52 protein-coding genes, 5 tRNA genes and 2 pseudogenes are annotated in these 52349 nt (G+C 49.5%); 39 read left to right on the forward strand and 20 right to left on the reverse strand.

Translation table 11 applies throughout. From position 1 onward, the window contains the following. From PAT3040_RS03450 to PAT3040_RS03460, 3 genes are all read left to right on the forward strand, one after another. Nucleotides 1-996: ABC transporter permease (locus tag PAT3040_RS03450; protein ID WP_146200352.1), on the forward strand; the 996-nt coding region annotated here is incomplete at its 5' end. A gap of 6 nt (nt 997-1002) precedes the next feature. Next, on the forward strand, nt 1003-1908 hold the full coding sequence (locus PAT3040_RS03455; RefSeq protein WP_087567718.1) for an ABC transporter ATP-binding protein: 906 nt from the start codon (nt 1003-1005) through the stop codon (nt 1906-1908). Continuing rightward, a complete protein-coding gene (locus PAT3040_RS03460; RefSeq protein ID WP_108991531.1) occupies nt 1895-3442 on the forward strand; it encodes an ABC transporter substrate-binding protein in 1548 nt (515 codons plus the stop codon). Before PAT3040_RS03455 ends, PAT3040_RS03460 begins: the two co-directional genes overlap by 14 nt. 73 nt (nt 3443-3515) lie before the next feature. Here PAT3040_RS03460 and PAT3040_RS03465 read toward each other — a convergent pair whose 3' ends face one another. Continuing rightward, nucleotides 3516-4031 (reverse strand): 2'-5' RNA ligase family protein, encoded by a 516-nt coding sequence (locus PAT3040_RS03465; protein WP_087567720.1) that lies wholly within the window; start codon nt 4029-4031, stop codon nt 3516-3518. Between the two features lie 163 nt (nt 4032-4194). On the opposite strand from PAT3040_RS03465, the gene PAT3040_RS36735 reads away from it, so the two are divergent. From PAT3040_RS36735 to PAT3040_RS03500, 8 genes are all read left to right on the forward strand, one after another. Next, nucleotides 4195-4368 carry a hypothetical protein gene (locus PAT3040_RS36735; RefSeq protein WP_179215494.1) on the forward strand — a complete coding sequence of 58 codons (174 nt, stop codon included), beginning with the start codon at nt 4195-4197 and terminating at the stop codon, nt 4366-4368. A 95-nt stretch (nt 4369-4463) separates the two neighbouring features. Beyond that, a tRNA-Met gene (locus PAT3040_RS03470) sits at nt 4464-4540 on the forward strand. Nucleotides 4541-4573: 33 nt separating this feature from the next. Next, nucleotides 4574-4650 (forward strand) — tRNA-Ile (locus PAT3040_RS03475). A gap of 25 nt (nt 4651-4675) precedes the next feature. Next, nucleotides 4676-4761 (forward strand) — tRNA-Leu (locus PAT3040_RS03480). A gap of 193 nt (nt 4762-4954) precedes the next feature. Next, nucleotides 4955-5902, forward strand: a complete 948-nt coding sequence (locus tag PAT3040_RS03485) for a tyrosine-type recombinase/integrase (RefSeq protein ID WP_108991532.1) — start codon at nt 4955-4957, stop codon at nt 5900-5902. A gap of 220 nt (nt 5903-6122) precedes the next feature. Then, the gene (locus PAT3040_RS03490) at nt 6123-7013 is read left to right on the forward strand and encodes a nucleotidyltransferase domain-containing protein (RefSeq protein WP_108991533.1); all 891 of its coding nucleotides are present in this window, start codon (nt 6123-6125) and stop codon (nt 7011-7013) included. Between the two features lie 11 nt (nt 7014-7024). Then, a complete protein-coding gene (locus tag PAT3040_RS03495; RefSeq protein WP_108991534.1) occupies nt 7025-7642 on the forward strand; it encodes a Cap15 family cyclic dinucleotide receptor domain-containing protein in 618 nt (205 codons plus the stop codon). Between the two features lie 107 nt (nt 7643-7749). After that, a complete protein-coding gene (locus tag PAT3040_RS03500) occupies nt 7750-8451 on the forward strand; it encodes an HNH endonuclease (protein ID WP_108991535.1) in 702 nt (233 codons plus the stop codon). A 155-nt stretch (nt 8452-8606) separates the two neighbouring features. Here PAT3040_RS03500 and PAT3040_RS03505 read toward each other — a convergent pair whose 3' ends face one another. Then, nucleotides 8607-8855: a hypothetical protein gene (locus PAT3040_RS03505; RefSeq protein WP_108991536.1), complete on the reverse strand. Its 249-nt coding sequence runs from the start codon at nt 8853-8855 to the stop codon at nt 8607-8609. A gap of 323 nt (nt 8856-9178) precedes the next feature. Further along, nucleotides 9179-9748, reverse strand: a complete 570-nt coding sequence (locus PAT3040_RS03510; RefSeq protein WP_108991537.1) for a recombinase family protein — start codon at nt 9746-9748, stop codon at nt 9179-9181. Between the two features lie 243 nt (nt 9749-9991). Between PAT3040_RS03510 and PAT3040_RS03515 the strand changes: the two genes are divergently transcribed. After that, nucleotides 9992-10489, forward strand: coding sequence for a hypothetical protein (locus tag PAT3040_RS03515; protein ID WP_108991538.1), 498 nt, complete (start codon nt 9992-9994; stop codon nt 10487-10489). A 486-nt stretch (nt 10490-10975) separates the two neighbouring features. Here the strand turns inward: PAT3040_RS03515 and PAT3040_RS03520 are convergent, their stop codons facing one another. The 4 genes from PAT3040_RS03520 to PAT3040_RS39845 form a co-directional block, all read right to left on the reverse strand. Further along, a complete protein-coding gene (locus PAT3040_RS03520) occupies nt 10976-11986 on the reverse strand; it encodes a hypothetical protein (RefSeq protein ID WP_108991539.1) in 1011 nt (336 codons plus the stop codon). After that, a complete protein-coding gene (locus PAT3040_RS39840) occupies nt 11986-12168 on the reverse strand; it encodes a helix-turn-helix domain-containing protein (RefSeq protein ID WP_108991540.1) in 183 nt (60 codons plus the stop codon). The genes PAT3040_RS03520 and PAT3040_RS39840 overlap by 1 nt, the downstream gene beginning before the upstream one ends. Before the next feature lie 425 nt (nt 12169-12593). Further along, nucleotides 12594-12797, reverse strand: coding sequence for a helix-turn-helix domain-containing protein (locus PAT3040_RS03535; RefSeq protein WP_108991542.1), 204 nt, complete (start codon nt 12795-12797; stop codon nt 12594-12596). Next, nucleotides 12797-12976 (reverse strand): helix-turn-helix domain-containing protein, encoded by a 180-nt coding sequence (locus PAT3040_RS39845; RefSeq protein WP_108991543.1) that lies wholly within the window; start codon nt 12974-12976, stop codon nt 12797-12799. Before PAT3040_RS39845 ends, PAT3040_RS03535 begins: the two co-directional genes overlap by 1 nt. Before the next feature lie 476 nt (nt 12977-13452). Between PAT3040_RS39845 and PAT3040_RS03545 the strand changes: the two genes are divergently transcribed. Next, nucleotides 13453-13538 (forward strand) — tRNA-Leu (locus PAT3040_RS03545). A gap of 106 nt (nt 13539-13644) precedes the next feature. On the opposite strand, the pseudogene PAT3040_RS39650 reads toward PAT3040_RS03545, so the two are convergent. The 3 genes and pseudogenes from PAT3040_RS39650 to PAT3040_RS03555 all read right to left on the reverse strand — a co-directional run. Beyond that, a pseudogene (locus tag PAT3040_RS39650) lies at nt 13645-13746 on the reverse strand (excalibur calcium-binding domain-containing protein); the annotation flags it as partial. 90 nt (nt 13747-13836) lie between these two features. Then, nucleotides 13837-14286: pseudogene (locus PAT3040_RS39655) on the reverse strand (NucA/NucB deoxyribonuclease domain-containing protein); the annotation flags it as partial. Between the two features lie 133 nt (nt 14287-14419). Further along, entirely contained in the window at nt 14420-15388 is a 969-nt protein-coding gene (locus tag PAT3040_RS03555) for an S-layer homology domain-containing protein (protein WP_258234810.1), read from the reverse strand. A gap of 162 nt (nt 15389-15550) precedes the next feature. Here PAT3040_RS03555 and PAT3040_RS03560 point away from each other — a divergent pair. After that, a tRNA-Val gene (locus tag PAT3040_RS03560) sits at nt 15551-15623 on the forward strand. Between the two features lie 143 nt (nt 15624-15766). Next, the gene (locus tag PAT3040_RS03565) at nt 15767-16015 is read left to right on the forward strand and encodes a YolD-like family protein (RefSeq protein ID WP_108991546.1); all 249 of its coding nucleotides are present in this window, start codon (nt 15767-15769) and stop codon (nt 16013-16015) included. A 96-nt stretch (nt 16016-16111) separates the two neighbouring features. Here the strand turns inward: PAT3040_RS03565 and PAT3040_RS03570 are convergent, their stop codons facing one another. Further along, the gene (locus tag PAT3040_RS03570) at nt 16112-16450 is read right to left on the reverse strand and encodes a L,D-transpeptidase (RefSeq protein WP_087567723.1); all 339 of its coding nucleotides are present in this window, start codon (nt 16448-16450) and stop codon (nt 16112-16114) included. Between the two features lie 175 nt (nt 16451-16625). On the opposite strand from PAT3040_RS03570, the gene PAT3040_RS03575 reads away from it, so the two are divergent. The 4 genes from PAT3040_RS03575 to PAT3040_RS03590 all read left to right on the forward strand — a co-directional run bounded on the left by PAT3040_RS03575 (nt 16626) and on the right by PAT3040_RS03590 (nt 18331). After that, a complete protein-coding gene (locus tag PAT3040_RS03575) occupies nt 16626-17093 on the forward strand; it encodes a hypothetical protein (protein WP_108991547.1) in 468 nt (155 codons plus the stop codon). Between the two features lie 26 nt (nt 17094-17119). Further along, nucleotides 17120-17593, forward strand: a complete 474-nt coding sequence (locus tag PAT3040_RS03580; protein ID WP_307719151.1) for an RDD family protein — start codon at nt 17120-17122, stop codon at nt 17591-17593. A gap of 141 nt (nt 17594-17734) precedes the next feature. Continuing rightward, on the forward strand, nt 17735-17974 hold the full coding sequence (locus tag PAT3040_RS03585; protein ID WP_146200346.1) for a hypothetical protein: 240 nt from the start codon (nt 17735-17737) through the stop codon (nt 17972-17974). 105 nt (nt 17975-18079) lie between these two features. Then, the gene (locus tag PAT3040_RS03590; RefSeq protein WP_087567726.1) at nt 18080-18331 is read left to right on the forward strand and encodes a DUF3892 domain-containing protein; all 252 of its coding nucleotides are present in this window, start codon (nt 18080-18082) and stop codon (nt 18329-18331) included. 123 nt (nt 18332-18454) lie between these two features. Here PAT3040_RS03590 and PAT3040_RS03595 read toward each other — a convergent pair whose 3' ends face one another. Then, entirely contained in the window at nt 18455-19180 is a 726-nt protein-coding gene (locus tag PAT3040_RS03595; protein WP_108991549.1) for an MBL fold metallo-hydrolase, read from the reverse strand. A 150-nt stretch (nt 19181-19330) separates the two neighbouring features. Here PAT3040_RS03595 and PAT3040_RS03600 point away from each other — a divergent pair, with 150 nt between their 5' ends. The 3 genes from PAT3040_RS03600 to PAT3040_RS03610 all read left to right on the forward strand — a co-directional run bounded on the left by PAT3040_RS03600 (nt 19331) and on the right by PAT3040_RS03610 (nt 20702). Further along, entirely contained in the window at nt 19331-19537 is a 207-nt protein-coding gene (locus tag PAT3040_RS03600; protein WP_087567728.1) for a hypothetical protein, read from the forward strand. Nucleotides 19538-19702: 165 nt separating this feature from the next. Next, complete coding sequence (locus PAT3040_RS03605; protein WP_087567729.1) at nt 19703-20275, forward strand: stalk domain-containing protein; 573 nt, start codon at nt 19703-19705, stop codon at nt 20273-20275. Between the two features lie 115 nt (nt 20276-20390). After that, nucleotides 20391-20702, forward strand: a complete 312-nt coding sequence (locus PAT3040_RS03610) for a DUF1292 domain-containing protein (protein WP_087567730.1) — start codon at nt 20391-20393, stop codon at nt 20700-20702. A 68-nt stretch (nt 20703-20770) separates the two neighbouring features. Here the strand turns inward: PAT3040_RS03610 and PAT3040_RS03615 are convergent, their stop codons facing one another. Together PAT3040_RS03615 and PAT3040_RS03620 are read right to left on the reverse strand one after the other, a co-directional pair. Next, a complete protein-coding gene (locus tag PAT3040_RS03615) occupies nt 20771-21187 on the reverse strand; it encodes a DUF1885 family protein (RefSeq protein WP_108991550.1) in 417 nt (138 codons plus the stop codon). A gap of 62 nt (nt 21188-21249) precedes the next feature. Further along, complete coding sequence (locus PAT3040_RS03620) at nt 21250-22719, reverse strand: aminotransferase class I/II-fold pyridoxal phosphate-dependent enzyme (RefSeq protein ID WP_087567865.1); 1470 nt, start codon at nt 22717-22719, stop codon at nt 21250-21252. A gap of 187 nt (nt 22720-22906) precedes the next feature. Here PAT3040_RS03620 and PAT3040_RS03625 point away from each other — a divergent pair, with 187 nt between their 5' ends. Together PAT3040_RS03625 and PAT3040_RS03630 are read left to right on the forward strand one after the other, a co-directional pair. Continuing rightward, nucleotides 22907-24091, forward strand: a complete 1185-nt coding sequence (locus PAT3040_RS03625) for an MFS transporter (protein ID WP_087567732.1) — start codon at nt 22907-22909, stop codon at nt 24089-24091. Between the two features lie 863 nt (nt 24092-24954). Continuing rightward, a complete protein-coding gene (locus PAT3040_RS03630) occupies nt 24955-27981 on the forward strand; it encodes an efflux RND transporter permease subunit (protein WP_108991551.1) in 3027 nt (1008 codons plus the stop codon). Between the two features lie 135 nt (nt 27982-28116). On the opposite strand, the gene PAT3040_RS03635 is transcribed toward PAT3040_RS03630, so the two are convergent. Then, complete coding sequence (locus tag PAT3040_RS03635; RefSeq protein WP_108991552.1) at nt 28117-28791, reverse strand: DUF1054 domain-containing protein; 675 nt, start codon at nt 28789-28791, stop codon at nt 28117-28119. A 279-nt stretch (nt 28792-29070) separates the two neighbouring features. Between PAT3040_RS03635 and PAT3040_RS03640 the strand changes: the two genes are divergently transcribed. Then, entirely contained in the window at nt 29071-29667 is a 597-nt protein-coding gene (locus PAT3040_RS03640) for a YkzI domain-containing protein (RefSeq protein ID WP_087567735.1), read from the forward strand. A 410-nt stretch (nt 29668-30077) separates the two neighbouring features. Continuing rightward, nucleotides 30078-31490 (forward strand): NADP-dependent phosphogluconate dehydrogenase, encoded by a 1413-nt coding sequence (gene gnd, locus PAT3040_RS03645; RefSeq protein ID WP_087567736.1) that lies wholly within the window; start codon nt 30078-30080, stop codon nt 31488-31490. A 12-nt stretch (nt 31491-31502) separates the two neighbouring features. Here the strand turns inward: gnd and PAT3040_RS03650 are convergent, their stop codons facing one another. Further along, on the reverse strand, nt 31503-31796 hold the full coding sequence (locus tag PAT3040_RS03650) for a BRO-N domain-containing protein (RefSeq protein WP_087567737.1): 294 nt from the start codon (nt 31794-31796) through the stop codon (nt 31503-31505). A 141-nt stretch (nt 31797-31937) separates the two neighbouring features. Here PAT3040_RS03650 and PAT3040_RS03655 point away from each other — a divergent pair, with 141 nt between their 5' ends. The 5 genes from PAT3040_RS03655 (at nt 31938) to ptsP (ending at nt 38126) form a co-directional block, all read left to right on the forward strand. Beyond that, nucleotides 31938-32492, forward strand: coding sequence for a shikimate kinase (locus PAT3040_RS03655; RefSeq protein WP_087567738.1), 555 nt, complete (start codon nt 31938-31940; stop codon nt 32490-32492). Between the two features lie 25 nt (nt 32493-32517). After that, nucleotides 32518-33810: a 3-phosphoshikimate 1-carboxyvinyltransferase gene (aroA, locus tag PAT3040_RS03660; RefSeq protein ID WP_108991553.1), complete on the forward strand. Its 1293-nt coding sequence runs from the start codon at nt 32518-32520 to the stop codon at nt 33808-33810. Nucleotides 33811-33874: 64 nt separating this feature from the next. Then, the gene (locus PAT3040_RS03665; protein WP_087567740.1) at nt 33875-34312 is read left to right on the forward strand and encodes a CoA-binding protein; all 438 of its coding nucleotides are present in this window, start codon (nt 33875-33877) and stop codon (nt 34310-34312) included. 188 nt (nt 34313-34500) lie between these two features. After that, complete coding sequence (locus PAT3040_RS03670) at nt 34501-36387, forward strand: glucose PTS transporter subunit IIA (RefSeq protein WP_108991554.1); 1887 nt, start codon at nt 34501-34503, stop codon at nt 36385-36387. After that, nucleotides 36384-38126 (forward strand): phosphoenolpyruvate--protein phosphotransferase, encoded by a 1743-nt coding sequence (gene ptsP / locus PAT3040_RS03675; protein WP_108991555.1) that lies wholly within the window; start codon nt 36384-36386, stop codon nt 38124-38126. Before PAT3040_RS03670 ends, ptsP begins: the two co-directional genes overlap by 4 nt. Here ptsP and PAT3040_RS03680 read toward each other — a convergent pair. Further along, complete coding sequence (locus PAT3040_RS03680; RefSeq protein WP_108991556.1) at nt 38123-38653, reverse strand: type 1 glutamine amidotransferase domain-containing protein; 531 nt, start codon at nt 38651-38653, stop codon at nt 38123-38125. The genes ptsP and PAT3040_RS03680 overlap by 4 nt on opposite strands. Nucleotides 38654-38727: 74 nt before the next feature. On the opposite strand from PAT3040_RS03680, the gene PAT3040_RS03685 reads away from it, so the two are divergent. From PAT3040_RS03685 to PAT3040_RS03700, 4 genes are all read left to right on the forward strand, one after another. Next, nucleotides 38728-39165, forward strand: a complete 438-nt coding sequence (locus tag PAT3040_RS03685; RefSeq protein ID WP_258234811.1) for a VanZ family protein — start codon at nt 38728-38730, stop codon at nt 39163-39165. Between the two features lie 127 nt (nt 39166-39292). Further along, the gene (locus tag PAT3040_RS03690; RefSeq protein ID WP_108991557.1) at nt 39293-39706 is read left to right on the forward strand and encodes a hypothetical protein; all 414 of its coding nucleotides are present in this window, start codon (nt 39293-39295) and stop codon (nt 39704-39706) included. Between the two features lie 228 nt (nt 39707-39934). Further along, entirely contained in the window at nt 39935-40939 is a 1005-nt protein-coding gene (gene ccpA, locus PAT3040_RS03695; protein ID WP_087567746.1) for a catabolite control protein A, read from the forward strand. A 5-nt stretch (nt 40940-40944) separates the two neighbouring features. Next, nucleotides 40945-41643 carry a 5'-methylthioadenosine/adenosylhomocysteine nucleosidase gene (locus PAT3040_RS03700; RefSeq protein ID WP_087567747.1) on the forward strand — a complete coding sequence of 233 codons (699 nt, stop codon included), beginning with the start codon at nt 40945-40947 and terminating at the stop codon, nt 41641-41643. Between the two features lie 266 nt (nt 41644-41909). Here PAT3040_RS03700 and PAT3040_RS03705 read toward each other — a convergent pair whose 3' ends face one another. Further along, complete coding sequence (locus PAT3040_RS03705) at nt 41910-43088, reverse strand: acetoin utilization protein AcuC (RefSeq protein WP_108991558.1); 1179 nt, start codon at nt 43086-43088, stop codon at nt 41910-41912. Nucleotides 43089-43129: 41 nt separating this feature from the next. Then, nucleotides 43130-43765, reverse strand: a complete 636-nt coding sequence (locus PAT3040_RS03710; protein ID WP_108991559.1) for a GNAT family N-acetyltransferase — start codon at nt 43763-43765, stop codon at nt 43130-43132. A gap of 204 nt (nt 43766-43969) precedes the next feature. Here PAT3040_RS03710 and acsA point away from each other — a divergent pair, with 204 nt between their 5' ends. Further along, nucleotides 43970-45694, forward strand: coding sequence for an acetate--CoA ligase (gene acsA / locus PAT3040_RS03715; RefSeq protein WP_087567750.1), 1725 nt, complete (start codon nt 43970-43972; stop codon nt 45692-45694). Nucleotides 45695-45876: 182 nt separating this feature from the next. On the opposite strand, the gene PAT3040_RS03720 is transcribed toward acsA, so the two are convergent. Then, entirely contained in the window at nt 45877-48972 is a 3096-nt protein-coding gene (locus PAT3040_RS03720; RefSeq protein ID WP_108991560.1) for a transglycosylase domain-containing protein, read from the reverse strand. 329 nt (nt 48973-49301) lie between these two features. Here PAT3040_RS03720 and PAT3040_RS03725 point away from each other — a divergent pair, with 329 nt between their 5' ends. The 3 genes from PAT3040_RS03725 to PAT3040_RS03735 all read left to right on the forward strand — a co-directional run. After that, nucleotides 49302-49835, forward strand: a complete 534-nt coding sequence (locus PAT3040_RS03725) for an NfeD family membrane protein (RefSeq protein ID WP_108991561.1) — start codon at nt 49302-49304, stop codon at nt 49833-49835. A gap of 48 nt (nt 49836-49883) precedes the next feature. Then, nucleotides 49884-51443, forward strand: coding sequence for a flotillin lipid rafts scaffold protein FloT (gene floT / locus PAT3040_RS03730; protein ID WP_108991562.1), 1560 nt, complete (start codon nt 49884-49886; stop codon nt 51441-51443). Nucleotides 51444-51600: 157 nt separating this feature from the next. Further along, nucleotides 51601-52349, forward strand: a 749-nt coding sequence (locus tag PAT3040_RS03735) for a transposase (RefSeq protein ID WP_146200347.1), incomplete at its 3' end; no start/stop codon positions are given.

Genomic DNA, 52349 nt, shown 5'->3' on the forward strand with positions numbered 1-52349 from the left:
CTATATAACGAGCCGCCATTTGAGATCTTCCGTACATTGGATGGCGTGGAAGCGGCAGCCCGCGTATTGAAGGCCAAGGGCAATGTCGTTATCTCCGGCAAGTCGATCGGCCAAGGAACGATTCTTGGCATCGACAACAAGGACTTCTCCGAGGTTGGCTGGTTCCGGGATGACCTGTACCCGGTGCATCCGTTCCACTACCTGGCGAATCTTGGCCTAGTGGAGCATGCTGCGATCATTCCGACCGGAGTTGCCGAGAAGTATCAGCTTAAGCTGGGCGATACCGTATCCGTTGGTTTCACCGATGGCATGATCGACTTCTCCATTGTAGGCATTCTGCCTTATTGGCCGAGTCAATATCCGGATAGATCGCCATTCATTATTACGAATCTCGATTATATCTATGACCAGCTTCCGATCATGCCTTACGAGGTATGGCTCAAGATGGAGCCGGACGCGTTGGTCGCGCCAATCGTCGATAAGCTGCAGAAGGAAGGCATTGAGCTCGCGTCTGTAGATGATGTACGGACGGAACTCATAACCGAGTCCAAACATCCGACGCGCGGCGGGGTATTCGGCATACTGAGCTTAGGGTTTCTTGTATCCGTCGTGATCACGCTTGCCGGATACATTCTATATTGGTTCTTTAATCTGTCCGGTCGTGTCGTGCAATTCGGCGTATTGCGAGCGATGGGCTTGTCGCGCAAGCAGCTTACGGGCATGATGCTTCTGGAGCAGTTGTTCACCGCGGGGCTTGCTATCGGTCTCGGCATCGTGATCGGAAAAGTCGTCAGCTTGATCTTCCTGCCGTTCCTGCAGACTGCGGATAACGTCGCAGAGACTGTACCGCCTTTCCGGGTCGTGTTCGAGGCAAGCGATACGAATCAGTTGTTCTACGTCGTTGGTTTTATGATGTTCGTAGGCGCGTTGCTGCTCTTCCTGCACATCCGGAGATTGAAGGTACACCAAGCGGTCAAGATGGGAGAGGAGCGTTAACGGTCCATGATTCATTGCGAAGGGTTAGTCAAAATTTATAAAACCGATGATCTCGAGGTCGTTGCGCTTCAAGGCTTGAACTTGACGGTCGAGGATGGCGAGCTGATGGCGATCATCGGCAACAGCGGCAGCGGCAAGTCGACGCTGCTAAATACGCTGGGCGGGCTCGACCGCCCCTCGGCTGGTCAGGTAAAGGTTGGACCTTGGGATTTACTCAAAATAACGGAAGAGGAGCTTGTCCAATACAAGCGCGAAACTGTAGGGTTCATCTGGCAGAACAACGCCAGGAACCTACTGCCTTACTTGACGGCGCTTGAGAATGTCGAGATGCCGATGATGCTTTCCGGCAAAGTGGATCGCGAATATGCTAAGCAATTGCTGGAGTGGGTCGGCTTGAAGGAGCGGATGTACAACAAGCTCCATCAATTGTCGGGCGGCGAGCAGCAACGCGTGGCGATCGCCATCTCCTTGTCCAATCGTCCCAAGCTCCTGCTCGCGGATGAGCCGACCGGCTCCGTTGATACCGCGACGTCGGATATGATCATGGGGATCTTCCGGAAGCTTAATCGCGAGATTGGCGTCACCATCGTCATCGTTACGCATGACATGACGCTTGCAAGCAAGGTCGATCGGGTTGTTGCCATACGAGATGGACTAACGAGCACCGAATTTATTAAACGGAATCCGAATATCGGTCTAGATGGATCCGATTCTGTGCAGCCGACTGCGAAAGGTCTGACGGGCGTGCATGAAGCTTATGTAGTCGTCGACCGGGTAGGGCGGCTGCAAGTGCCCAAGGAATTTCTTACTGCACTGGGCATTAAGGATAAAGCAACAATGGAATTCGACGGAGAGCGGATTATCATCTCTTCGCCAAAATTATTGGGGGGTAATGGCAATGATAAATCCTAGTAAACAAACACGTTTCTCCAGATGGACTATGCTGGGCATGTCGCTGACGCTGACTGCGGGCATGTTGTCCGCTTGTTCGGGCGGGAACGATCCTTCCGGAGCAGAGACCAGCGTTCTGCGTATTGGCGTCTTGTATGGCGGTTCTGACAATGAGCCGTACTTCCGTCAGCAGTATACCGATATGTTCGAATTCCAATACCCGAATGTCGCATTCGAGATCGTTGGGGCGATCAATTACGACAATCAACGATTTACGCAATCCTCGGAGCCTGGCAAGCCGGCTGATCAACCTGATCCTTATGTAGAAATGAAAAAGCTGATGGAAGGGCAGAATCCGGTAGACGTCGTCGTCATCGATTACAATCTGCTCAGAAGATTTACGCAGGATAACCTGCTTAAGCCGCTTGACCCGCTCATTGCGAAGGATAAATTCGACCTTTCCGATTATGTCCCAACGGTTATCGAAGGGATTAAAGCGGCAGGAGACAACAGCATCTATGCTCTGACTCCGACATTCACATCTTCTGCGCTCTACTACAACAAAAAGCTCTTCGCAGACAAGGGTGTTGAGCCGCCGACTGACAAAATGAGCTGGAACGACGTATTCGCCAAAGCTCGTCAGGTTGCCAACGGCGAAGGCGTCGACCGTACGTTCGGCTTCTCGTTCAACCGCTGGAATTCCGACGGCTTTAATGATGTGCAGAACTATAGCACTGCGCTTCAACTAAGAACATGGGATGACAAAGGCGAAAAAATGCTTGTCAACAGCGATCAATGGGCAGAAGTATTCGACACTGTGTCTGGTCTGTATAAAGAAAAAATTGTACCGGATCAAGAGTTCATCAATCAGATGTACGAAAAAATCGCCCAAGGGGGCGGCAATGATCCGTTCTATGGCGATCTGTTCGTGCAAGGCAAAGTAGCGATGATGATCAGCGAATCTTATTACGTCAGCGAATTAAAGAAATTCAGCGATAACGCTGCAAGCATCAAGGACTTCGAGATGGTAGACTGGGACGTCGTCACGGTACCAACTCATCCGACCAATGTCGATTCCGGCGGCAACATCAATTTGAGTCAGTTGATGGCGATTAATACGAAAGCTCAGAATCCGGACGGTGCTTGGGACTTTATCAAGTTCTCCAATAGCAGAGATTGGGCAAAGCTGAAATCCAGAAGCAACTACGAACTTGTAGCTCGTAAGGAATTCCTGAAGCCGGTAGGCGGCATGACGTACAATATCGATGCCTTCACGCTTCTGAAGCCGCTCCCGCCATCCTCTGTCAATGAAGAAGCGATTTACCGTGAAAAGCCAGGTATCTGGGAAGCGCGTCAAATTGGTTACGAGATGTTCCAGAAGGTGATTGATGGCACCATGGAGACAAAAGCGGCACTTGCCGAGTGGGAGACCCGAGGCAATGCGATCCTCGCCGGAAAATCCGAAATGGGCGAAGGCGGCGGTGTCGGCATTCCGAGACCTTTAGATGACGTCAAAGTCGAGGCTACGGTTGAAGAAGCAGTAGTTGCTGAGTAAGCGAATCGTGAGAGTTTAATCGAAATCCCCATGCACATGTTAGCCTTGTGCATGGGGATTTTTTCATGGGGATTTAACTATCGCGGAGCTGAAAGGACTGGTAAGCGGTCCAGCCACCTTGCTCCGTCTGGTAGAGCAAATGAACGCGATCGATGACAGTTGTAAGCTTCATCTGCTTCATTCTCAGGTTGCCGTACAGGTCATGGAGCTCTCCTGGGGGCATATTCCTGCCAATCGTAATATGAGGTGTGTAGACGTAATTGTGGAGCGTCTGTGCCAGCTGTCCGGTGCAAATGGTCTCTTGAAGCGTCAAGACAGGAGCGGGGTCCTCCAAGGCGAAATAGAGCGTCGGCGTAACAGGAAAAAACGTGGATACCCGATTAAATGTGACCTTGAATGGACTTAATGACGCAGTCGACTTGGACAGATGATCGACAGCAAGCTTTAAAGTGGATTCATCCCATTCTTCGGCTTCCCGGATCGTCATATGAGGCGGAATATTGCAATAGTGGGGATCATGGCGAATTCGCCATTTATTTGCTTCGTCTTGGACGTTTTTTTCGGGAAAGACGCAAATACCGAACAGCATTCTGATCAACTCCTTATCTGCAGATGGTTATTTCTAATAGTATACCCATTAGACTGCTTTACTAAGAACTTCTGGCAACGGACGATTGACATCAAGATGCAATGGATTTCCGGCTTTGGGGTAAACTAACTGCATATTACTCGTCGAACAGCGGGAGGGCATCATGATGAAGATACAATGGGTATATTGGCTGCGTCTATATGAGACTAAATTTCAAGCGGGCTGCTTGGTCAGGCGGATGGAAAATGATTGGTGGATCTACGGTTATGACTGCCCTCGTGAGGTAGAAGTATTCCGTTCCAAGAGAGGCAGATATGGCGTACGATTTTTACCGTGAATTTTTTATAAAACTAATGCTTGACTGGAAAGGTTCACCTGTAGTATATTAATTGATGTCGCCATTAAAGATGTGGTGTTGAAAGTGGATAATTTCGCGGGGTGGAGCAGCTCGGTAGCTCGTCGGGCTCATAACCCGAAGGCCGCAGGTTCAAATCCTGCCCCCGCAACCAAACTCGACTATAACGTTATTATAACGTCTTCGAGGGCCCTTAGCTCAGTTGGTTAGAGCGGTCGGCTCATAACCGATTGGTCGGGGGTTCGAGTCCCTCAGGGCCCACCATTTTTCACACAAACATTGCTATCCTGCCGGGGTGGCGGAATTGGCAGACGCACAGGACTTAAAATCCTGCGGTAGGTGACTACCGTACCGGTTCGATCCCGGTCCTCGGCATACCTAACTTTACGCACTTTGTAGAGATAGTATCTAACCATTGTACATTAGGAGTCCTGTGTGGTAAATAACCACATGAGGGCTTTTTTTCATACACACAGGATTCGATGAAAAACTCCCGGCTTCTTTCGCAACGATGTACCTACATGTAACGATTCTTACATTAGGAAACACGAAAGGAGTCATGCAAAACATGGCGAGAGCAAGAGTGACAAAAATAAGTGAACACATCCCAACAACTTGGGAAGAAACATTGGAGCAATTTATTACGTGGAAGAAAGCACAAGGTCTAAGTAAGCAGACGTTAGATGATTATAAGCGACATGTGAGTCAATTCTATAAGCGTTATACTGATGCTTTTGGAAGTCAGCCCCACCAGTTGGAAAAGTGGCTCTATGAATACTTCGCAGATAATATCAAACCTGCGACCTATAATAACCGACTCGTGTACTTACGAGCCTTCTATGATTGGTGCGTGGATAAGACAGGGCTATTTATTCAGAACCCTTTGCAGGGGTTCAAGAAGCGTAAAGCGGAGGGCAGGGTGGTACAGCATGACGAAGAAACCTTAATTGCCCTTATCAACGCGCCTGATAAAAAGACGTATGCAGGGCTTAGGGACTTCGCTTTAGTCTTGTTGACGCTTGATACAGGAATCCGCCCCAAAGAAGCGTTTTCCTTGCTCCCTGACGATTTCAATGCTAGGGCTAGTGAACTGTACGTTAGAGCAGAGAATGCAAAGACACGAGTTTCTAGGACGCTTAACTTAAGCCCTCAGACTGCAAAAGCCATTAGCGAATTGATTGCGAACAGACCGAAAGAATGGAGGAAAGCAACGCCGATATTCTGCACTAATGAAGGAGGTTCTCTAACTCGGTATACGTGGGGTGACCGCATGGAGATGTACTCTAAGAAACTAGGGACGAAAATCGTTCCTTATGATCTCCGTCACTCTTATGCTCTTGGTTTCTTGCGTGGTGGGGGAAATGCCTTAGCATTACAACGGTCATTAGGTCACACTGACCTTACTATGACGAAACGGTACGTAAACCTTGCAGAGAGCGATATGAAGGAACAACATGCATTAGCTTCTCCACTAAACAGACTTCTCCCAGTGAAGAAGCGGGTCACTAAACTGTAGTTAATTAATAGCTCTCACCCGCAGCGGGTGGAGCTATTTTCTTTTTGGATTTTATTATAGAGTTTATGGTCTCTTGTCACATTTGTAAGACTAATTAATTATTATCTCTAATATGATAAGCCAGTGTAAAATTTGACAAATATTTACGCGAACGTATGTTCAAGTTAGTGAATCGCATGGTACAATGTTCCTATAAAAAATTTAATTAAGGGGACTAAGCATGAGTTGGAAGACAAACCTTGAAGATACTTTTACAAAGTGGTCTAAGCGTTCAAGCGATAATGAAGAAGAGAAATGTGAGCGTGCGTTATCAATGATAAAATCAGCAATTAAAGAAGATGATCAAATTAAAAACTCTGATATCTCTTTTATTCCACAAGGTTCATATCACAATAACACAAATGTGAGATTGAATAGTGATGTTGATATTTGCGTTAAGTTAAAATCTACGGTCTTTTATGAACTCCCCGAAGGAATGAAGATGGAAGATTTCGGAATGACTCCATCGAATTATACCTTTACTGATTACTTAAAAGATATTGAGCGAGCACTAGTTAAGAAGTTTGGTCGTGAAAATGTTAAGAAAGGAAAGAAAGCTTTTGATGTAAAGTCAAACACCTACAGGGTGGATGCTGACGTAGTCGCGTGTTTTGAACATCGGAGATATAACAAAGATGGCACTTACATAACGGGGACTCAATTTTACAGTAGCAATGGTGAGAAAGTAGTTAACTTTCCTGAACAACATTATATTAATGGTGTCAAAAAGAATGATGAAACAAGAAGAAATTATAAACGAGTAGTTAGAATAATAAAAAGACTAAAACAAACTATGGTGGAAGAGGGAGTTGAAGGTCTTGATAATATATCTTCGTTTTTAATTGAATGTTTAGTTTGGAATGTTCCTAATAATCAATTTAATAACAATAAATATGTGGAAGATGTAAGAAACGTACTAACGTACCTCTATCACGAAACCAAGGAAGAGAGTAAATGTAAGGAGTGGGGGGAGGTCTCGGATTTGCTTTACCTATTTCATGGTGGGCGGTCTTATTCGAGAGAAGAAGTTAATGCCTTTATTCTAAGAGCATATAATCATGCATTTAGCTAGGAGAAAATCCAATGTATAATCAGGATAATTATAATAAAATTCTAGTTACTGTTGGAATTGTTGCTTTTTGTCTATCAATATTAATTGTTACTGCGGATATTTCAGATGTAACTTTCATGAATGTATTTAAAAGTATTTCAACTGCGACATTGATTACATTTATTTTTCATTTTGTTTTTAAAAAATGGATTTGGCAATATCAATGGATACCATTGCTTAATCCATTAATAGTCCTTGTTCCCAATCTACATGGAACTTGGGAAGGTACATTACGGTCAAATTGGACTAACCCTGAGACAGGAAAAGCGGTTGAACCCAAAAAGTTAGTAGTATTTATTAGGCAAACATTCGTTACTATAAGTGTGGAGATCCATACTGATGAAATGATCAGCAAAAGTTACTTAGCAGGTTTTAGGACTGATTTAGATACACAAACACATGAGTTATGTTACACATATACAAGCAAAGCTTCGGCCAATACTGTTAGTTTTAATCCGTGGCATGACGGTACAGCGAAACTAGAGATACATCAGAACTCGACACTTAGACTTAAAGGAGATTACTGGACCTTAAGAGAGACAACAGGGACCATTGAAATTCAACGAGTCAGCAAGAAAATTTTAAGGTGAATTTATTTTCACGGTCTAATACATTATTTTAAATAGCCGTTTGGAAATGAAAAACAACAAAATTATTATGATATTAGACGGTATCCAAAAAGACTGGAGGCTATATCATGCATCAGATTGATTGTACGGGGAAGGTTTTTACTAAGACTGAATTAATTCATGCTAATAATGCCTCAATTCGCGAGGGAAGAAATCGAGCACTCAAAGAGGACTATTTAGAATCTTTGCCTGATGATTTCTATTTTCCAATATGCTTAGCCTTAGACGAGCATAACAGGGGTGAAATAAGAGTTCAGATAGTTCTTGATTTTGATGGTACAAAGGGTTTTCTAGATCTAACGAAAAAAAGATATGACTATCTTCCAATTGCGAAAATTAACGAAGATGGGGTAGTAGAACTTGAATACATACTTGGGAAACCATATCCGGATGAAAGAGAGTATGTGGAAAAAGTGGTAAGAAGCGTGGTGAGGAATAAAGATTTTAGGAAAAATGTTTTACTTGCATATGGGAATCAATGTGCAATGTGTGAAATTAAAGATGTTGCTGCATTAGTTGCCGCCCATATATATCCGGCACATCTTTGTGCAGATGATTCGGTAAATAATGGAATTTGTTTGTGTTCAACTCATGATTCGGCATATGAGAAGGGAACTATATGTATAAATGCCGACGGAGAAATTATTAATTATAGTGATAGTATAAAAGTGAGTTACCTAAAGATCAGAGTTCCAATGAACATAAACGACTACCCTTCACCGGAGAGATTAAGTCAAAGATTAGAGATTTCTAGGTCTAATCGGGTTTAATAATACGATTAGCATAATAACCGCCCAAAAGGGCGGTTATTTACATCTAATCGATATTTAGAAAAACTTTTCACGGCGTTGATAAGGGTAAACTTTGCCGCCTGAACAAAAAGTAATTCATTCGATACCCGGTGGCATCTAAATAAAAGAGTTAATTACATGAATCTGTCCAGTCTTGCATTTAACTCTTCTAAGGAAATATTACTTTCACTTTTAGGATTAGTTGGATTAATCCTTGGATTAGTTCTGCGAGGATTTTCCTCCAAAAGCGATTCCTTGATAATTTGCATAAGTTCATCTATCTTAGATTCAATTCTGTTGAGTTGGTCTTTCACTTCTTTGTCTATACTTTCCCCCAAGCGTCCCTTTCTTATTTTTTCCTCAATATTTTTAGTGTCCTCCAATTAATAAAGCTTGTTACCACAGAAAGTGCAACAGAAATTCCCAAGATTACTATAATTAAAATGTCCATACTTCCCCCTCTAAAGGCGTTTTAATATTATATACTTGAGGTGATTCTAACATTGAATTTCATGAAAATCAAACTTTTATTTGACAAATATTAATTCGTATTGTATAATAATAAATTTTCCATATTGACAATATTGAACTTCTAAACAATTAGCATTCCTGTTAAACGTGTTATCTTTAGTCTCCTGAATTAAGCGATAGAAAGAAAATGAAAAAAGCGCCATCAAGTTAGATGGACGCTAGCGTTTACTTGCTTTCAATTACTTTCCTTGCTTGTTTTTAGTCGATTTATTGCACGGTAAAGTGAACCCCTGCTTACGCCTGTCATTTCTTCAATCTGCGATACTGTAAATTCTTCGCTCTCGTGTAGCTTGATTGCCTTGTCTAACTTCTTCTTATCTGTCATGGGGCGACCGCCCTTCCTCCCACGCGCTCTAGCCGCTTCTAGTCCTGCTACAGTACGCTCATGAATGATAGATTTCTCAAACTCCGCAAAGACAGCCATCATTCCAAACATTGCCTTACCTGCCGCTGTAGAAGTATCAATGTTATCGGACAGGCTTACAAACTCAACGCCTTTCTTTTTAAGTGAGTCAAGCGTTTCAATTAGCTTTAGTGTGGAACGTGCCAAGCGGTCAAGCTTGTATACGATGAAGGTATCGCCTTCACGTAGCATATCTAAAGCCTTAGCTAGTTCGGGGCGGTCATCTTTAGCGCCGCTTGCTTTCTCGGTATAGATTCGGTCAAACCCGAACTTTTCCAGTGCGTCCAATTGTGAATCAAGAGATTGGTCGGCTGTCGAAACCCTTGCGTATGCTATTTTCATTTTTTGTTCCCCTTTCTCATTTCGGTAACTATATTGTACCAAAAATGTACCATTTCGTAAATTTGATTTTGAAACGGGTTTCGTACTTAATTTCATAGGTTTTTCTCATAAAAATAGTAGTTTCAAGAATCGTTTCATAAACAATCGTTTTCGTACCACGCTTATGAATTAAGTAACTTGATTCTTATGATAGCTTTTTATTGCTAGGAAATAAGTTGCTTTAATCATAAGGGGGGAATACATATGCCAAGGGGCGAAAGAGGAGAAGGGGCAGGAAGTAAAACACAGGGGATAACACGCAAGGTATTACTAACAGAAGAACAATGGAATCAGATTGAAGCAACAAGAGAGTCTACGGTAGCGGCATACATAGAGGGGCTAATGAATAAAGTTACATCAATCAGAAACGAAACTGATTCGATTTATGAAATTGGTAGCCTAAAACATAATAAGCATCAAGTAGTAAACAGGAAGGAAGTTGAAGAGTATTGGTCTATCTTTGTTTCCTTTGTGGAATCAGCCGCCCCTGAAGTATTATTGAAGGCAAGGAAGTCATATTTACGTGTGTTGTACCCGAAGGGAGAAGACACTGCACAAATAGAAATAAAACCTAACTTTGGATGTCCTTTTACTGGGAAACGCTTCGGCTCAGAAAAAGCTATGATAAAGGCGGCTGTGCCGCACTTAGTACAATCGGTAAGCATGGCACATGATAGAAAGAGTGAAAATAGAATTAAGTAACTTATCTCACCCCCTTGATAATGAAGCACTTAGGCGAAAGTCTGTACTACTTCTTAGATAGTTCTTTACTTCTTTTTTAAGTAATACTTATTAAGGATGCCCGGAATCCTTGGTACGCAAGGGTTTTAAGCGTTTTATCACATAATAAATTCTGCAACACTTCTAAAGTTCACATAATAAATTCTGTCAAAAACATAATAGAATCTGTTTCTAAGCAGAATAGTTTCCGTGTATATTATCAAAACACAGAAAATATTCTGCTTCAGAAGCGTAATTTTATCCTTATATCGCGACCACCGACGATTTGCTGAACGGTATTCCTCCGGATACCTGAGAGTTCTAAGGCTCTCTTAAGCATCACGAATCCACCGCACTCAGGGTTGACTGCATAGTCATTCGGGAGGGGCGATGTCCCATTACGGCGACCTCACCAATCACGGACAACACATCCTGAACACTTAGGATATGGCTCTTGTCTGATTTCCATTACACTTCTCCCCTAAGTTTACGAAGCATGGCTTCTTTGTCCATTCCTTGGTTGACCTGTACGGCTTCTCTTGCCTGTTCTGATTTCTTGACTGCATCAGGCTTATATTGTTCAACCCCAAATACTCTTGGTTTTGTACCTTCCTCAACAAAAGCGCGGATGTCAGATAAGATTCCGTCATTAGCAAACAATGCGGTCGTCGGTTCGTCTTTAACGGAATAGAAATCGAAGAACTTGTCAACAAAACCTAGAACCATATCCTTATCACCGCCGCAGTATTCGAAGACCTTAGAGATTTGTTTTATCGCGGTTCGTTTATTGACTGGATGACTGATGCCTTTACTGTCTTTATACTTGTCGCAAAAGACAATGTAAACAGACTCCATAACCGATTGGACATCACCTTTATTACCGCTGAGTGTGTCGCTTGATTGATTATCTGTATCGTCAAATGTCCCCAATCCTGCTTCCACAATCACCGTTTTCAGGTAGGCTTTATATTCTTCCAATGACTCAATCCCTGCTTTTATCTTCACAACATACTCGGCTTCAACTGACTTGACGGCGTTTTCGACGAATTTCAAGAAATCGCCAAAGTAATCTTTAGACACATTGTTCACTAAAACAGTGCAATCTTTGATTACCTGTTTTTCCGTCATATCCAAGATGACAAATGGATTATGCTCAAGGTTTTCAGCTAGGGTTACCGAATAAGTACCGTCTATACCACCTTGTTTAGAGAAGGTGGAGACAATGCCTAATTCACGAAGACCACGAAATAACTTGTCGAGATTATCTTCTATACAGAAGTCAAGGACATATCGCAATTCTTTTTTTGAAATCAAAAGCATGTTTGGGTTAGGGGTGGCACGATTAATCCTCATGTTCCTAAGGTTCAGCATCACAGCAAGTAGTCTGTGATATTTGCTCAAACGATTACAAGTTAATAGCTTGTTAGCAATTTGAGTAAAGGAATGTTCAAATACAATGTAGTCAATAGTAATAGTCACTATCTCCGCCCCCTTCTGTGAATGTATTCTGCAATGGATGTGCGGCTTATCATGTACGAACATGTCTTTCCTTCACCAAGCTTAACAGCGACAATCTCATGGGCATTTATTGCCCGAAGAATCGTCCTTTGACTGACTCTTGCGACCTTGGCGGCTTCCTTACAGTTAATCATTTCATTCATAGAATCATCTCCTGAGTTAGACGTAATTAAGTCATCGAAGGATAAAAAAAATCCCTCTCAGCTTAACTATCGTTCCAACGGGTGGTATCGTTGCGCATGAAATACTTATAATATAGGCACGTCCTTCATATTACCCCTGCCATGACTCAGCAGGGGCTTTCTTGTGTCCAGTCGGGGCGGCTACTCATTATCGGGAAAGAACCTATCAACGTCATAACCCATGTCAGCTAGTACAACCTTTAATTGTGTTTCCTCAATCCAGTATGGATATTTGCCTACTCCCCTGATATTACCTGAGATGCGTTCGACTTGAAGCTTACCTTGTCTTACCCAACCGTAGACTGCATCCTCACTAACCATGCGACTTCGGCTGTGAACTGATAGCCTTTGAGCAATTTGTGAGACCGTGTAGTATCTTTCCATCATTATCGTCTCCCAACCTCGATTGCTTGTTCTACAAACAACTTTAAATCCGCTTCTCTGACACGCCACAAGGAATCAGCAAGTTTCATTCCTTTAATTCGCCCCTCGCGGAGCCACTTGTAGCAGGTGTTCATATCAATGCTCAGTAGCTTGGCTACTTCATCGGCGGAGTACAAGCGTCCTAAGTACGTTTTCATATCGTCCATTATTGTTGACCTCTTGTAGTGTTATTGAGGATGAAGTTACGTAATGACTCTTGAGGGATTCTAATACTTCCTCCAACCTTACAGCTTGGAAGTTGTCCGTTATGGCACATGCCATAAACCGTAGTGTACGATAGCTGTAGAATATCCATCGTTTCTTTAATAGTAAATAATCGTTCCATGTAGACCGCTCCTTTCGGTTGTGAAATGGTTACAGTCACATTATAAGAAAGCAGTTTGCAAGATTAACAAAGACGCGTAAAAATAATGCAAAATCTTTAATAATCCGATAAAATCGGTTCATTTTGTTTGGAGAGGGAGAGAGAGAACAAAGGTAACCTTTTTCAAAGAAATCAGGGGATAACTGTACAATGACAATTTATTCTGTTCAGGTAGTACCGGACAATTGTAGCGGTTTGGTTTTGAAACAAAGAGGATAAATTAGGGTATACTTTTCTACTGAACAAAGCAGGGGAGAGGGGAAAAGGACTTGCAAACTGTGGGCAGAGATGGTATATTTTTCATTGTCTTTACTGCACAGGATTTGGAGTATTGTAAAAGTGATTGTATTGCTTTTATCATTAAAAATACTGTGCGACTAGCTGAACGGTGCAAGTTGCAGAAATACCGGGAAGCCTTATGTAGCAAGGGTTTATACGCCGGAGTCATGTGAAATGTCTACGCACAGGACTTAAAATCCTGCGGTAGGTGACTACCGTACCGGTTCGATCCCGGTCCTCGGCACTTCAAATGCATTTAATGGAATTACATAGCGTTAGTTGTTTTAACGTCAGTTAGAACACGGGACACCTCCATCATATGATGGAGGTTTTTTGTTGTGCGAGTAGCGTTACCCTTCGCATGCAACCCCGTCGCCATCCCGATCAAGCTGAGGACGATAGCCAGGGTCGCCTTTATGCAGGGGAGCAGCTCCTGCTGCCTTGACCGCCGTACAGTTCGCGTAATACGTTTCCTTCGTAGGCTGCGGTTCTTGCGATTGCTCGGCCGTCTCCGGCTCGGGAAATAGCTTAGAGGGCTTATCAACGACGAATAAAACCTTCGTCCCATTCGCATATTCCGACAGTTGATTACCAACCCAGCTCCCGGCCCCGCGATTATCGCTGGCATCGATGTAGGCGACGCTGGCTCCTTTGCCGCCCTCCTTGCACATGGCCATCGGCCATTCATCACGGTCATAACCTGTTCGTGTTTCAATGCCTGCAAGCGATTCCTTGCGATTAGCTTCCGCGCCTTCACGATCGATTGTGCAGATATTGGAGAAACCTTGTTCAATAGCACCATGAATATGGAGAGCCGTTTCCGGATATTTATCGCTTGGGAACACCAGCTCGATATCGTACTCCGTCGGTTGGGATACGTTAGTTCCCGTAGAAGTGCTGCATGCTGTCAGAAGACATAGAAGCGCAATTACAATGATGTTCTTGCTCAACAAAAAACTTAAGCTCCTCTCTTGATGACTAGATTCGTACACAATCAACTTGCCGATCTATTTGCGCTACTTCTTTAGTGTAAAGGAATCCGGAAGTTTCTACAATATTGGCACGCACAAAAAAACTCCCGGACAGGAGTCTTTATGACCATTGTCCAGAAGTTAATTTGCTTTCTTATTGGTTGCTGCTCACGCTATCGTCTGAGATTCCCGTGGAGCCGGAAGCCGAGGAGGCCGCGTCAGAAGCCAGTTCGGGCTTCAACTTGGCATCCACGTACGTGGATACTTTGGCTTCGGTAATGACTTGCGGATACATTTTGTCTGGATCCGGTTGCACAACTTCAACGTTTATCAGCGCTTTATTGCCTTCGAAGGCGATAGAAGCAATGCGCAGGCCGTAACCTGGATGCGGCAGCTGCGCAGAAACCGTAACCTTGTTTACTTCCGCATTAACGGCATCGACGCTAAGCTCGAAATCGTAGGCTGGTTGTTCTGGCTCGGGTTCGATCGGCGTTTGCTCCTCCACGAACCGGATTCCGTCGAACAGCCAACCTGCCGCTTCGCCACGCGCAATTGCTTTAGTAGGATGGAAGTTTTGTTTGTCGTCCAGGGATACGATTTTGCTGATTAGCAGCTTCTGTATGCTGTCCATGTACTTCGAGTCGATGTCCGCCTCGTCATTAATAAGCATGAAGATTTCGATGAAGGCGAAGTCGCCTTTGGTCATCATCGCTTTAAACAGGTGATGGGCGTATTGCTCTTTCGTAATTTTATCGGTCGCTTTCACGTCTTTGGGAATGCCCAAGTCGTAGAAGTCCGCAATAACGAAAGCCTGGGAGTACCAAGCATCATCTTCCAGATTAGGGTGATTGTCGCTTGCCAGTGGCATACGAATAAAGCGTACATGATCAAGGTTAAGATCCAGGCCTTTCACAATCATGGAAATGGCAGAAGCGTAAGACAGTGTGCCATTCGGCTTGAATTCGCCATCCGCATATCCGGAAAGAATCCCTTGTTCCTTTAATGCGTTGATTTTGTCTGCATTCGGATCCTTGGATACGTCGGAGAAGGCCATGACGGATTGTCCCAACGTGAAGAGCAGGACCGCAACGATCGCCATAATAAACAACGGCTTCTTTTTCATCAATTTCACCTCTGATTTTGTTTTTTGCAGCTGCATTGTCATTGACGGGAAGTTTAACCAATAGGTTGCAGGGAGGAGGGACAAATTATTATTACAATATTTTAAAGAAACTATTGACTAGCTTATCCGGATTTGATATATTATATCTTGTCACTGCGATACGATCTGTTAGCTCAGCTGGGAGAGCACTATCTTGACAGGGTAGGGGTCAGTGGTTCGAGCCCACTACAGATCATAAAGAAAAACCCTTGTATATCAAGGGTTTTTTGCTTTTTAATCTAAAAATAAAAGGTTCTTATAGCGCTTCAGGCATCAGGACAAATTTGACTGATTACACTATTGGGCAATCAAATAAAAAATGATAAAGGGTGATCAGGCATGGCAAAAGATAAAGGACCGAAAAGGCCGACTAGAGATGAATATGTGTTAGAGGAGTTAGGAGAACGCCTGGTAGAGGCACATCAAGAAAAAGAAAATGTAGAACTGGAGATTTGGAATCAGGGATCGGTTGTCGGAAGGATTGTCAAGCTGGATTCCAGAACAAAATTGATTCATGTCGAGAAAGGAAATGGCGAAACAGAAAGAGTGCCATTCATGGATATTATGAAGGTGAGCAATGCGGGATAGGTTTTTCCTTTTTTATAGCTGAAATTAAGGGGTTCTTACAGCGCTAAAGGCGTTGTTAAGAACCCCTTTCATTTCTCGGATTAGCCCGGAAAAAAGCTATGGCCGAATGGTTACCCGAGTTCCTACAGGAACAAGAGACTGAAGTTCCATCACATCTTGATTGTACATGCGTATACAGCCATGAGATACCAGGTGACCTATGGAGCTGGGATCGTTGGTGCCATGAATGCCGTAATGCGGCTTGGAGAGTCCCATCCAGAAGGCGCCGAACGGTCCGCCAGGATTAAGCTGTTTGTTGACGATCGTGAATTCTCCTGCAGGCGTGCTCGTGACCATTCGGCCTATGCCAACGGGGTAACCGCGAACGACAGTATTATCCTCCAATAAATATAAGTGACGATCCGACAAATCAATGATGATTCTTCGATAGGGCATAGGAAATTTCCTCCTCGTCACATCTTACGAAGAAGCATTCCAATTGGACTGGGTGAACGCACTGAAAGAAATGGGAATAAGGTCAAATAATCAGTGTTCAATCCATCGATTTCAAGTATAATGAATCCATGGTTATTGTTGGATAAGGGTTGATATGTGATACAAGGGGAATGGCATGAAGAAAACAATTGAGGTTAGGCCTTTGACGGGAGTTGTGCCCGTCTTTCTATTTCTATTTTATCTGTTCATTCAATTCTACTTATTGATCCTTACCGAACCAGAATGGGGCGGTCTTTTACTTCTTTATGTAGTGAGCATCTTGATTGCCTTCAGTGCGGTTGTTGCTTATTTACTAAACGCAATCATTATGAATAAGAAGCCTGCGCAGTTACAAATACATCAGTCATCGTTAGAATTATTTGGCCGCCGAATAGACGGCGAAGCAGTGGAAGCCATTTATTCGAATGGTTATTTTCGTCCTATCATCGGATTCAAACGTCATGGTAAAAAAATGATACCACCAATGTTATGTTTCAGAATGAAGAACAGCGGCGAAGAGGATGAATGTATGGAGGCGCTGAACCATTGGGCGATGAAGCAGGGCATTACAGTTAAATATAAGCGTTTTCCCCGTTGGTTTTAACCCATAACAATAATGAGGTGAAGAACTTGAATGAAAACCATTCATATCCATCAACGAATTTTAATCCGGGAAACAACTGGGATCATCAGCAGCCCCTGCCGAACGATCCGGCAGGCTTCTGGATTCGGTTCGGAGCTATTTTGCTGGACGGCCTGATTATCGGGATCCCTCTAAGCGTTCTTTCCCTCATTCTAACAGGCGGTTCTTCAGGAGAATCCGTCTTCACAAATGTATTGTCTTTCTTGTATGCTTTATTACTGCCCGTCTTCTGGAATGGCTACACAGTCGGTAAAAAAATATGCAGCATTCGAATTATTAGGGTCATTAACAATGAGCCGCCGCATATCGGTAACATGTTGATGCGCAATGTTATATGGGCTGTTATTGTCGGAGTTACATTTGGAATCGCCTTGATTGTGGATTGGTTTATGGTGGGTCTTCGCGAAGATAAACGGGGAATACACGATTTTATAGCAGGTACTCAAGTCGTTCGTGTTTAATAAATAATTAAAGCAAGCACAGGAGGAGCGTGCGGCGATTCATCGCTGCCGCTCCTTATTCGTTATCCATTCGCCCATACCATATCCGCCTATCTGAATAGACTACTATCATACCTTTACAGACGGGCGGGAGGAATGGTCGTGGCCAAATCTAAACGAGGAAGGGAGGCTGGAGCCTCCTCCAATACCAGCAAAAGCAATAGTAAATCGACCATTTCATCTGATGATTTGGCGATTATTGCGGGTGTCGTCGTTGTTATAGGCGATCTTCTTGCCTTATGGGCGCTTCTTCTGGCAAAGAAGGAGGACGATAATCAAGCCGAAGAGGAAGGATTGCTCGCGTTGATATCCGGCAAAAGGTCTCGAAGGAAGAAGAGATGACTCTCCTCCGTTGTTCGCAGTCGGCAGTTTTGGGAATATTCCTAAGGGTGTCGAGGCAAGCTAACTCCGTACCGATTAGTAAATATTCGGGAGGAGTGATCAGGTATGGATCAGAATCAAATTTCGGAAGATGCAAGAGAGACGATTGTAGCGGTTCAGAAAAATGGTGACGGTGATTTAACGGCATTTAAAACGTCCTCGGGTCGTCAATTGGACTATGCGACGGCCTTGCAGGAAGTACAAGCTGGTCGAATCTCCGGCGTTAATGCTTTCAAAGGCAGGGATGGAGAAACGTATCTGCGCGGCGATGCCGATGGCGATCCAACCAACAACCTGGATCAGTTGCCGCTTTTCTAGATAACCAGAAATTCTGACGATCAAACGTTTGCGAGCGACCCCGATCTTCTATGGAATTGGTGCAAAGGAGTTCTTCTCCCGATCGCCTGCTCTATATGAAGGATCGGGGTTGTTTGGCTTGAGCTACAACTTGTGTTTCTCGCCTTGCTCCACAATACGCATTGCCCCGGTTTTTCCCCGGTAATCCTCAAGCGCGTCTCCATAATGCATGAGATAGATATGATCCTGGATTTCCCGAGGCAGCGTCAGCAGCTCGTCCAAGCAGGCATGAACAACCCCGGGCGATTCAAGCTGACAATCATGATAGACAGTCGTAACCCCCGCTTGTACCAGATTTGTTAGAAGCTCTCCATTAAAAACCATGTCTGCCGTATAGAAAAATGTCTCATTAAAGAGGAAAGAGTAGCTGTCCTTGCCAGGTATATGCTCCGTCTTTATTAACTTAACATGCAATCCCGGCGCAAGCTCGTAGGTTTGGCCGTGTGTCAGCGGTCGCACCTCGAAGAAATGATCAAGGGCATTAAGCTCTCCTTGCACTAATCCGCCTCTCAGCGTATGCTCCCATAGCGGTTGGGCGAGCGACTCCTCGATAAAGAGGCGGGGCTTGCGGCCGTATTTGAACATCATTTGAAACGCAAGCTCTTCGAGTCCTCCAACATGATCTGCATGAATATGGCTGATCAGCACCGCATCGATCTCTGCGAACGTGACTCCATGGTCATGCAGAGCCTTAGGCAGCGTTATACCGCAATCCACAAGCAGACGATAATTTCCCGACTCTATTAAAGCGTTGTTATTATTGTATCGTTTGGCGAAAGCGCTGCCTGTTCCAAGCATCGTTATGTACATATATTCACACTCCTATTGCTCGTATGGTTATTTTTGCCGTTACTCTCTCTACTGTAACAAAATTTGCGAGAGCTTGCCATTTCCAGGTGCAACATTCCGTCCTCATTCATACGATGTTGAAGCTGGACCTAAAGGGAGAGGATGGTCAGGATGAGCAAAGGCGGCAAAGGAAAAAGCGTGAAGAAAAAAAAGGTGGCAAGCGACCACAAACAGGTTCATTATAAGCTGGTGTTGTCGGAGAGCTGCAGAGTATGCAAGACGCCTTGCGCCAAAGGGATGAACTACTTGGCGCGTATGCAAGAGCCTGGTGCAGTGGGCAAAGGGGTGCCGTGCATCCTGACCAGAACATACGGGTAATACTCTTTGATTGTATTTCCCAGGCAAGCGCAGTATTCAACAGCATTTGACAATGGATCATATTTATGATTTTGACGAAAAAATGATAAAAAATGAGCGCAACTTTGTTGGACAGCAAGAGTATAAATTTACATCCAGAATAGGCGGATGGGGGTTTATGCAGCGATGAAGTTCAGGAAAATTGCGATAATGCTGACGTTGCTGTCCATATGGGGCGGCACCATGATATTCGCGGACGCCACTACCCAGAAGGTACGCGTCATGATCAATGGCACAGAGCAGGATGAGGGCGGCGTATTATTGGAAGGAAAGACGTATTTGCCGCTGCGCCAGATTGCGGAAGCGATGGGAGCCATCGTCCGATGGGACGATAACAATAAGCGGGCGATTCTTTACAAGCCGAACGTCCATATGTTTCTGTACAATGGCAGTCAGCCGTTCGGCGGCGTGAACAAAGGATATCAGGGCAAAATTAAAGTATTCTCCCAAATTGACAATGTGAAGACAGATCTTGCTTCCGTAAAGGTAACGATTGAGGATCCGTCTGGCAAGGAGCGGTTTATTCAAAGCGAGAATGTGACGAACAACAACGATTCCTTCTGGTTCATCACAGATGAATTCGATTACAAGTTCGACGCCACGGGCAAATATAAAGTACGATTCTATATGCGTCTGTCGAACTCGGAAGATTGGGTAGTCGTATCGGAGAAGCTCATCACTTCCTCATCCAAAGGTTAACTGCATTAATTATCATGAGGTCCCTCCATGGAGGGGCTTCTTTCGTTTGACCCGCGATATACGAACATGTTACGATAGGCAGGTATGATTAATTAACGGAAGCGGGGTTGCAAACATGAGCGAGCATCAGCACGGACCGGATTGCGGCTGCGGTCATGATCACGATCACGAACACGAAGAGCATGTGTTCATTGTGACCAATGACGAAGGCGAAGAACGCGAGATGGTCATGGTATATACGTTCGAATCCGAGAACAATGCGTACGCAGTTTTGCTGGATCGTCAAGATCCGGAGCTGGACGGCGTTATATTCCGCATTGAAGAAGAGAACGACGAAGCATTTCTGGTCGGCATCGAAGATGATGCGGAGTGGGAGCGCGTAACGGCGATCTACGAAGAGATTGCGCGTACCGAGAACGAAGAATAAGGATGCAGTAATAATTAAACGGGCTGCGCAGCCGGGTATTGAACCTGACTGTGCAGCCCGTTATCGTTTTATTTGCGTGGATTGTAATAAATCGTTCTGCCGTTAAACATCGTGAGCTCTGCTTTCAGCTTCTTGGCCATATACTTGCATAGCTCGTTGCCTTTGGCCTTGTCGCCGTGTGTAGAGCCTTCCGGCAACACGACCTGAATACAGTTGACGTCTGAGCCGGCGACACTCGTCGTCACCGAAGTTCCCAGAATCATGTACTTATAAGGTCTGGCCGTTCCTTTAAGGTAGAACCATCGGTCGTCTCCGGCGGATTCTTCCGTGTACGGGAAGGCGGCGCTTGCGTAGTCCCAACCGAGTTGTTGGCCGGTTAAAGCAGTCTGACTCACATAATGCGCCAACGTATCCCGAATGTCTTGAAGCGTAATGTCTTGAGCGGTTGAGCCTTCCACTAGCTTGATGTAAGCACTCTGACTCATCTATCATCACCTCTAAGGGCATCATAGCATGAGCTGGAAACCTTGACAATAAATATGGTTTATTAAGAGATGGCGGTTTCTTCGACGATTACTTTCACGTACTGGATGCTTCGATCCTCGGGACCCTTGACGGGCAAGCCTACCTCAACATGATCGACAATATAATCGATGTTCGCTTGCGAGATAACCTCTCCCGGCAGCAGGATCGGAATACCTGGCGGATAGACATAGATAAACTCGGCAATGATACGTCCTGCAGACTCCTTGAAAGGAATGACCTCCGTTTCTGCATAAAAGGCATCGCGCGGAGTAAGAGAAAGCTGAGGAATCTCAGGAATCTTAACGACTAACTCTCGTGCTTCGGCCCCTGCATGAAACGCATCGGATAAGCCCCGAAGCGCTTGAATAAGCTTCGCTACGGATTCCGACGTATCTCCAGGCGTAACTAGGCAAAGAATGTTATACATATCGCTAAGCTCGATCTCCAGATTATAGTTGTCGCGAAGCCAATTTTCGACGTCGTAACCTGTTACGCCGAGATGGCGCACATGAATCGAGACCTTGGTCGGATCGTAGTCGTAAGTCGCCTCACCGCCAAGTATTTCCTCGCCGAAGCTGTACAGACCTGGTATTTCGTTAATTTGGCGTCGAGCGTCCTGTGCCAGCTCGATGACACGCTCAGCGATTTCGCGGCCGTTCAAGGCCAGATTGCGGCGTGATGTATCGAGCGAAGCCAGCAGAATATAGGATGTGGACGTCGTTGTCAGCATGCTGATGATCGTCTGAACACGCTGCGGATTTACGCGTCCCTTGCGAATGTTAAGCACGGAGCTTTGCGTCATGGAGCCGCCGAGCTTGTGCACGCTTGTTGCTGCCATATCCGCTCCGGCCTGCATGGCCGACATCGGCAGCTTGTCGTGGAAATGAATGAGCACGCCATGAGCTTCGTCTACCAGTACCGGAATATCGTAGCTATGAACCAGATCGACGATTTCCTTTAAGTTGGCGCAGATGCCGAAGTAAGTCGGATTGATAACGAGCACGGCCTTGGCGTCGGGATGACGCTCCAATGCACGGCGAACGGAACGGGTCGTGATGCCATGGTCGATGCCAAGCGTGCTGTCGCGTGCAGGCGAAATAAATACAGGTCTCGCGCCGGCGAAAATAATAGCAGCCATAATCGACTTGTGCACGTTGCGAGGCACGATGATTTTGTCGCCGGGGGAGCAGACAGACATAATCATCGTGATAATCGCGCCGCTAGTGCCCTGCACGGAAAAGTAAGTAAAGTCAGAGCCGAATGCATCCGCCGCAAGTTTCTGAGATTCTTCAATGACGCCTGTCGGTTGATGCAAGTCATCCAACGGAGCTATATTGATAAGATCGATCGACAACGCATTGTCGCCGATAAATTCGCGGAATTCGGAGTCGCTTCCGACGCCTTTTTTGTGACCTGGAATGTGGAATTGAACGGGATTATGCGCCGCATGTTCGCGTAGCGCAGTGAAGAGCGGGGTTTTATTATGATCCATCGCCGTATCCCTGCCTTTCATCAGATGTACAAACAAAGTTGAGTATAACAAAAACAAGCGGTTTTGCAAGTAAAGATTATCTGTAGAAGGCGCTCCAGGCGCGGGATTTATCGTATTTGTTACAAAATTGTTCATACTTGCACCGTTCCTACTTATGGTACGATAGTATGGTGGAGGGATTAACGGCATGAAGGATAAGCGTTTGCTCATTGTAATGGGAATATTGATGATTACTTTTATCGGCTTCGGCATTATCATCCCGGTTATGCCGGAAATTATACAGGATGCCGACCCGGAGAACGCGGAGCTTCACACGGGCTGGATGCTGGCGTTATACTCGGCGGTATCCTTTATATTGTCGCCGCTTTGGGGCAATTGGTCGGACCGGATCGGTCGCCGGCCCATCATTTTGATCGGTCTGCTTGGATTCGCCGCGAGCTTTCTCTTGTTCGGTCTCGCTTCGGGCAATCTCGCGCTTATGTACGCTTCCCGGGCGATCGGCGGCTTGTTCTCGGGCGCTGTCGCGTCTGTCATCGTCGCCTATGTGGCGGACATTACTCCTCCGGAGCAGCGAACTAAGGGCATGGGGCTCGTCGGCATGTCGATCGGTCTCGGCTTCACGATCGGCCCAGGCTTCGGGGGGCTGCTCAGCGTCGTCTCGCACGAAACGCCGTTTTTCGCGGCAGCCGGCTTGGCGCTCTTAACTTTCGTGCTCGCGCTGCTCAAGCTAAACGAATCGTTGACACCCGAGCAGCGCAAGAAACCAGCCGAGAAGCGAACTTCGCGGTGGACGGCATTCCAGGGACCGCTCAAACATCTGTACGTGCTTGCCTTCTTCGTGACATTCACGCTTGCGGGCATGGAAGCGACACTGCAATTTTTCGGGATGAGCCGGTTCGACGTAACGCCGCTTGAGGTTGGCTTGCTCTTCTTCGTTTGCGGCATCGTCGGCGCGCTCGTTCAAGGGGGCATCGTTAGAAGGCGGATTAAGAAAGGCGAGGAGCCGCGTTATATTGTGATCGGCTTAATCATCTCGGCCGCAGGATTCTTTTTGCTGCTGTTCGCGCACTCGCTGACTTGGGCGATTCTGTCGCTCGCGGTGTTCGGAGTCGGCAACGCACTGATCCGTCCTTGCGTAACGTCGCTCATTACCCAGAAGACGAAGGTAGGACAAGGCGTTGCATCGGGGTTAAGCTCGTCGATGGATAGTCTGGGACGAATCGCGGGCCCTCTGTTAGGATCGTTTATTTTCACGATTGGCGAAGGTCTGCCTTATTTGATCGGAGGCGTTCTATGCATTGCCGCTCTTCTGTTCGTATTCCGTTTCCGTCAATTGGACGAACAGGAGCGAACCGTATCGGCAGAAGGATAGACCGTTATTTTAAAACATTAGGAAAACAACACGTCATACTATCTCGATATTTCTCGGAGTGTAACGCGCTGCACCCGCCAAAAGAGGGGGCAATGCGTTTCACCTTGAGCATGACAGACTGGCTCCCCATCTCGATGGGGGGCTTTTTTTTAGTTTAAGAAATTATGCAAACTTAAGACTTGGGGAAAGTAAGCAAGTTGTTCATGTGCAGATAAAAACGGTTAGAAAATCGAACAGATCTTAACGGGAATGTTTGCGTCTTTGATGAAGCATAAAACTGTGTTTCATTTGCCGCATGGCTGGTTCGAGTAGCCAATGAGCTTTAAAACTATGATTCGTATGCCGCATGTCTGACTCGAGTAACCCCAATGAAACATAAAACTTCATTCACCCAAGTTGCTTGCCTGTTCGGCCCCTGACCTAGCCCAATAAAGCGGATGTTTTCGCTAAAATAATCCGTTCGCCCCCCGGCCCCAATGGCATCGACCTATTTCCCTCGAAAGTGCTGCATTCGCTGAGTTAAGTCGGTGCCACCGATCTATTATCCTCGAAAGTGCTGCATTTGCTGATTTAAGTCGGTGGCATCGATCTATTTTCCTCGAAGGATGCTGCTTCCGCGGAGTTAAGTCGATGCCACCGATCTATTTCCCTCGAAGGAGCTTCTTCCGCGGAGTTAAGTCGATGACACCGATCTGTTTTCATCGCGAACAAGGCGTATCCCCGACCAAAGTCCTGTTTTGCCTCCGGCTAACGGCGTGGCAATAATACCGTCTGGAGACGTTTTTGCAAGTTTTTCCTTACCCGTATGATGGTAAAGACAAAACAAACAAAACCGGTTTCGGAAAAGGAGCAGATTGGAAAGCATGAGCAGTATTACAGGTTGGTCGTTCCGCAATAAGGCGGCAATCGGGTTATTGGTCGTCATGGCGCTGGCGGTAGGAGTTATCAGTTACTTAAGGCTGCCGATGGAGTTCCTGCCTGCGGCGGATAATCCGCAGGTTATGATTACGTCCATCGGGCAAGGCGTCAATGCAAAGACGATGGAAGAGCGCGTCACGGAGCCGCTTGAGCAGGCGGTTATGTTCACGAAAGGCAAGACGTCGTTGTTCTCCACTTCCGGGGAAGGATACTCGCAGATCAGTCTTAACTTCGATTCTTCCACGAACATGAAGGAAGCGAAAGCGGAGGTGGAGCGCGCGGTAGCAGCCGTTCCGCTGCCAGGCAATGTGATGCCGCCGTTTGTCATCCAATTCCATACATCGATGATTCCGATCTCCTGGGTCACGGTTACGTTTGATGAGAGCGTAAGCGGCCAAGAGCGCGAAGAGCGGCTGACCGCCATTAAAAACGAGCTGCAAGGCATCGAAGGAGCCGGTCAAATATCCGTATCGGGCGGAGCTAAGGCGGTTATCCACATTCAGCCGGACGCTGACAAGCTCGCAGATGCAGACATTCCAGTACAGACATTAATGGGAGTGCTGCAGGGCAGAGGCGCACAGGCGTCGGTTGGTGAGAGAAGCATTGACGGTCAAGCCGTCAGTCTCAACGTTACGGAAACGATCGGCACGCTGGAGACGCTAAAGCGTCTGACCGTTCTACCCGGAGTCGAGCTTGGGGATGTCGCCGAGGTGACGCTGGCGAATGAGAAGGAGAATGTCAGCCGCATGAACGGCAAGGACGCCGTTTTGCTGACCATCTCGAAGGCAGCCGATGCCAATGCGGTGTCGGTCGGCAAGTCCATACAAGCGAAGGTCGAAGAGCTTGGCGCGGAGGGCGGCGGCGTAAACGTTTCGGTACTGCTAAGCAGCGCGGAATCCGTGGAGCATTCCGTTAACAGCATGCTGCGCGAAGTACTGCTTGGCGCTTTGTTCGCTACTATTGTCATCTTGTTGTTTATGCGCAACTTCAGAGCGACGATCGTAACGATCGTATCTATTCCGCTTTCGCTCGGCATCACACTTTATTTGCTGCAGCTGTCTGGTGTTTCGCTGAACATTATTACGCTCGGTGGCGTAGCGGTTGCCGTCGGACGGCTCGTGGACGACAGCATCGTCGTCATCGAGAATATATACCGCAGGTTGCAGAAGGAGGCCTTCTCCGTCTCGCTTATAACAGACGCGACAAGGGAAGTCGCGTCTGCGATTACATCTTCGACGATCGTAACGGTAGCGGTGTTTCTGCCTATGGGGCTGCTACGCGGTTCGTTGCAGGCGTTCCTGCTGCCGTTCGCTTTGACGGTGACATACTCGCTGCTCGCCTCTCTGCTTGTCGCTTTGACCGTCGTGCCACTGCTTAGTGCATGGCTGCTGAAAGGCACGAAGGAGAAGGAGCACGGAGGAGCGCCTCGCTTCGCGAAGTTCCTGGCATGGAATTTGCAGCGTAAGTGGATACCGCTAACGCTGGCGGTGGTTCTGCTGGCCGGGTCGGTTGGCGCATACGTCACCATGCCGAAAGCCGCGTTGGATTCCTCCAGCGCGGAGAATTTAAGCGTAACGTTGGAGTATCCTAACGACACGCCGGAGAATGAGGTGCTGGCGGGCGGAACGAAGCTGGAGAGCTATCTGGTTGAGCGGGCCGATGTGGAATGGACAATGATGTCCGTCGGCAACAGCTCTGATGACGCCCAGTTCGGAGCCGTGTCGTCTCCTACGTTAATCTCTTATCTGGTGGGCATGAAGAAAGGAGCCGACGCGGAGAAGACGCTTGATGCCCTTCGGGCTCAGGGCGGCGAATATCCGGATGCCGAACTGCTGGCGGGCGCGACGGATTTGATGATGGGCGGAGGCTCTACGACGGTGTTCGTCGACGTGACGGGCGAAGAGGCGAAACTCGCCGAGGCGGCGGGCATGCTGGAGGAGGCTCTGGCGAAAATTGAAGGCGTAGAGAAGGTGGAGAGCAGTCAGGAGGATCTGAAGCCGGTCTATTCGTTCCAGGTCAAGCCGGAGCTGGCTCGCGGCGAAGAGATAGCCCAGCAGCTTCAGCTCGCGTTGAATCCCGTCCCTATCGGCTCCATATCGTTGAATACGAGCGAGACGCCGGTATGGCTGCAGCCTGTCGTCGATCCGCAGTCGGAGAGCGAGCTTGGGTCTCTTACCGTTATGACGGAAGCAGGGGCGGTTCCTGTCTCTACGGTGGCTACGTTAATTCGGACGGAAGAACCCACCTTGTATTACCATAAGGAAGGCAAACCCTATTTGCGGGTGACCGCTAGCGTAGATCCAGCGAAGCTGTCTGTGGTAGGAACCGAAATTTCCAAGGCGGCAGATGCCTTGCAGCTTCCAGAAGGCGTGGAGTTCTCGGTAGGCGGCGCTTCCGCGGATCAGGCCGGCGACTTCGCGGACCTCGGCATGACGGCTCTTATCTCAATTGGTCTCGTCTATCTGATCATGGTTCTAACATTCAAAACGCTGCGGGCTCCACTTGCGATCATGATCTCCTTGCCGCTAGCCGCGATCGGTGCGGTCACAGGGCTTCTAGTCTCCGGCGTTACGCCGGACTTCACAGCCATGTTCGGAGCGTTGATGCTAATTGGCATCGTGGTAACGAACGCCATCGTGCTCATCGACAGAGTCAAGCAAAACGAGCAATCCATGACGATCCGCGATGCTTTGCTAGAAGCAGCCTCGACAAGAATGAGGCCGATCATCATGACGGCGCTTGCGACGATCTGCGCGATGCTGCCTCTCGTATTCGGCTCGCATGAATCCGGGAGCATCGTATCCCAAAGTCTGGCGATCGTCGTCATCGGCGGCTTGGCGGCAGCGACTCTGCTGACGTTAATCATTGTGCCTTGTGTATACGAGCTGCTGTTCTTCCGCAAATCGAGGAAGGAACGAAAGGCAACTAACGATTCGTTAATGAAGGAAGCGGCAGCGGGAACGGAAGTTTGATGCTGCAACCCTTGTAATTAACCTTGAGTAAAAACAGAACAAGCCGGAGAAATCAGCACATGCGCGCTGGTTTCTCCGGCTTGCTCGTCTGCTCTGCATACGATGTGCCCCGCGGAACTCAATAGGAGGTTCGTTTTATCGCGATCGGTTGCAAGCCAGCTCATACAACGGAAGCAGTGTTTCGTAGGTGCTAAGAGCGTATCGCAGCAGCTTTTCGCCATCCTGCAGCACAGGATCGTCCGCCGAGAGATGGCGGCCGACAAGCAGCTCTGCTTTGCCAACGTCCCGAAATCTTACGAGCGCCGTCTTCCAGGCTGCTTCGTCCATTTCTCCGACTTCCTGTGCTTCCTTCTTCATATGGTCAAGCGACATCATGAAGTCAGACGGGACGGTCTCGATAACGTCGTCGAGCTGATCCAGAAAGGCGGATGCGATCGCTTTTTTGTTGGGCACCTCATAGATCAGGGCGAGCCAGATAAAGACATGGTCGTCGAACAGGCCGAGCTGGAAGTGGGGATGAGACTTGTAGCCGCGCTTGTTGTCGCAGATCGACAGCCAGGTATCCTTGGGGGCGTTCACCGTCCTTCTCGCGTGTTTTGCGATATGGAGGTACATCTCGCGTCCCGCTAGCCGGGAAATCTCGTCCACGATTTGCTCGCCAAAGGCGCGGAATTTGGGCTGAATGAGAGTCTGTATGCCATTCATGCGAGCTTCGAGACCTTCCAATTGAAAAACGTCAAAGTCGGCGGCAGCGAAGCCTTCCAGCGGAGCGTGAGCGGTATTTTTATGGTCGGCAGATGTAATTGTCATTTCGCGTATTCTCCTTACTAACATTATAATGGGATATGGATGAGAAACTTTATTATTTTAGAATGATTATAACATAATTCATTGGAAATGCCTATCTGAATAGGTACAGCTAGGGTGCGAGAGAGGGGAGAACCGGCAGCATTGAAGAATGGGCAACCCAGACTTAAAAATTAGTCAATAATCCAAGTTGCCAGAACATAAGATGAAGTATAAGATAGTGGTAAGAACAAATTGTCAGAACATTTCGTCAAATAACACTTGGTTAAGGGAGGGATTGCCGTGAATAAGAGCTACGAAGTCGAATATTGTAATCTGGAGCTGCGATTCGAACGCCGGCAAATCCAAAATCTCATCCGGGATCTCATTCAGGAAGGTTATTCCTTATACTGGAGCGAGACGGAAGGGCAGTTCCTCGTTTCCATTCGGACCGGCAGGAAGCTCGTGAAGCTTCAGTTCCACCGAATGAACACCCGTTACAAAATTGTAGGCGATTATGTGATCAAAGACGAAAAACTGTCGGAGCTTCTGGAGAAATTGATTAACGATACACGGGGTCATGCAGTCGTTAAACGAATCAAGGATCGGCAAATCGTAATCGAGAACATTATGTTCGGCGAAATCATACGACTTGTGGAGGTGTCAGGCATGGAGCATCGGATTATCTATCAAAAGAAACCTTTCGTGACAATAGAGGAAATGATCAAGGCGTTCCAATCGAAGCGCGCAGAAGAGCGTGCGGCGGTGCTGAGGTTCGAGCTTGATTATGAGCTGCTGGTGCTGCACGAAGCGCTTGAGGCTCATAATGAGGAAGCGGTTGCAGAATCTAAGGAAAGGTTGGTTGCGCTTCGTTCGGAGATGCTGCAGCTAGAGTTGTGAGGGAATGGCGAGAAGAGTAAATCTTAAGCTTTAAAGAAACGATCATGCAGTCGCCCGGAACGGTGCGGCGCGCAGGGTCGTTTTTTGCTATAAGAATAACGCAACCTTGCTCTCGGTTATTCTTATGGATGAGGACGGCCAATCAGGTTTTCTTCCGGATGTAAAAAGAGTAGAATAAAGCTATTGTAAGACTTTAAGTGCAAGTTCAAAAAGTTCGGTTATCAGTACCGAGAAGATTGGATGAAGCTAGGACCTGAGGAGCGGAGCGTAGTGGAAGCTACGTGAGCACCGGAAGGTTCGGCTGCATTCAATATTCGACGTCGAGTACGCTTCTAGGATTACTTCGTAATGGGAAGCGAACTTTTTGAACAACCTCTTAAAAATATATTGGAAAAGGATGGAAGAAACTCATGTCTAAGCAGCAAATCGGCGTTATCGGCATGGCCGTTATGGGCAGAAACCTTGCCCTCAATATCGAGAGCAGAGGATTCACCGTCTCCGTGTTCAACCGCTCGCGGGAGAAAACGGACGAACTTATCAGCGAATCCGCAGGCAAAAACCTGGTTCCAACCTACACGATCGAAGAATTCGTCGCTTCTCTTGAAGTGCCTCGCAAAATCCTCATCATGGTGCAAGCCGGAGCGGGTACGGACGCAACAATCGACTCCCTTGTGCCGCATTTGGATCAAGGCGACATTATCATTGACGGCGGCAACGCTTATTTCCCCGACACGCAGCGCCGCAGCAAAGAGCTTGAAGCAAAAGGCTTCCGTTTTATTGGCACTGGCGTATCCGGCGGCGAAGAAGGCGCGCTGAAAGGCCCATCCATCATGCCGGGCGGCCAGAAATCCGCTTACGAGCTTGTTGAGCCGATACTGACGGCTATTGCAGCTAAAGTAGGCGAAGACGCTTGCTGTACTTACATCGGCCCGGACGGCGCCGGCCATTACGTAAAGATGGTTCACAACGGCATCGAATACGGCGACATGCAGCTTATCTGCGAAGCTTACGACTTGCTTAAAAACGTGCTTGACGTCAGCACGGAAGAACTGCACGAAATCTTCACCGAGTGGAACAAAGGCGAGCTCGACAGCTACCTGATCGAGATTACGCGCGATATCTTCTCCAAATACGATCCGGAAACGGGCAAACCGATGGTTGACGTTATTTTGGACTCCGCCGGCCAAAAGGGTACGGGCAAGTGGACAAGCCAAAGCTCCCTGGACCTTGGCGTACCGTTGTCCATCATTACGGAATCCGTATTTACCCGCTTCCTGTCGGCTATGAAAGAAGAACGCGTAGCGGCAAGCAAAGTGCTGAGCGGTCCTGCAAAAGCTCCGTTCCAGGGCGATAAAGCGGCATTTATCGAAGCTGTACGCAAGGCGCTGTTCGCGAGCAAAATCTGCTCTTACGCGCAAGGCTTCGCGCAAATGCGCGCCGCTTCAGACGAATACGGCTGGGATCTTCGCTACGGCGACATCGCAAAAATCTTCCGCGGCGGCTGCATCATCCGTGCGCGTTTCCTGCAGAACATCACGGACGCTTACGACCGCGATCCGGGTCTTCGCAACCTGCTGCTTGATCCTTACTTCAAAGAAATCGTGGAGTCGTACCAAGGCGCATGGCGCGAAGTGATTACTTCCGCCGTAACAAACGGCGTGCCGGTACCGGCATTCTCCAGCGCGCTGGCTTATTTCGACAGCTACCGCACGGAGCGTCTGCCGGCGAACCTGCTGCAAGCGCAACGCGATTACTTTGGCGCCCATACGTTCAAGCGCGTGGACAAGGAAGGTTCGTTCCACTTCAACTGGCTTCAATCCTAATCGCTAGCGCTGTCAGGCCAGGCCATGGGACGCTTCGCGCAGCCAATCGCGCAGGCGGTCCGCCTCCTGGTCGCTGCAGTGCCTGCGCTGGATGAGCGCCATGGCCGCTTCGGCGAAGTATAAAAAGTTTTTCATGAGACGTGGCTGCGACAGATCCATGAATGCGGGATCTTCGTCAGCCACCTTTTTTTTAATGTAACCTAGCATCCATACAACATCGTCGCGGCAGAGCGGGTGTTCCGGGCTCAGGATGGTACGGATTCGCAGCTCCGTCGGGTGTATGGGACGGGTGGGACTGTTCATCATGGGATCACTCCTCGGCATAAAGTTTGCATCATTAACATACATACGGCTAATCCAACTTTTTTATACACCGAATCTGCAAAAAAATGATATGATATGGAAGAATTGCTTTCGAGAGAAACACGGCAAAGGATGATTGCTCAGATGGAAGTGAACAAGCTCGTGCTGGTCGGATTTATGGGAACGGGCAAGTCCAGCGTCAGCCGCGAGCTGTCGGCGAGACTCGGCTGGGCGAGGCTCGACAGTGACGAGGAGATTGTAAAACGCGCAGGAAAAAGCATATCGGATATATTCGCCACCGATGGAGAAGGCCGGTTCCGGGATCTGGAATCGGAAGCCATTGCCGATCTGCTTAACAAGGAACAACCGGGAATTATCGCGACAGGCGGCGGAGCCGTGCTGCGCGAATCCAATAGAAGCATCATGCTGGAGAAGAGCCTCGTCGTTGCTTTAATGGCGGATGCCGAGAGCATTATCGCCCGCGTCTCGAAGGACGAGGAGCGTCCCCTCCTGCAAGGCGATGCCCGCGAGCGGGTATACAAGCTGCTGGAACAACGCCGCGGCGCTTACGACTTCGCCCATCTTGCCATTGATACAACGGGCCTGTCCGTTCAGGATGTGGCGGAGAGAATTATTGCATGCAAGAACGAGTGGAACGCCCCTGGTCCTTCAAGCGGCTCTGGCGATGCAACCGAATAATGGAATGGCAAAGGAGACTTAACCGATGGATGTTATCGTAACACCGACTCCCCGTCTAGCGGGAGAAATTCAAGCGCTTTCCTCCAAAAACTATACGACTCGCTACCTGCTGGTCGCTGCTCTTGCAGAAGGCACAAGCACGATCTACTATCCGGCTCACAGCGAAGACAGCGACGCCATGCGCCGCTGCATCCGCGATCTTGGCGCGATCGTCGAAGAAGACGACGAGAAAATTGTGATTACGGGCTTCGGCCGCAATCCCAAGCCTGTGGAACAACTGGATGTGGGCAATGCCGGCGCCGTCCTGCGTTTCTTGATGGCGATTGCTTCGTTATGCCCGGATGTCACGTTCATAAACCGTTACCCCGATTCGCTGGGCAAACGTCCGCATGACGACCTTATCGAGTCATTGACGGCGATGGGCGTAAAGATCGAGCACCGCGAGGGCAAGCTGCCGATCCGCATTCAAGGCGGACAACCGAAAGGCGGCCATATTCAAGTATCAGGCAACATCAGCTCCCAATTCCTCAGCGCGCTGTTGTTCCTCACTCCACTGCTGGAAGAGGACAGCGAGATTGAAGTGCTGCACGACCTGAAGTCCAAGGTCGTCGTAGGACAGACCTTGGAGGTGCTGGAGCAGGCGGGCATCGTCATTCATGCCGATGAGGATTACATGCGCTTCCGCGTTCCCGGGGGACAGAAGTATGCGGCCAAGACGTATTCCGTGCAAGGCGATTATCCGGGTTCCGCAGCCATTTTGGCGGCAGCAGCCGTTACGGAATCGGACATCGTCGTTCATCGTCTCGTGGAAAACAGCAAACAAGGCGAACGCGCCGTTGTCGACGTGCTGCGTATGATGGAAGCGCCGCTGACTCACGAGAACGATATCGTCCGAGTAAAGGGGAACGGCAAGCTGAAAGCCGTGGAATTCGACGGAGACCACGCGACGGATGCCGTGCTGGCAATGGTTGCGGCGGCGGTATTTGCCGAGGGCACTTCCCGGTTCTACAACGTCGAGAATTTGCGCTACAAAGAATGCGACCGCATTACGGATTACCTGAACGAGCTTCGCAAGGCCGGAGCCAACGTGGAAGAACGCCAAGCGGAAATTATTGTGCATGGCAGACCGGAAGGCGTGGAAGGCGGCGTAGAGATCAACGCGCATTACGACCATCGCGTCATCATGGCGCTGACTATCGTGGGCTTGCGTTCCAATTCCCCGATTCGCATCCGCGACGCGCATCATGTGGCGAAGTCGTATCCGATTTATTTTGACCACCTGAAGGCGCTTGGCGCGAACGTGGAATGGGTACAGTAGATTGTAGGCGCAGCTGTCAGCATGCCGGCTGCCGCATTTAATCCAAGACGGAGGTGCACGATTCATGACATTCAGCAATCCAACCAGAGAACGGTTGAAGGAGATCTTGCAGGCAAGCCAGAACATCGCGGTAGTCGGCTTGTCGGACAAGCAGGACCGCGTCTCGTACATGGTATCCGAGGCGATGCAGGCAAAGGGATATACGATCATTCCCGTCAATCCGGCGGCAAAAGGTCCTATTCTTGGGCAAACGACCTATGCGGCCCTCAAGGATATCCCTGTTCCGGTCGATATCGTGAACGTATTCCGCCGCAGCGAGCATACGCCGGAGGTGGCGGAGGAAGCGGTGGCGATCGGAGCGAAGACGTTGTGGCTCCAGCTCGGCATCGCGAGTGATGAAGCTGCTGCTATCGCGGAAGCGGGAGGGCTGGAGGTTGTCATGGACCGCTGCATCAAAGTGGAGGATTCCATTTTGCTTCCGCAAGGCAAGTCAGGACAATGAAGCAATTTTAGAACATACGGAAGCGGGCCGACTCGGCCCGCTTTTTTTCGTTCAATTAATGCGGCTAGCGTTGGCTTTGACAAATAGTTAGCCAGCGCTTAACATCAAATAAGACATACTTACCGATTTTCAGTACATGAGGGTATCTCATAAACGAAGCAACCGGCCAACAGGAGGTTAAGGACGAAATGAAGTTTATAGGGAGCTTGCAGCAATTAGGCAGAGCGTTTATGCTGCCCATGATTGTGCTTCCTGCCGCAGCAGTGTTTCTTAGCTTGAGCCAATTGCCCTGGGACTGGATCGGTTTGCCCGGCATGGCGGAGCATCTGCGCGCGGCTAGCGATATTATTTTTGTGTACCTGCCCTTTATATTCGCTTTGGGCATCTCGTTGGGATTGACCGGAAACGCCTTGTCGGCTGGAATCGCTTCGCTCGTCGGTATGGCCATCTATGTGGGCATAACAGCAGAAGCAAGCGCCGAAATTGAGCCTACCGTGCTGATTGGCGCCATGATCGGCATCGTCTCCGGCGTGAGCTATGAGCGCTTTAAGGATCTGCGATTGCCCGAATACATTCAGTTTTTTGGCGGTCCGAGATTCGTGCCGATATTTGTAAGCGTGCTCTCGCTGCTCTTTTCGATCGGGATTTTAAATCTTGCTCCGACCCTTCAGCATTTGATGGTGGAGCTCGGCGACGTCGTCGCTTCGGGCGGAGGTTTCGGCATATTTCTGTACGGCTTCATTCACCGTATTCTTGTCGTATTCGGCCTGCATCACCTCGTCAGCCACGTATTTTGGTTCCAAATCGGGGGCTACGAGACGGAAGGAGGAACGATGGTATACGGCGATCTGCCGCGTTTCTTTGCCGGCGATCCCGAGGCAGGCGTTTTCATGGCCGGCTTGTATCCCACGATGATGTTCGCACTGCCGGCTATCGCTTTTGCTATCATTCACGAAGCAAGGGAAGATCTGAAGCCAAAGATTCGCAAGACTTTCCTGTATGCGGCTCTCGCCTCGTTCCTGACCGGTGTGACGGAGCCTGTGGAATTTGCGTTCCTGTTCGTCGCTCCGTATCTGTACGTTGTACACGCTATATTGTCCGGCGGTATTATGTGGGTGACATACGAGCTTGGCATCAGACACGGCTTCTCTTTCTCCGCGGGGGCCATCGACTTTTTAATTAACAAACATTTGGCGACGAGGGGATGGCTCATACTTCCCATCGGCATTGTTGTGTTCGCGGTATATTATCTGCTTTTCCGCTGGGCGATTACCAGATTCCAGATTCCTACTCCAGGCCGCGAAGAGGGCTCGCAGCTCGACGAATGGGCAGGTGACATTCCTTATCGCGCTCCGCTTATTTTGCAAGCGATCGGCGGCAAGCAGAATATCGTGCAGATGGAATCCTGCATAACAAGGCTGCGACTGAAAGTGTCGAACGATAAAATCATTGACGTCAACGCGCTGCGCAATCTTGGCGCTGCAGGCGTTATCCGGCTTGGCGGAGGTCATGTTCAGGTCGTGTTCGGCACGTTTTCGGAGCTGATCCGCGAGGAGATGCTTAAAGCCATAACCCGCGATCAAGCCCAAGTGTTATTCCACTCGCCCGTTCAAGGCCGCATGATTTCGCTTGATGAAGTACCCGACCCTATCTTCGCTGGCAAGCTCGTCGGCAACGGCGTTGCCTTTTTGCCGGACAAGGGGGAACTGGTGTCTCCCGTAAAGGGAGAAGTCATCCATATCTACCCCACAATGCATGCGATCGGCATTCGTACGCCGGAAGGTTTGGAAGTGCTGCTGCATATCGGCATCGACACTTCCAAGCTGTCAGGCAAGTCTTATTTCGAAGCGGTCGTGAAGGAAGGAGACTCCGTGCTGCCTGGCGCGCTGCTGATCAAGTTCAACCTGCAAAGGGTGCGTAAGGAGAGCAAGTCCTTGGCTACACCAATGGTCATTACCAACTCCGATATTGTCCATTCCTGGCGTTACGCACCGTTTAAGGCGGTGAAGAAGGGACAGTCTTCGGTTATGTCAGTCGTACTTAAAGAGAGCAATGGTGGAGGGGAACGAACATGATTCAAGGGATTGGCGCTTCAATGGGCATCGCAATCGGCAAGTCTTTCGTACTCCCCAACTGGGAGTGGGAGGTACCGGACAACAAGGTCGATGTCGCGGATTTCGCCAGAGAATTCGAGCGGGTGTACGAGGGGATTCGGACTTCCAAGTTCGAGATTCAACAGATTAAGGACGAACTGAGGGAAGTCGTCGGCTCGGATGAAAGTCAAATCTTCGACGCGCATCTCGCCATTCTCGACGATCCCGTATTCATGAATGAAATTCAAGGCATCATCCAACGCCAATACAAGGCGGCCGAAGTAGCAGTCAAGGAGGCCATCGATCACTTCGTAACCATGTTCGATCTGCTCGACGACGACTATATGAAGGAGCGGGCACTCGATATCAAGGATGTAGGCAACCGGCTGCTCAAGCATCTGCTTGGCGTACCCGAAGTAACGCTGCCTTCGGATACCCAGCCGTTTATCCTTATTGCCAAGGAGCTGTCGCCGTCGCAGCTGGCCCACATTAATCCGGATCATGTGCTGGGCATTGTCACATTGGCAGGCAGCATAACTTCTCATTCCTCCATTATGGCGAGAGCGCTTGGCGTACCGCTTGTAGTAGGGGTGGAAGCCAGTTTGACAGAGCCGATCGTAACGGGGCAGACCCTCATTATCGATGGCAGCGACGGAACCGTCTATATTGATCCAAAGGAAGATATTATCAGTCTGTACAACGAGTTGCACGATCGCCAGACGGAGGCCAAGCGGAAGCTGCAGCACTTTGCGGAATGCAACGCGGAGACGCCTGATGGCAAGTTTTTGCGGTTAGAGGCGAATATCAGCTCGCTTAAGGAGCTGGAGATTGCGCTTGCGGGAGGAGCGACGGGCGTAGGTTTGTTCCGTACCGAGTTTCTCTACATGGACCGAAGCCGCTTCCCTAAAGAAGAGGAGCAATATGAGGTATACCGTAGCGTAGCGGAACGGCTCGGCGGTGAACCGCTTGTCATTCGAACGCTGGATATCGGCGGAGACAAACAATTGGATTACTTCGAGATTCCGGAGGAAGACAATCCTTTCCTGGGTTATCGGGCAATCCGGATCTCACTGGATCGCAAGGATTTGTTCAAGACGCAGCTTCGGGCGATTCTGCGGGCCAGCATCCATGGTGCCGTCAAAGTGATGTATCCGCTCGTGACCTCTGTGGATGAAATCCGTGCGGCTAACGTCGTGCTTGCCGAAGCGATGAGAGAACTGGATGCGGAGGGCATTCCATACGACCGCAATATCCCAATCGGCGTCATGATCGAGGTGCCGGCAGCTGTTATCATTGCCGACTTGCTCGCGCAAGAGGTGGATTTCTTTAGCATCGGTACAAACGATCTGCTTCAATTCACGCTGGCGGTCGATCGAATGAACGAAGAAATATCGCATCTTTATGATCCGTTCCACCCGGCTCTGCTGCGAATGATTAAAACGACGGTGGAGGCGGCCAAGGAACGGGGCATCAAGGTAGGCGTATGCGGAGAGCTTGCCGGAGATATGAGGGCGCTCCCGATCTGGCTCAGCCTGGATGTCGACGGGCTCAGCATGTCGGCGCATTCTATCTTGCCCATCAAGGAACGCTTGCTCTCGACAAGGCAGGATGAATGCAGGGAAGTGTGGAGGAACCTCCAGCAATGCCGGACGAGTTCGGAAATTATCGGCAAGCTGGAGGCGTTTATGGAGCTCAAGGACGAGCAGACGGCGAACGGTTAACCCATTCGCTGCTGGAGCGCGTCCACGAACGCTTTGGCGTATGGAGGCAGATCGGGCGGACGGCGCGCGGAGATAAGATTGCCGTCGACCACCACAGCTTCGTCAAACCAAGCAGCTCCGGCGTTTTCCAAATCATCGCGGATACCTGGGGTCGAGGTCACTTTGCGGCCTTCCAGAATTTTCGCAGAGATGAGCACCCATCCCGCATGGCAGATTTGGCCGATCGGCTTGTCCACCGCATTTAGCTCCTGCACGAGGCTTAGCACTTTGGGGTACCGCCGGAGCTTGTCCGGCGCCCAGCCGCCCGGCACGAGCAAGCCGGCAATGTCGGCCGCGTTCACTTCGTCAAAAGACAAGTCGGCGACAGCGGGGACGCCATATTTGCCAATGTGCTTCTTACCTTTTTCGGGGCCGGCATACAGAACAGTCGCCCCGGCTTCGCGCACGCGGTAGACGGGATACCATAATTCCAAATCCTCGAATTCGTCATCGAGCAGACAGATGACCGTTTGATTATTCAACGACATAATTACCTCTCCCTTCGATGATAGATACCAGTTGACAATAAGTTATTCATTCCTATTGTATCCAAGGAGCAGATATGAATCAAACCGTAACAAGCAGCTCTTCGCGGCGCATGCGCCAACTTATCCGATGGCTGCCAGCCGTTGTATGGATGGCCGTCATCTTTGCATTATCGTCCAGGACCGGCGATGAGTTGAACACGGTGCTGCCTTTCTTCCAACGATGGTTCCCCTGGATGACGGACTTTAATTGGGGACACTTCGTTGCTTATTTCATTCTCGCTGCGACATTCGATTACGCGCTCGGGGTCAAGGCGGAACGTCCTTTGATCAAGGTGTTCATTGTCGTTCTATGCGGTTTATACGGCGTGACGGACGAGCTCCATCAGTCGTGGGTCGGTGGTCGGATGATGGATGCGGCCGACGTTCGAAACGATTGTATAGGCGCGTTAGGCTGGACGGTTGTCGTGGCTATTCCTCCTGTAAAGCGCTTATGGAGAAAAGTCGTGAAGTAGTAAAAATTTCATGGGACGATTAAGCAGGACTTTTCGCAAAAAAGGTCGAATCCTCTATACATTCCCGAGGCTGCACTCAAGCAGTGAGGTAAGCGGCTAAGCCGCATGAATAAGGAGCTGACCCATTTTGCGTAAAACATGCCATTGCGGCGAGATCATGACGATGAAGCTGCGTACGGTGATCTATTCCGGCAAAGTTGAAATCGATAATGTCCCCATCTTCTCCTGTACTGCTTGCAGCAGAAGCGAAGTCATTCCTGAAGTGAAACCCGATCTAACGGGGCTGATCGCCAAGCTCGGAGCCGAGCCTGACAAACAAACCTTCCTGTTTAACGAATGCAACGAATGGGCGGATCTGCTCGTCGAAGCCAAAGTGAACAAGAAACCTCCTGAGCCTCAGGACGTGGAAGCCTTGATTCAACATCGAATCAATAATCTGCTGGACTTGTACCTGTTGGCCCAATCGCTGGAAGACGAGGATTGGATCACAGACCTGAACAAGCGATTGCAGCAGCTTAGCCGACGCTCGATGCTTACATAAGCTTGAACGTTTCGTCAGAACGGCTGCCGCATGGCTTGTTCTCATCCGAAGTCCATTTGTTGCCGTTTATTCGCTCACATTGCGAAAAGTAATATTTTGTCGTATGATTACGTTAATAATCGGCGTGCGATACATATGCGTGAACCTTGCAGTCGGGTCTGCCCGATGGTGTATGTAGGTTGAACCATAGTGATGTAATCCAAATCTGAACAAATGGAGAGAGAATCCGTGACGGTAACCATTTATGATGTAGCAAGAGAAGCAGGAGTGTCCATGGCTACGGTTTCCAGGGTTGTCAACAATAACCCTAACGTGAAGCCGGCAACAAGAAAAAAAGTATATGAAGCAATCGAACGTTTGGGCTACCGTCCCAACGCGGTTGCGCGCGGACTGGCCAGCAAGAAGACGACCACAGTCGGCGTCGTGATTCCCGATATTTCCAATGCGATCTTCGCGGAGGTAGCGCGCGGAATCGAAGATATCGCGAATATGTATCATTACAATATTATTTTGTGTAACGCGGACAAGAAGAAGGATAAGGAAATCCGCGTTATCAACACCCTGCTGGAGAAGCAAGTCGACGGCCTGCTGTTCATGGGCGGCGCGGTGACGGACGAGCATCTGCAAGCGTTCAAGACGGCGAATGTACCGATCGTTTTGTGCGCCACCAGCGATGATAACAACCAGATCCCTTCCGTGGATATCGATCACGAGGAGGCGGCATATGATGCCGTTATGAAGCTGATAGGCAAAGGCCATAAACGAATTGCGATGATCAGCGGCACGCTTCAGGATCCATCCAACGGATATGCCAGATTCCAAGGCTATAAGCGCGCGCTTGAAACATCGGGTCTGCCATACGATGATACATTAGTTCGTATTGGCAACTACAGATACGAATCCGGTGCAGAAGCGATGAAATATTTCATCGATCTGAGCGAGCGTCCGACAGCTATATTCTCGGCCACGGACGAGATGGCTATCGGTGCGATTCATTGCATCCAGGATGCCGGCCTGCAAGTGCCAGGCGATATTTCCGTCATCAGCGTTGACAACAGCCGAATGGCATCCATGGTTCGCCCGCAGCTTACTGCGGTAGCACAGCCTATGTATGATATCGGCGCCGTGTCGATGCGCTTGTTGACCAAATTAATGAAAAAAGAAAACGTAGAGCATGCCAGGGTCGTTTTGCCGCATGAAATCATCGTTCGGCAATCGGTCGGAGCCATTTAAATAGAATGACGGCATCTAAGATTGGCATCATCGGAGCAATGGCCGAAGAGATCGAACGGCTGCATGAGCATGTCCGGGTAACGGACACGTTCACCAAAGCCGGTATTACGTACTACGAAGGCAAGCTTCATGGCAAAAATGTCATCTATTGCAAGTCGGGCGTCGGCAAGGTAAATGCAGCCGTCTGTACGCAACTGCTGCTGGATGCCGGAGCTAGTCATGTTTTATTTACCGGAGTTGCGGGCGCGCTGGATCCAAGACTTGACATTGGCGATATCGTTGTGTCGAGTTCTTGCATCCAGCATGATATGGATTGCTCGCCGCTGGGTTACCAACTAGGCGAGATTCCGTACCACCCGAACTCGGTGTTTCGGGCTGATCCCGGACTGATCGAGTTAGCTGCAAGCGCGAGCGAGAGACTTTTCCCGGGCCGCTGCCTGACGGGAGTCGTATTGTCCGGCGACCAGTTCATTGCAAGCAAAGAGAAGGTAGAGGAGCTGCATCAGTCTCTTAAGGGAGCATGTGCAGAGATGGAAGGCGCCTCTGTCGCGCAGGTATGCGAGATGAACGGCATTCCATTTGTCGTCATCCGCTCCATGTCGGATAAAGCTGACGGCTCGGCGCATGCCAATTTTGCTGACTTTACAGTGCAGGCTTCGAACCACTCTTATCGCATAATTGACGATATCCTGCAGCGTATATAACAATAAAAAGAGCAATCAGCGGCCCTTAAGGCTTCGCCTGGTTGCTCTTTGTTGTTAAGTATGCCGGTATGAGGTTAAGCGGAATTAAAGTAGGAGTTCAAAAAGTTCGGTTTTCAGCACCGAGAAGATTGAAAGAAGGTAGAAACTGAGGAGCGGAGCGTAGTGGAAGCTACGTGAGCACCGGAAGTTTCGCCTGAATTCAATATTCGATGTCGAGTACGCTTCTTGGCATACTTCGTGATCAAAAGCGGACTTTTTGAACAACCTTAAAGATCCTGCGTGACGATGCCTTGCGTAATGCGATTGCTCTCCACGATCTGTGCGCGCCTCGGGACGGGAGGGATGTCGTCCGCGCCATCCAGCCATGCCGTCGGGAGGGGAGCGGGGCTTTGGTCCTTCCAGCGGGCTATCCAGCTCTGAGGCAGCAGAGGGCTGTCGGGGCCGCGAAATTGGCTTGCCAGAGGGTGGTCGATCATTTCCAGCCAGATCATGGACCAGGCGCGTGGGACAACTCTCCATATGTCATATCCGCCGCCGCCGAGCGCGACCCACTTGCCGCCTGTGTACGTATGCGCCAGCTCATGTATAATGGCCGGAATTTCGCGATAGATATTCATGCTGCAGTGAATATGAGAGAGAGGATCGTACGCATGCGCGTCGCAGCCATGCTGGCTCACGATGATATCCGGCTTAAAGGTTGCAATGACCTTGCGAAGCGTAATGTTGAAGCTCTCCAGCCAGGATTCGTCTTCCGTAAACGGTTCCAACGGCATATTAAAGCAAGTCCCGAAGCCGCTGTCCGCTCCTTTCTCCGCTGCATATCCCGTACCTGGGAATAGATATTTGCCTGTTTCGTGTATGGAGTAGGTGCACACATGGGGATCAGCGTAAAACACCCACTGGACGCCGTCGCCGTGATGAACGTCGGTATCGATATACAAGACTCTTGCTCCATAACGCTCACGGATGTACTCTATGGCGATTGCCGCGTCGTTATAGACGCAGAAGCCCGAAGCTTTGTCCGGGAACGCGTGATGAAGACCGCCGGCCAGATGAAAGGCGTGCAGCGTCTGGCCGCTCATAACGGCGTCTGCGGCCGCTACTGAGCCGGCCACGATCAAGGAAGCCGCTTCGTGCATGCCGGAGAAAAAAGGCGTATCCTCCGTCATGAGACCATACTGCTCGGCGGTTACCGCCCGAATGCGAGGATCGGCTTCATTGTTTAGCGCTTTGACAGCGTTTACGTAGTCTGGCCGATGAACCAGCTGCAGCAATTCGTCATTGCAGACGATGCTAGGGGTGAGCAGCTCGTCATCCGTTAAGGCGCCGGCTTCTTTAAGCAGGTCGATTGTCAACGTCTGGCGTATGGGGTCGAAGGGGTGGTCCTCATTAAATTTGTAACGGGATGAATCGGAATGATGGATGAAGATAGCGTTGGATACCATTTTCGAAAGCCATTCCTTTCTCGCTGAGAATGTCGTTACGATCAATACATATATCGATTACGGAAACGGACACGGTCGAATTGTTCGATGGATGATAACGGAACTTCCTTGCCGATCCGCACCATAAGGCAATTGGCGGGATGCGAGCAGATCTCGGGATCGTCCGTCGCGTACCAGATCATACCGGCGGACTTCATCAATCGTTCCATCATATTACGATAATCCCATACGTTGAGCTTGGTGCCTTCAAGGTCCCAGTGCCAATAATATTCCGTCGTAAATACGATCATGTTCTCCAGCTGCTCCTCGGCGAAAGCCAAGGCGATCAGGCGTTTGCCGATTCCATATGCGCGATAGTCATTCGCAACCTCGATTGCGCCAAGCTCGACGAGGTCGGTCATGCCGCCCTCCGACCATCTCTCTAATTCATCGGGATAATGGAAGGTTACATATCCAACAATCAAGTCATCCTCGCGGGCGACAATAATGCGCCCTTCCGCAAGGCCAGCAATTTCAACCAGCGCTTCATGCTGCTCCGCTGGTCGGCGGAAGGCATCCAGCTTTGCATGCATCTTGTAATCCGCGAGCCTGGAAGGAGGGACAGGACCTTCTAGGATGAGCTCCCGGCTATCGTTTATCGGGATTGTCTCGGTCTGGAGCCGTTTGCGATGTTCCAAGTGATCAACACCTTTCTTTCGGGAAAGTTACTATTGTGATCGCTTTTTTCTTTATTTTGATTGCTTTATACTACTCTTTATAACAAACAATCAAGAAAATGAAAAGCGTAGTCGAATAGAATAGACTTATGGTATAATAGGAAAAGTGTTATGTAAGCGCCTTCCTATGATGGCGATTTCCAGATTTGATGGGAGAGTGATAGTATGAGCAACCTACATCAAGAGCGCATACCCGCAACGGCAACAAACCCCAACCTCAAAAATTACGAAGAAGCAGCCGCTTCCTTCTCGTGGGATCAGATCGAACGCACGTTCAGCTGGACCGAGAACGGCAAGGTCAATATGGCATACGAAGCGATCGAGCGCCATATCGAGAACGGTAAAGGGGACAAGATTGCCCTTCATTACAGCGACAATGAAAGGGATGAAACATACACGTTCCGTCAGCTTAGCGAGCAATCGAATCGCTTCACGAACGTTCTTCGCGGTCTCGGAATCGGCAAAGGCGAACGTGTCTTCATCTTCATGCCCCGCACGCCGGAGCTGTACTTCAGCGTTCTAGGCGTCTTAAAGATCGGCGCCGTCGTCGGTCCGTTGTTCGAGGCGTTTATGGAGACGGCCGTCAAGGATCGTCTGCAAGACAGCGAAGCGGTCGCAATCGTGACCACGCCTGCCCTGCTGCATCGCATTAAGAGAGACGAATTGCCCGCGTTAAAACATATTATCGTCTTCGGCAACGATGTTCCGGAAGAGGAAGGCATCGTGAACTTCAAGAGTGAGATGGCCGCCGCTTCCGATAAAGCCGAGATCGAGTGGCTGGACCGTGAAGACGGACTTATCCTCCATTATACATCAGGTTCTACTGGTAAGCCAAAGGGGGTGTTCCATGTCCAGAACGCCATGGTTCAGCACAAGTATACCGGACAGATCGTTCTGGATCTAAAGGAAGACGACGTATACTGGTGCACAGCCGATCCGGGCTGGGTCACAGGCACATCTTACGGCATTTTCGGACCATGGCTTAACGGAGCTACCAACGTCATTCGCGGCGGCCGCTTTAGCCCGGCAGACTGGTACAACGTCATTCAGAAGTACGGCGTCACGGTTTGGTACAGCGCGCCTACCGCGTTCCGTATGTTGATGGGAGCAGGGGACGACCTGTCCAAGCAGTATGACCTGTCGAGCCTGCGACATGTGCTGAGCGTCGGAGAGCCGCTTAATCCAGAGGTTGTACGTTGGGGGATGAAGGTTTACGGACAACGTATTCACGATACTTGGTGGATGACGGAAACTGGCGGACAGCTCATCTGCAATTATCCGAGCATGGATATTAAGCCCGGCTCCATGGGCAAGCCGCTCCCAGGCATTCGCGCTGCGATCATTGACGACAACGGCAACGAAGTGCCTCCTTACCGGATGGGCAATCTGGCTATTGGGACGCCTTGGCCTGCCATGATGCGCAAGGTATGGAACAATCCTTCCAAGTACGAAGAATATTTCCGTTTAAAGGGATGGTATGTATCCGGTGACTCTGCATATATGGATGAGGATGGTTACTTCTGGTTCCAGGGCCGTATCGATGACGTTATCAATACAGCCGGCGAACGCGTTGGACCGTTTGAGGTAGAGAGCAAGCTCGTCGAGCATCCTGCCGTAGCGGAAGCGGGCGTCATCGGCAAGCCGGACATGGTGCGCGGCGAGATTATTAAGGCGTTCATTGCGCTTCGCGAAGGCTACGAGCCGACTGAGGAGCTTAAAAAGGAGATTTCCCAATTCGTCAAGGTCGGCTTGTCGGCACATGCCGCTCCTCGCGAGATCGAATTTAAGGATAAGCTGCCAAAGACGCGCAGCGGCAAGATTATGCGGCGCGTGCTGAAGGCGTGGGAGCTTAACCTGCCGACAGGAGATCTGTCCACAATCGAAGATTAAGTTCCGGACAAGGCGAAACGACTACGCCGTCCTTTGGCGGCGGGGCGCGTTTCGTTCCGAGAATTATAGAGAAAGTATGATGAAATCATATACTTTCCTATAATTCATAAAAAGGGTTATTCCGAGGTTCACAACCTCGGAATAACCCTTCTTTCTGTTTTGATTCTGCAGCAGATTCGGTGTCAGCCCACGATCTTTATCTTCGAGGAAGGTGACGAATGACCTGCCGCATTTTCCGCTACGATGTAATAGGTGCCTGTCGCAAACGGCGAGACATGCTCGTAATTCGTTTGCGAGGTCGAGCCCAGCAGCATGTAATTGTCATCATTGCCGGAGCTGTAATAGATATGATAGGTAGTGACTTGATCAGACACCGGGTTCGCAGCCCAGCTCACGACTACGCTTAGAGCAGAGCTTTCGGCCTGCAAGCCGGTAGGAGCGGAAGGCGCAGCTCCCGTTTCCGAACCGCCGTTACCCTCGTTGCCGCCTTCATTGCCATCGCCAGGCAGTCCTGGGATGGAAGGGATTTCTGGTAAGCCAGGCACCACGCCGTTCGACATAATCGCGCTCGGAGCCGATTCCTTGCCGACAACGTCGACCGCCACAACATAATAGGTTGTGCTATCTGTCGCGGAAGCCGTAAAGGATGAAGAATAATCATCTCCTAACAGCAGCGAGCTGCCGAACTTCTCGTAAGCCCCCGCATTCGTAGAGCGGTAGATTCGATAACCGACCACATCCGCCGACGGGCTGTCCTTGAACGTAATCGTCAGCGAGCCATTGCCGCCTTGAGTCATCTTTACGTCGACCGGCGGAGCAGGGGCTGCGCCATCATCACTGCGCGGGTCCGTCTTGGACGGAGCGTCGTTGCCCGCATCAGCCGGGATGTAGATTTCCATAGGACGTCTGCTGCTGGCTGGCAGCTTCGCTTGCGCTGCTTGAATTTCATCCATCAGTTCGTCCAACGGCTTTTTGCGCTTAATGACGACCTTTTCCTTGAGCATATCGTCCGGCGTAAGCTCGTTAGGCACGTAGTTGATGCCTTTGTACGTAATCAGCTTCATACTGACGAGGGCATCGTCCTTCTTCTTAGGCAAAAATTCCTTGTTGAACCAGTCCGTGACGGACATGCCGGCCGAACTCGTCAGCGAGCTTGGCAGAAGACCGCTTGCCGATGATACGGTAGCCTTGACGATGCCATCCGGCTTCGGGAATTCTTCTGTATTAAACAGGCCGGGCTTCTGTTCCGACACCTCGTTCATAATTAGTGTCCAGATCGAACGTGCCCGTGTTCGTCCGTTGTTGGACAGGGAATTGACCTGCTCCTCATAGCCGGCCCAAACGCCTAGCGTAACATCAGGAGAGAAGCCCATAAACCAGACATCGCCGTAGCTTTGCGTAGATCCTGTTTTGCCTGCGATCGGAATCTTGCCATATTGTTTGAATTGCTTCGAGATAGCGTTGCCTGAGCCCGACGGGCTGGAAATAACCGTCTTCAACATGTCGGTCATCAGGAAGGCCGTCTGCTCCGAAAATACTTGCTTAGGCTGAGCTTTATGCTCGTAGACGATCTTGCCGTTCGCGTCCGTAATTTTTTCGATCATGTATGCGTCGTTGAATACGCCTTGATTCGGGATGGCGCCGTAAGCGTTGGTCATCTCTTCTACCGAGACGCCGAGCCGCAGTCCGCCGATAACGCCGGTCTGGGAATACGCATCCTCAGGCTGCAGCGTGGTGATGCCGAGCTCCCGGACGAACTCCCAAGCCTTTTCGATCGTTACTTCTTCGTTGAAAATTTTCAGTGCCGGCAAGTTCATGGAGCGGTTTAGCGCGTCGCGCGCCGTTACGAGTCCCGTGAACTTCCGATTGACGTTCATCGGGATATGATAACCCTTCTGTCCGTCGCTGAGCACGAGCGGGGCATCGTCGATGATGCTCGCCGGCTGGATGATGCCGGAATCGATGGCGGGCAGATAGGCAGCCAGCGTCTTCATCGTGGAGCCCGGCTGGCGGATCATCTGCGTCGCGAAGTTCATCTGCTCCTCGTAGAAGTCGCGGCCTTCCAGCATGCCGATAATGGCGCCGGTCTTATGATCCAGCATGATTGCGGCAGTCTGCTCCAGACCCTTCTTCTCGCTGTAAGGCGTGAAGTTTTCTTCGTTGCTGCCAATCTTGCGCATGATGTCGTACACTTGCTTGTCGATCGTGGTGTAGACATGATATCCGCCACGAAGCAACTGTTCCCTTGCCTGTTCGATCAGCTCCGCGTTTTCCTTGCCGCGAAGGGCTTCCTTCGTCAAGGTAGGGTCCTCCTGCATGAGCAGGGCTTCGGCCGCCTGACGCTCCGCCTCCAGCATGAGGTAGGGATAAGTCGTATAGGCTTTCTCGCTTGGAGGAGCAATTGAGGCTCTTGTATCGAATTTAATCGCTTCATCGTATTCCGCCTGCGTAATTCTTCCAGTTTCCAGCATTCGTGACAATACGAGCTGCTGGCGCTTTACTGCGCGTTCGAAGCCGGCTTCATTAAATTTGCCCGTCCCCGTGAAAGCATTGTACAAGGATGGGAGCTGCGGCAAGCCGGCCAGATAAGCCGACTGGGCAATATTGAGCTTTTTGAGATCGCTGATTCCGAATATGCCCTTGGCAGCGGCTTGAATGCCGAATACCTGATAACCGTTGGAGCCGTTGCCGAACGGCATCTTGTTCAAGTAGGCAGCCAATATTTCTTTTTTCGTTAAGTAACGTTCCATCCGCAACGACAAAAATATTTCTTTGATTTTGCGGCTGTCCGTTTTGTCCAGGTTGAGAAACACCCGTCTGGCGAGCTGCTGGGTCAGCGTACTGCCGCCCGTCTGCGTATCTTCATTAAACAGCTTCTGCTTGACGGCGCGGCCGAGACCGTTGACGCTCACGCCTTTATGTTCGAAGAACTCATTGTCCTCCGTTGCCAGCAGAGCGTTGATGACGCTTTGCGGGATGTCGTCGTACTCCACAACGATCCGGTCTTCGTCTGTCCGAAGCTGGCCGACCAGCGAGTCGTCGTTGAAGTAGACATAGCCCGTCATCGAATATTCGCCGACCTTGTCCTGAATGACGGATTGCGGTCGAACTTCCTCGTCTTTGACGAGAGCGGCGACATAACCCGTTACGGCTCCTCCTGCGAGCAGGCCGAAGAAGATGCCGAAGTAAATAATCCATTTCACTGTGATAAATGATACTAGTCCGAACATTCGCCATTTGCCGTAGGGCTTCCGCGATGGCTTTGTATCCTCTTGCATGCTTATAACTCCTCCTCCAAAATAGCATTACCATTATAGCACAAAACGATATTCGGTTCATGTATTCGGCCGTTCAGCAAAGCTGTGCCGTACAGTTCGTTACGGATTGGCGGCAAGAAAAAAAGAATCTTATCTTATTGTTAAACGCATGACGAGGCGGAAAAGTTTTGTATAATAAGTAAAGGGGGAGAGTTTTCATGTCATTAAATGAAAAAAGCCTGAAAGAAAGTGAAGTTTGTCGAATTTTTTTAGCAACTTTTGTAGCAGGTCGGCCGTATTAATTACGGTAAAGATTACAGGTTCTGGAGACCATGGGATGGAGGTGGAAGATGGAAACGTTATTTTTATCCTGTTTGGCGCTAGGCATCCTGTTCGCGATTGTCAGCGTCATATTCGGAGACTGGCTCAGCCAAGCCATGGAAGGAGCGCTAGACTTCTTGTCGCTGGAAGGTCCCGCCTTCCTGAGCCCGATGACTTTGTTCGGTGGCATTACGGCTTTCGGAGGAGCCGGACTTATGCTGACCCGCTACACGTCGCTAGGCGAATGGATCGTCGTGCTGCTCGCCGTCCTGATTGCCATCGCTCTTGGAGCGGCGGTGTTCTTCCTGTACGTAAGGCCCATGGAGAATAGCGAGAACTCCATTGCGTTCACGCTCCAATCCCTGGCCGGCACGCTCGGCGAGGTAACGATTCCGATCCCTGCGACAGGTTATGGCGAAGTGATGATCCAGGCCGGAGCGGGCGTTACGAATCAGATCGCTGCCAGCTTCGATCAGCAGCCGATATCCGGAGATGCGAAAGTCGTCGTCGTGGAAGTGAAGGATAGTGTGTTATACGTCTCCGAAGTGAATCTGAGCATCTAAACGAAACAGTCGTAAGTGTACTTTATTATGAGAGGAGTCATGCTGTACATGAATTTGCCAGAATATTTGATCATTCCCCTTATCGTTGTAGGTGTGCTTGTCGTATTGGGTCTTGCCTTCTGGGCGAGGTACAAGACGGTGAGTCCGGACGAGGCGATGCTCGTTACGGGATCGTTCCTTGGATCCCGCAACTCGCTCGTGGACGAATCGGGCCGCAAGGTAAAAATCATTCGAGGCGGGGGCGCCTTCATCCTGCCGGTATTCCAGAAGGCCGAGTACTTGTCGCTCTTGTCCCACAAGCTGGACGTATCTACGCCGGAAGTGTATACGGAGCAAGGCGTTCCCGTCATGGCCGATGGCGTGGCGATCATCAAGATCGGCGGCGCGATGGAAGACGTGGCGACTGCCGCGGAGCAGTTCCTTGGCAAGCCGACAGAAGGTTTGAAAAGCGAAGCCCAAGAAGTGCTCGAAGGTCATCTGCGCGCGATTCTCGGTTCAATGACGGTAGAAGAAGTGTACCGTAACCGCGATAAGTTCGCGCAAGAGGTACAGGGCGTGGCAGCGAAGGATTTGAAGAAGATGGGCCTGCAGATCGTTTCGTTTACAATCAAGGATCTGCGCGACAAACACGGTTATCTGGATGCTCTCGGCAAGCCGCGTATCGCAGCCGTCAAGCGCGATGCCGACATCGCCGAAGCCGAAGCCATACGGGATGCGAGAATTCAGAAGGCGCATGCAGCGGAAGCCGGACAGAAGGCGGAGCTGCTGCGTGATACCAACATCGCGGAAGCCGAGAAGGATAAAGAGATGAAGGTAGCCTCCTTCAAGCGCGATCAGGATACGGCAAAGGCGGAAGCCGACCAGGCTTACTCTATTCAAGAAGCGCGCGCGAAGCAAAGCGTGGTCGAGGAGCAAATGAAGGTAGAGCTCGTCCGCAAGGAGCGCGAAATCGACCTCGAAGGCAAAGAGATTCTGCGTCGCGAGAAACAATATGACGCGGAGGTTAAGAAGAAGGCGGACGCCGACCGTTACGCCGTCGAACAAGCGGCGGAAGCAGACAAGGCCAAGCGGATTCGCGAAGCCGATGCGCTGCAATACCGGATAGAAGCGGAAGCGAAGGCGCAAGCGGCTCAGAAACGTTTGGAAGGTCTTGCGGTGGCGGAAGCGGAGAAAGCCAAAGGTACGGCGGAGGCGGAGGTTATCCGGCTGCGCGGTCTCGCTGAAGCCGAGGCGAAGGAAAAGCTGGCGGAAGCGTTCGCGAAGTTCGGAGAAGCGGCCGTCCTGGATATTATCGTCAAAATGCTGCCAGAGCTCGCTGGCAAGGTTGCCGAGCCGATCAGCTCGATCGATAAGCTGACCGTTGTCGATACGGGCAACGGAGAAGGAGCGGCACGACTAAGCAATTACGTAACCTCGTTGATGTCGACAGCGCCTGAGATGCTAAAAAGCGTATCCGGCATCGACGTGAACCAGTTGATTCAAGGGTTGACGTCGAAAGCGATCGCTCCGTCTGCGCCAGTTGCACCGAATACTGTGGAAGCCGCTATAGCGAAAATCAAGCCGGCTATCGCTCCCGTAGCAACGGAAGCACCAAAAACAGACAAATAGTAGAGGGAACCGTATCCAGCGAATGTTCCTTTGGGCAACTATCAAGGTGAAACGGCTGTTGCGATCCTTTGGAGGGGCAGCCGTTTCATTCCGAGAATTATAGGCCAAGTGTGGAGAAAACATATACTTTCTATAATTCAAAGGGGCTGTCCAGTCAGTGAAAACTGATTTCTGGTCCGCCCTGTTTTCGTTGTATGTAAAAAAGCACAAAAAAACCGTCTTTTCTTGTAAAATGGAAGTTACCACACACCCATTCAGGAAAGGACGTTTTTTTTTGCGTAATCAAACGACTACTACCAAACAGTATACCATGCAACTGACGCTTCCTCTAGGGGATCTAGAAGAAGAGGTTTCCAAACGAAATCTGCCCCTTACCTCCAAGCCCTACGACAACAAACAGACGCAAATGATTCTGGATCTGGAGCTATTCACCCCTGATCACCATGTGGCGCGTGTGATTGATGAAATGATTGAAGCCCTCCCGGATGAGCAATTGTTTGCTCACTATGTGGGTGGAGGTCGCAGCTCCTACCATCCCAAAATGATGCTTAAGGCGATCCTCTACGGCTACTCGCAAAAGATCTACTCCTGCCGCGGGATCGAAAAGCTGCTGCGTGAAAACCTCCCGGCTATGTGGCTGGCTGCGATGCAGCAGCCGGACTTCAGGGCCTTGAACGACTTTCGTGGGGTGCGCATGAAAGCATTCATGGACGAGCTGTTTGAAGCGATGATTGGGAAGCTTATCGCGGACAACCACATCACGATGGAGCAGTACTTTTTAGATGGCACGAAGATCGAAGCCGACGCTAACAAGTATTTGTTTGTGTGGAACAAATCCACGTTGCGCTCCGAGGCAAAGCTGAAGGAGAAGGTGCAGGAGACCCTCGCGCATATTCATACGCTCAC

This window comes from Paenibacillus agaridevorans, assembly GCF_003112455.1.
Taxonomy (GTDB): Bacteria; Bacillota; Bacilli; order Paenibacillales; family Paenibacillaceae; genus Pristimantibacillus; species Pristimantibacillus agaridevorans.

Bases quoted from the DNA above. Each gene is read 5' to 3' on its own strand.
- PAT3040_RS03455 (WP_087567718.1), top strand. From the start codon at position 1,003: ATGATTCATTGCGAAGGGTTAGTCAAAATTTATAAAACCGATGATCTC.
- PAT3040_RS03460 (WP_108991531.1), top strand. From the start codon at position 1,895: ATGATAAATCCTAGTAAACAAACACGTTTCTCCAGATGGACTATGCTG.
- PAT3040_RS03465 (WP_087567720.1), bottom strand. From the start codon at position 4,031: ATGCTGTTCGGTATTTGCGTCTTTCCCGAAAAAAACGTCCAAGACGAA.
- PAT3040_RS36735 (WP_179215494.1), top strand. From the start codon at position 4,195: ATGATGAAGATACAATGGGTATATTGGCTGCGTCTATATGAGACTAAA.
- PAT3040_RS03485 (WP_108991532.1), top strand. From the start codon at position 4,955: ATGGCGAGAGCAAGAGTGACAAAAATAAGTGAACACATCCCAACAACT.
- PAT3040_RS03490 (WP_108991533.1), top strand. From the start codon at position 6,123: ATGAGTTGGAAGACAAACCTTGAAGATACTTTTACAAAGTGGTCTAAG.
- PAT3040_RS03495 (WP_108991534.1), top strand. From the start codon at position 7,025: ATGTATAATCAGGATAATTATAATAAAATTCTAGTTACTGTTGGAATT.
- PAT3040_RS03500 (WP_108991535.1), top strand. From the start codon at position 7,750: ATGCATCAGATTGATTGTACGGGGAAGGTTTTTACTAAGACTGAATTA.
- PAT3040_RS03510 (WP_108991537.1), bottom strand. From the start codon at position 9,748: ATGAAAATAGCATACGCAAGGGTTTCGACAGCCGACCAATCTCTTGAT.
- PAT3040_RS03515 (WP_108991538.1), top strand. From the start codon at position 9,992: ATGCCAAGGGGCGAAAGAGGAGAAGGGGCAGGAAGTAAAACACAGGGG.
- PAT3040_RS39840 (WP_108991540.1), bottom strand. From the start codon at position 12,168: ATGAATGAAATGATTAACTGTAAGGAAGCCGCCAAGGTCGCAAGAGTC.
- PAT3040_RS03535 (WP_108991542.1), bottom strand. From the start codon at position 12,797: ATGGACGATATGAAAACGTACTTAGGACGCTTGTACTCCGCCGATGAA.
- PAT3040_RS39845 (WP_108991543.1), bottom strand. From the start codon at position 12,976: ATGGAACGATTATTTACTATTAAAGAAACGATGGATATTCTACAGCTA.
- PAT3040_RS03555 (WP_258234810.1), bottom strand. From the start codon at position 15,388: ATGAAAAAGAAGCCGTTGTTTATTATGGCGATCGTTGCGGTCCTGCTC.
- PAT3040_RS03565 (WP_108991546.1), top strand. From the start codon at position 15,767: ATGGCAAAAGATAAAGGACCGAAAAGGCCGACTAGAGATGAATATGTG.
- PAT3040_RS03570 (WP_087567723.1), bottom strand. From the start codon at position 16,450: ATGCCCTATCGAAGAATCATCATTGATTTGTCGGATCGTCACTTATAT.
- PAT3040_RS03575 (WP_108991547.1), top strand. From the start codon at position 16,626: ATGAAGAAAACAATTGAGGTTAGGCCTTTGACGGGAGTTGTGCCCGTC.
- PAT3040_RS03590 (WP_087567726.1), top strand. From the start codon at position 18,080: ATGGATCAGAATCAAATTTCGGAAGATGCAAGAGAGACGATTGTAGCG.
- PAT3040_RS03595 (WP_108991549.1), bottom strand. From the start codon at position 19,180: ATGTACATAACGATGCTTGGAACAGGCAGCGCTTTCGCCAAACGATAC.
- PAT3040_RS03600 (WP_087567728.1), top strand. From the start codon at position 19,331: ATGAGCAAAGGCGGCAAAGGAAAAAGCGTGAAGAAAAAAAAGGTGGCA.
- PAT3040_RS03605 (WP_087567729.1), top strand. From the start codon at position 19,703: ATGAAGTTCAGGAAAATTGCGATAATGCTGACGTTGCTGTCCATATGG.
- PAT3040_RS03610 (WP_087567730.1), top strand. From the start codon at position 20,391: ATGAGCGAGCATCAGCACGGACCGGATTGCGGCTGCGGTCATGATCAC.
- PAT3040_RS03615 (WP_108991550.1), bottom strand. From the start codon at position 21,187: ATGAGTCAGAGTGCTTACATCAAGCTAGTGGAAGGCTCAACCGCTCAA.
- PAT3040_RS03620 (WP_087567865.1), bottom strand. From the start codon at position 22,719: ATGGATCATAATAAAACCCCGCTCTTCACTGCGCTACGCGAACATGCG.
- PAT3040_RS03625 (WP_087567732.1), top strand. From the start codon at position 22,907: ATGAAGGATAAGCGTTTGCTCATTGTAATGGGAATATTGATGATTACT.
- PAT3040_RS03630 (WP_108991551.1), top strand. From the start codon at position 24,955: ATGAGCAGTATTACAGGTTGGTCGTTCCGCAATAAGGCGGCAATCGGG.
- PAT3040_RS03635 (WP_108991552.1), bottom strand. From the start codon at position 28,791: ATGACAATTACATCTGCCGACCATAAAAATACCGCTCACGCTCCGCTG.
- gnd (WP_087567736.1), top strand. From the start codon at position 30,078: ATGTCTAAGCAGCAAATCGGCGTTATCGGCATGGCCGTTATGGGCAGA.
- PAT3040_RS03650 (WP_087567737.1), bottom strand. From the start codon at position 31,796: ATGATGAACAGTCCCACCCGTCCCATACACCCGACGGAGCTGCGAATC.
- PAT3040_RS03655 (WP_087567738.1), top strand. From the start codon at position 31,938: ATGGAAGTGAACAAGCTCGTGCTGGTCGGATTTATGGGAACGGGCAAG.
- aroA (WP_108991553.1), top strand. From the start codon at position 32,518: ATGGATGTTATCGTAACACCGACTCCCCGTCTAGCGGGAGAAATTCAA.
- PAT3040_RS03665 (WP_087567740.1), top strand. From the start codon at position 33,875: ATGACATTCAGCAATCCAACCAGAGAACGGTTGAAGGAGATCTTGCAG.
- PAT3040_RS03670 (WP_108991554.1), top strand. From the start codon at position 34,501: ATGAAGTTTATAGGGAGCTTGCAGCAATTAGGCAGAGCGTTTATGCTG.
- ptsP (WP_108991555.1), top strand. From the start codon at position 36,384: ATGATTCAAGGGATTGGCGCTTCAATGGGCATCGCAATCGGCAAGTCT.
- PAT3040_RS03680 (WP_108991556.1), bottom strand. From the start codon at position 38,653: ATGTCGTTGAATAATCAAACGGTCATCTGTCTGCTCGATGACGAATTC.
- PAT3040_RS03685 (WP_258234811.1), top strand. From the start codon at position 38,728: ATGAATCAAACCGTAACAAGCAGCTCTTCGCGGCGCATGCGCCAACTT.
- PAT3040_RS03700 (WP_087567747.1), top strand. From the start codon at position 40,945: ATGACGGCATCTAAGATTGGCATCATCGGAGCAATGGCCGAAGAGATC.
- PAT3040_RS03705 (WP_108991558.1), bottom strand. From the start codon at position 43,088: ATGGTATCCAACGCTATCTTCATCCATCATTCCGATTCATCCCGTTAC.
- acsA (WP_087567750.1), top strand. From the start codon at position 43,970: ATGAGCAACCTACATCAAGAGCGCATACCCGCAACGGCAACAAACCCC.
- PAT3040_RS03720 (WP_108991560.1), bottom strand. From the start codon at position 48,972: ATGCAAGAGGATACAAAGCCATCGCGGAAGCCCTACGGCAAATGGCGA.
- PAT3040_RS03725 (WP_108991561.1), top strand. From the start codon at position 49,302: ATGGAAACGTTATTTTTATCCTGTTTGGCGCTAGGCATCCTGTTCGCG.
- floT (WP_108991562.1), top strand. From the start codon at position 49,884: ATGAATTTGCCAGAATATTTGATCATTCCCCTTATCGTTGTAGGTGTG.